49 protein-coding genes and 2 tRNA genes (2 of these 51 cut by a window edge) are annotated in these 57,671 nt (G+C 71.3%); 18 read left to right on the top strand and 33 right to left on the bottom strand.

The window, feature by feature from the left end:
• The 19 genes from AC2H4J_RS09725 to AC2H4J_RS09635 form a co-directional block, all read right to left on the bottom strand.
• A protein-coding gene (locus AC2H4J_RS09725) for a DegV family protein (RefSeq protein ID WP_487464658.1) crosses the window boundary here: on the bottom strand, positions 1-853 show its 5' portion. 14 nt of this gene lie to the left of the window's left edge; the window shows 853 of its 867 coding nt (coding positions 1-853); its start codon is at positions 851-853; its stop codon lies beyond the left edge, outside the window.
• 30 nt (positions 854-883) lie between these two features.
• On the bottom strand, positions 884-1,636 hold the full coding sequence (locus AC2H4J_RS09720; protein WP_487464657.1) for a histidine phosphatase family protein: 753 nt from the start codon (positions 1,634-1,636) through the stop codon (positions 884-886).
• The gene (gene rsfS / locus AC2H4J_RS09715) at positions 1,633-2,055 is read right to left on the bottom strand and encodes a ribosome silencing factor (protein ID WP_487464656.1); all 423 of its coding nucleotides are present in this window, start codon (positions 2,053-2,055) and stop codon (positions 1,633-1,635) included. Before rsfS ends, AC2H4J_RS09720 begins: the two co-directional genes overlap by 4 nt.
• A complete protein-coding gene (gene nadD / locus AC2H4J_RS09710; protein WP_487464655.1) occupies positions 2,052-2,726 on the bottom strand; it encodes a nicotinate-nucleotide adenylyltransferase in 675 nt (224 codons plus the stop codon). Before nadD ends, rsfS begins: the two co-directional genes overlap by 4 nt.
• Before the next feature lie 331 nt (positions 2,727-3,057).
• Entirely contained in the window at positions 3,058-4,467 is a 1,410-nt protein-coding gene (locus tag AC2H4J_RS09705; RefSeq protein ID WP_487464654.1) for a vWA domain-containing protein, read from the bottom strand.
• Between the two features lie 17 nt (positions 4,468-4,484).
• Positions 4,485-5,372 (bottom strand): AAA family ATPase, encoded by an 888-nt coding sequence (locus AC2H4J_RS09700; protein WP_487464653.1) that lies wholly within the window; start codon positions 5,370-5,372, stop codon positions 4,485-4,487.
• An 11-nt stretch (positions 5,373-5,383) separates the two neighbouring features.
• Positions 5,384-6,637, bottom strand: coding sequence for a glutamate-5-semialdehyde dehydrogenase (locus tag AC2H4J_RS09695; protein WP_487464652.1), 1,254 nt, complete (start codon positions 6,635-6,637; stop codon positions 5,384-5,386).
• Between the two features lie 23 nt (positions 6,638-6,660).
• Complete coding sequence (locus tag AC2H4J_RS09690) at positions 6,661-7,257, bottom strand: GNAT family N-acetyltransferase (RefSeq protein WP_487464651.1); 597 nt, start codon at positions 7,255-7,257, stop codon at positions 6,661-6,663.
• A gap of 1 nt (position 7,258) precedes the next feature.
• Positions 7,259-7,741, bottom strand: coding sequence for a peptide deformylase (gene def / locus AC2H4J_RS09685; RefSeq protein WP_487464650.1), 483 nt, complete (start codon positions 7,739-7,741; stop codon positions 7,259-7,261).
• A gap of 13 nt (positions 7,742-7,754) precedes the next feature.
• The gene (proB, locus tag AC2H4J_RS09680) at positions 7,755-8,876 is read right to left on the bottom strand and encodes a glutamate 5-kinase (protein ID WP_487464649.1); all 1,122 of its coding nucleotides are present in this window, start codon (positions 8,874-8,876) and stop codon (positions 7,755-7,757) included.
• Complete coding sequence (obgE, locus tag AC2H4J_RS09675; RefSeq protein WP_487464648.1) at positions 8,873-10,360, bottom strand: GTPase ObgE; 1,488 nt, start codon at positions 10,358-10,360, stop codon at positions 8,873-8,875. The genes proB and obgE overlap by 4 nt, the downstream gene beginning before the upstream one ends.
• Before the next feature lie 82 nt (positions 10,361-10,442).
• Positions 10,443-10,700 carry a 50S ribosomal protein L27 gene (gene rpmA / locus AC2H4J_RS09670; protein ID WP_487464647.1) on the bottom strand — a complete coding sequence of 86 codons (258 nt, stop codon included), beginning with the start codon at positions 10,698-10,700 and terminating at the stop codon, positions 10,443-10,445.
• 7 nt (positions 10,701-10,707) lie between these two features.
• A complete protein-coding gene (rplU, locus tag AC2H4J_RS09665) occupies positions 10,708-11,019 on the bottom strand; it encodes a 50S ribosomal protein L21 (protein WP_029339790.1) in 312 nt (103 codons plus the stop codon).
• 321 nt (positions 11,020-11,340) lie between these two features.
• Positions 11,341-14,184, bottom strand: coding sequence for an Rne/Rng family ribonuclease (locus tag AC2H4J_RS09660; RefSeq protein ID WP_487464646.1), 2,844 nt, complete (start codon positions 14,182-14,184; stop codon positions 11,341-11,343).
• A 316-nt stretch (positions 14,185-14,500) separates the two neighbouring features.
• On the bottom strand, positions 14,501-15,265 hold the full coding sequence (locus AC2H4J_RS09655; RefSeq protein ID WP_487464645.1) for a TIGR03936 family radical SAM-associated protein: 765 nt from the start codon (positions 15,263-15,265) through the stop codon (positions 14,501-14,503).
• Positions 15,265-17,187, bottom strand: coding sequence for a TIGR03960 family B12-binding radical SAM protein (locus AC2H4J_RS09650; protein WP_487464644.1), 1,923 nt, complete (start codon positions 17,185-17,187; stop codon positions 15,265-15,267). The genes AC2H4J_RS09655 and AC2H4J_RS09650 overlap by 1 nt, the downstream gene beginning before the upstream one ends.
• Positions 17,188-17,304: 117 nt before the next feature.
• Complete coding sequence (gene ndk, locus AC2H4J_RS09645; protein ID WP_487464643.1) at positions 17,305-17,715, bottom strand: nucleoside-diphosphate kinase; 411 nt, start codon at positions 17,713-17,715, stop codon at positions 17,305-17,307.
• A gap of 11 nt (positions 17,716-17,726) precedes the next feature.
• Positions 17,727-18,125: a DUF4233 domain-containing protein gene (locus tag AC2H4J_RS09640; protein ID WP_487464642.1), complete on the bottom strand. Its 399-nt coding sequence runs from the start codon at positions 18,123-18,125 to the stop codon at positions 17,727-17,729.
• Positions 18,126-18,198: 73 nt separating this feature from the next.
• The gene (locus AC2H4J_RS09635; protein ID WP_487464641.1) at positions 18,199-19,551 is read right to left on the bottom strand and encodes a bifunctional folylpolyglutamate synthase/dihydrofolate synthase; all 1,353 of its coding nucleotides are present in this window, start codon (positions 19,549-19,551) and stop codon (positions 18,199-18,201) included.
• A 42-nt stretch (positions 19,552-19,593) separates the two neighbouring features.
• Here AC2H4J_RS09635 and valS point away from each other — a divergent pair, with 42 nt between their 5' ends.
• Entirely contained in the window at positions 19,594-22,182 is a 2,589-nt protein-coding gene (valS, locus tag AC2H4J_RS09630; RefSeq protein ID WP_487464640.1) for a valine--tRNA ligase, read from the top strand.
• 42 nt (positions 22,183-22,224) lie between these two features.
• On the opposite strand, the gene AC2H4J_RS09625 is transcribed toward valS, so the two are convergent.
• Together AC2H4J_RS09625 and AC2H4J_RS09620 are read right to left on the bottom strand one after the other, a co-directional pair.
• Positions 22,225-23,130, bottom strand: a complete 906-nt coding sequence (locus AC2H4J_RS09625) for a DUF559 domain-containing protein (RefSeq protein ID WP_487464639.1) — start codon at positions 23,128-23,130, stop codon at positions 22,225-22,227.
• Positions 23,131-23,275: 145 nt separating this feature from the next.
• Positions 23,276-25,063 (bottom strand): glycosyltransferase family 39 protein, encoded by a 1,788-nt coding sequence (locus AC2H4J_RS09620; RefSeq protein WP_487464638.1) that lies wholly within the window; start codon positions 25,061-25,063, stop codon positions 23,276-23,278.
• Between the two features lie 155 nt (positions 25,064-25,218).
• Here AC2H4J_RS09620 and AC2H4J_RS09615 point away from each other — a divergent pair, with 155 nt between their 5' ends.
• From AC2H4J_RS09615 to AC2H4J_RS09605, 3 genes are all read left to right on the top strand, one after another.
• Entirely contained in the window at positions 25,219-26,523 is a 1,305-nt protein-coding gene (locus AC2H4J_RS09615) for an alpha/beta hydrolase (RefSeq protein WP_487464637.1), read from the top strand.
• Complete coding sequence (locus tag AC2H4J_RS09610) at positions 26,520-29,042, top strand: bifunctional lysylphosphatidylglycerol flippase/synthetase MprF (RefSeq protein ID WP_487464636.1); 2,523 nt, start codon at positions 26,520-26,522, stop codon at positions 29,040-29,042. Before AC2H4J_RS09615 ends, AC2H4J_RS09610 begins: the two co-directional genes overlap by 4 nt.
• Positions 29,043-29,189: 147 nt before the next feature.
• On the top strand, positions 29,190-30,107 hold the full coding sequence (locus tag AC2H4J_RS09605) for a DUF559 domain-containing protein (protein ID WP_487464635.1): 918 nt from the start codon (positions 29,190-29,192) through the stop codon (positions 30,105-30,107).
• A gap of 96 nt (positions 30,108-30,203) precedes the next feature.
• Here the strand turns inward: AC2H4J_RS09605 and clpX are convergent, their stop codons facing one another.
• The 6 genes from clpX to AC2H4J_RS09575 form a co-directional block, all read right to left on the bottom strand.
• Positions 30,204-31,472, bottom strand: coding sequence for an ATP-dependent Clp protease ATP-binding subunit ClpX (gene clpX / locus AC2H4J_RS09600; RefSeq protein ID WP_487464634.1), 1,269 nt, complete (start codon positions 31,470-31,472; stop codon positions 30,204-30,206).
• Between the two features lie 295 nt (positions 31,473-31,767).
• Positions 31,768-32,397 (bottom strand): ATP-dependent Clp protease proteolytic subunit, encoded by a 630-nt coding sequence (locus AC2H4J_RS09595; RefSeq protein WP_487464633.1) that lies wholly within the window; start codon positions 32,395-32,397, stop codon positions 31,768-31,770.
• Positions 32,398-32,417: 20 nt separating this feature from the next.
• On the bottom strand, positions 32,418-33,056 hold the full coding sequence (locus AC2H4J_RS09590) for an ATP-dependent Clp protease proteolytic subunit (RefSeq protein ID WP_487464632.1): 639 nt from the start codon (positions 33,054-33,056) through the stop codon (positions 32,418-32,420).
• A gap of 253 nt (positions 33,057-33,309) precedes the next feature.
• The gene (gene tig, locus AC2H4J_RS09585; protein WP_487464631.1) at positions 33,310-34,713 is read right to left on the bottom strand and encodes a trigger factor; all 1,404 of its coding nucleotides are present in this window, start codon (positions 34,711-34,713) and stop codon (positions 33,310-33,312) included.
• A gap of 92 nt (positions 34,714-34,805) precedes the next feature.
• Positions 34,806-34,879: transfer RNA gene (locus AC2H4J_RS09580), tRNA-Pro, on the bottom strand.
• Between the two features lie 92 nt (positions 34,880-34,971).
• Positions 34,972-35,640, bottom strand: a complete 669-nt coding sequence (locus AC2H4J_RS09575) for a hypothetical protein (RefSeq protein WP_487464630.1) — start codon at positions 35,638-35,640, stop codon at positions 34,972-34,974.
• A gap of 173 nt (positions 35,641-35,813) precedes the next feature.
• Between AC2H4J_RS09575 and AC2H4J_RS09570 the strand changes: the two genes are divergently transcribed.
• From AC2H4J_RS09570 to AC2H4J_RS09545, 6 genes are all read left to right on the top strand, one after another.
• On the top strand, positions 35,814-36,920 hold the full coding sequence (locus tag AC2H4J_RS09570; protein ID WP_487464629.1) for a sensor histidine kinase: 1,107 nt from the start codon (positions 35,814-35,816) through the stop codon (positions 36,918-36,920).
• On the top strand, positions 36,917-37,585 hold the full coding sequence (locus AC2H4J_RS09565; protein ID WP_487464628.1) for a response regulator: 669 nt from the start codon (positions 36,917-36,919) through the stop codon (positions 37,583-37,585). Before AC2H4J_RS09570 ends, AC2H4J_RS09565 begins: the two co-directional genes overlap by 4 nt.
• Positions 37,582-38,136, top strand: coding sequence for a DinB family protein (locus AC2H4J_RS09560; protein WP_487464627.1), 555 nt, complete (start codon positions 37,582-37,584; stop codon positions 38,134-38,136). Before AC2H4J_RS09565 ends, AC2H4J_RS09560 begins: the two co-directional genes overlap by 4 nt.
• Entirely contained in the window at positions 38,133-38,435 is a 303-nt protein-coding gene (locus tag AC2H4J_RS09555; protein WP_487464626.1) for a hypothetical protein, read from the top strand. The genes AC2H4J_RS09560 and AC2H4J_RS09555 overlap by 4 nt, the downstream gene beginning before the upstream one ends.
• A 45-nt stretch (positions 38,436-38,480) precedes the next feature.
• Entirely contained in the window at positions 38,481-38,729 is a 249-nt protein-coding gene (locus tag AC2H4J_RS09550; RefSeq protein WP_487464625.1) for a hypothetical protein, read from the top strand.
• Positions 38,730-38,763: 34 nt separating this feature from the next.
• A tRNA-Gly gene (locus AC2H4J_RS09545) sits at positions 38,764-38,837 on the top strand.
• Positions 38,838-39,153: 316 nt separating this feature from the next.
• Here the strand turns inward: AC2H4J_RS09545 and AC2H4J_RS09540 are convergent.
• On the bottom strand, positions 39,154-40,149 hold the full coding sequence (locus AC2H4J_RS09540; RefSeq protein ID WP_487464624.1) for a PIN domain-containing protein: 996 nt from the start codon (positions 40,147-40,149) through the stop codon (positions 39,154-39,156).
• 11 nt (positions 40,150-40,160) lie between these two features.
• On the opposite strand from AC2H4J_RS09540, the gene AC2H4J_RS09535 reads away from it, so the two are divergent.
• Positions 40,161-40,775: a hypothetical protein gene (locus AC2H4J_RS09535; RefSeq protein WP_487464623.1), complete on the top strand. Its 615-nt coding sequence runs from the start codon at positions 40,161-40,163 to the stop codon at positions 40,773-40,775.
• 608 nt (positions 40,776-41,383) lie between these two features.
• Here AC2H4J_RS09535 and AC2H4J_RS09530 read toward each other — a convergent pair.
• Positions 41,384-41,536 (bottom strand): hypothetical protein, encoded by a 153-nt coding sequence (locus AC2H4J_RS09530; protein ID WP_487464622.1) that lies wholly within the window; start codon positions 41,534-41,536, stop codon positions 41,384-41,386.
• 233 nt (positions 41,537-41,769) lie between these two features.
• Here AC2H4J_RS09530 and AC2H4J_RS09525 point away from each other — a divergent pair, with 233 nt between their 5' ends.
• From AC2H4J_RS09525 to AC2H4J_RS09510, 4 genes are all read left to right on the top strand, one after another.
• Positions 41,770-43,461 carry an N-6 DNA methylase gene (locus AC2H4J_RS09525; protein WP_487464621.1) on the top strand — a complete coding sequence of 564 codons (1,692 nt, stop codon included), beginning with the start codon at positions 41,770-41,772 and terminating at the stop codon, positions 43,459-43,461.
• Positions 43,458-44,495, top strand: a complete 1,038-nt coding sequence (locus AC2H4J_RS09520) for a hypothetical protein (protein ID WP_487464620.1) — start codon at positions 43,458-43,460, stop codon at positions 44,493-44,495. The genes AC2H4J_RS09525 and AC2H4J_RS09520 overlap by 4 nt, the downstream gene beginning before the upstream one ends.
• 47 nt (positions 44,496-44,542) lie before the next feature.
• Entirely contained in the window at positions 44,543-45,274 is a 732-nt protein-coding gene (locus AC2H4J_RS09515) for a hypothetical protein (RefSeq protein WP_487464619.1), read from the top strand.
• A 144-nt stretch (positions 45,275-45,418) separates the two neighbouring features.
• Positions 45,419-45,736 (top strand): hypothetical protein, encoded by a 318-nt coding sequence (locus AC2H4J_RS09510; protein WP_487464618.1) that lies wholly within the window; start codon positions 45,419-45,421, stop codon positions 45,734-45,736.
• 244 nt (positions 45,737-45,980) lie between these two features.
• On the opposite strand, the gene AC2H4J_RS09505 is transcribed toward AC2H4J_RS09510, so the two are convergent.
• From AC2H4J_RS09505 to AC2H4J_RS09495, 3 genes are all read right to left on the bottom strand, one after another.
• Positions 45,981-47,780: a DUF6119 family protein gene (locus tag AC2H4J_RS09505; protein WP_487464617.1), complete on the bottom strand. Its 1,800-nt coding sequence runs from the start codon at positions 47,778-47,780 to the stop codon at positions 45,981-45,983.
• 461 nt (positions 47,781-48,241) lie between these two features.
• Complete coding sequence (locus AC2H4J_RS09500) at positions 48,242-48,661, bottom strand: hypothetical protein (protein ID WP_487464616.1); 420 nt, start codon at positions 48,659-48,661, stop codon at positions 48,242-48,244.
• Positions 48,662-48,794: 133 nt separating this feature from the next.
• Positions 48,795-49,763, bottom strand: coding sequence for a hypothetical protein (locus tag AC2H4J_RS09495; RefSeq protein ID WP_487464615.1), 969 nt, complete (start codon positions 49,761-49,763; stop codon positions 48,795-48,797).
• 862 nt (positions 49,764-50,625) lie between these two features.
• Here AC2H4J_RS09495 and mobF point away from each other — a divergent pair.
• Positions 50,626-56,112 carry a MobF family relaxase gene (gene mobF, locus AC2H4J_RS09490; protein ID WP_487464894.1) on the top strand — a complete coding sequence of 1,829 codons (5,487 nt, stop codon included), beginning with the start codon at positions 50,626-50,628 and terminating at the stop codon, positions 56,110-56,112.
• 196 nt (positions 56,113-56,308) lie between these two features.
• On the opposite strand, the gene AC2H4J_RS09485 is transcribed toward mobF, so the two are convergent.
• A complete protein-coding gene (locus AC2H4J_RS09485; RefSeq protein WP_487464614.1) occupies positions 56,309-56,560 on the bottom strand; it encodes a DUF2188 domain-containing protein in 252 nt (83 codons plus the stop codon).
• 118 nt (positions 56,561-56,678) lie between these two features.
• Between AC2H4J_RS09485 and AC2H4J_RS09480 the strand changes: the two genes are divergently transcribed.
• Both AC2H4J_RS09480 and AC2H4J_RS09475 read left to right on the top strand, forming a co-directional pair.
• Entirely contained in the window at positions 56,679-57,071 is a 393-nt protein-coding gene (locus tag AC2H4J_RS09480; RefSeq protein WP_487464613.1) for a hypothetical protein, read from the top strand.
• A gap of 62 nt (positions 57,072-57,133) precedes the next feature.
• Positions 57,134-57,671 carry the 5' portion of an RES domain-containing protein gene (locus AC2H4J_RS09475; RefSeq protein ID WP_487464612.1) on the top strand. The gene runs 170 nt beyond the window's last position, so only the first 538 of its 708 coding nucleotides appear in the window; the start codon lies at positions 57,134-57,136; the stop codon falls past the right edge of the window.

The raw sequence follows: 57,671 nt of genomic DNA, 5'->3' as shown, positions 1-57,671 counted from the left end.
GTTCCTTCCAGAACGGTGCGACGACGACGCCCACCGCACCGGGACCGACGTGGGCCCCGACAGCGGCGCCGAGTTCGCTGACGTGCAGTTCCCGGAGAGCCGGCAGCCGCTCGCGCAACTCGGCCGCGAGCCGCTCGGCCCGCTCCGCGGCGGCCAGGTGGTGGACGGCGACCGACACCGGGCCCTCCCCCGCGGCGTCGACGGCGCGCTGCACCAGGCGGCTGTCGGCCCGGGCGGCCGTGCGGACCTTCTCCACCGGTACCACCCGACCGTCCTTCACGTGCAGGATCGGCTTCACGGCGAGGGCCGAGCCCAGCACGGCGGCAGCGGCGCCGATCCGCCCGCCCCGCCGCAGGTATTCGAGGGTGTCGACGACGAACAGGGTCGACGTCTCCGCCGCCGTCCGCCGGGCGGTCTCGGCCACCTCGGCTTTCTCGGCCCCCGCGGCGGCGGACCGCGCCGCGGCGAGCACGGCGAAGCCGCACCCCATCGCGGCCGATCGGGAGTCGACCACCGTCACGAGGTGCTCGCCCACCTGCGCCGCAGCGAGGCGCGCGGCGTCCGAGGTGCCCGAGAGCTCGCCGGAAAGGTGCACCGACACGAGCGCGTCGGCTCCGTCGTCGAGGGCCTTGCGGTAGGCGGCGACGAAGTCACCGGGGGTCGGGCGCGAGGTCGAGACCGTCTGGCCGCGCACGGAGAGCGCACGGGCGACGTCCTCGGGGCTGATGTCGAGGCCTTCCCGGCCCGAACGGCCGGGGAGGACGACGTACAGCGGGACGACGTGGATGCGGTATCCCTCGAGGAGCTCGGAGGGCAGATATGCCGTCGAGTCGGTGATGACGGCGACGGACACCCGGCGAGGCTAGCCCCCGCCCTGGCGGAGTCAGTTCAGCGCGTCGGCGTCGGTCATCGGCGTCGCGCTGTCGGTGTCCGGCGCCTCCTCGTCGGACAGCGCGGGCACCGCCCGCAGCGCCGGTCGCGGGGCGGGACCGTCGACGGCAGGGAGTTGCAGCACCGAGCTGTTGTGCCGGATCAGTCGCCAGCGGTCGCCGTGCAGGGAGAGTTCGCTCCACGCGCAGTTGCCGAGCGGGCCCAGCACCCGACGGTGGTCGGGATCGATGCCGAGCAGCCGTTCCACGAGGCGGCCCGCGGTCCCCCCGTGCGTGACCACGACGGCCACCCGTGCCGGCGGCAGGTCGGCCAGCGCGGCGACGGCCCGGTCGGCGACGGTGGCGGGGTCCTCCCCACCACGCCCTCGCACCGGGTGGCCGGCCATCCAGTCGGCCAGCTGCTCGGGGTACCGCTCGCCCACCTCCTCGCGGGTGAGCCCCTCCCAGACGCCCATGCCGTGCTCCCGCAGGCGCGCGTCGAGGCGCAAAGGCACGCCGAGCAACGCGGTCAGGGTCGCCGCGGTCTCCGCGGCGCGACTGAGGTCGCTCGAGACCACCACGGTCTGCTCGGGGTCCAACCCGGATGCGACCAGATGAGGGGCGGCGCGGATGGCCTGGCTGCGTCCCACCTCGTCCAGCGGCGGGTCGAGCTGTCCCTGGAAGCGCCCGCTGGCGTTCCACTCGGTCCGGCCGTGCCGCCACAGCACGAGCCGCGGCACCGCGATCACCGGCAGTGCGGGGCTCACCGGCCGGTCGTCTCCCCACCGGCCGCGTCGTCCGAGGGCACGGCCTCGCGGTCGGCCAGTGCCCGGTCGGCGAACGGGATGGTCGGACAGTCCTTCCACAGCCGCTCGAGGGCGTAGTACGCGCGCTCCTCCGCGTGCTGCACGTGGACGACGACGTCGATGAAGTCGAGCAGCACCCAGCGCGACTCCGCGACCCCCTCCCGGCGCACCGGCTTGATGCCGTGCTCGCGCAGCTTCTCCTCGACGGCGTCGACGATCGACTGCACCTGGCGCTCGTTCGGCGCCGAGGCGAGGACGAAGGCGTCGGTGATGGCGAGCCGGTCGCTGACGTCGACGATGGAGACGTCGGTGGCGAGCTTGTCCGCAGCCGCCTGAGCGGCGAGCAGCGCGGTTTCCCGCGCCTCGGCCGAGGCGGTCATCGGGGTACCTCCTGGAACTGGGTCTCGGGAATGGGCGGTTCGTGTCCGTCCGCGTGGGCGGCCGGGGGAAGCGGGCGGCGGGGTGTCCCGCGGTAGAGGCCGCGCTTCTCGATGTACTGGACGACGCCGTCGGGCACCAGGTACCAGACGGGCATCCCGCGCTCGACGCGGCCGCGGCAGTCGGTGGAGCTGATCGCCAGGGCCGGCACCTCCACCAGGCTGACCACGCCCTCCGGCAGGTGCGCGTCGGCCAGGTGGAAGCCCGGTCGGGTCACGCCGATGAAATGCGCCAGATCGAACAGCTGCTGGTTGTCCCGCCAGCTGACGATCTGGGAGAGCGCATCGGCGCCGGTGATGAAGAACAGCTCGGCGTCGGGCCGGAGTCGCCGCAGGTCGGTGAGCGTGTCGATCGTGTAGGTCGGGCCGCCGCGGTCGATGTCGACCCGGCTCACGTTGAACCGCGGATTGGAGGCGGTCGCGATGACCGTCATCAGGTAGCGGTCCTCCGGCGGACTGACCTCCCGCTCGGACTTCTGCCATGGCTGGCCGGTCGGCACGAACACGACCTCGTCGAGCCCGAACAGCCCCGCGACCTCGCTAGCGGCCACGAGGTGCCCGTGATGGATGGGGTCGAACGTCCCACCCATGATCCCGACTCGGCCACCTGCCACCGAACGAGCCTATCCGGGCCCGCCGGAGCCGGCCCCGGAGGACCGGCCCCGACCGGCGGACGGCGGGGCCGCACCCGGAGGCCGGCGCCCGCCGTACCGGGCGACCGGCTCCCCCGTGCAGCCGGTCGCGGTCCGGAACCGCGTCCTTGCGGTGCGGACGGTGCCGGCCGCTGGATCGCGCCGGCACCGCCATGTCAACGCACCACACGGAGTTCGGTTACGGGCCCGCGCCGAAACCGTCGACGTGGTCGCGGACACCCGGGGCCCGAATCGACAAGTGGCCGCGTCGACATGCCACCGACTCGACATGTGGTCTGCCGGGCCACCCTGTTCAGAGGGTCGTGACGAAGTCCGCCAGCTGCGCCGCGTTGCGGCACTCGACCATGTCGATCACGTCGCCGTACCGGTCGGCGGCCGAGTCGCCGCTCCCCCACAGCCGGCGCGGCTCGGGGTTCAGCCAGTGCGCCGACCGCGAGCGGCGCACCAGGTCAGCCAGCACCGGCAGCCCCGGCGGCCGGTAGTTGGTACGCCCGTCGCCCAGCACCAGCAGCGACGTCTTCGGTCCGACCGCCGACGCCCACCGGTCGGCGAACACCTCGAACGCCGTGCCGTAGTCGCTGTGCCCGTCGAACCCGACCACGTCGGCCTCCCGGCCGATTCGCGCGACGGCGTCCACGACGTCGGCTCCGGGCCGGAAGAAGCGGGTGACCTCGTCGGTGGTGTCGACGAAGGCGAACGCCCGGACGCCGGTGAAGTGCTCACGCAGCGCCTGGGTGAGCATCAACGTGAAGTGGCTGAAGCCGGCCACGGAACCGCTGACGTCGCAGAGGACCACGAGTTCGGGCTTGTGCACCTTGCGCGGCCGGTGGTGGGTCACCACCGGCACGCCCCCGGTGCCCAGCGACGCCCGCACCGTCTTCCGGAAGTCCAGCCGGCCCTGGCGGCCGAGCCGCCGCCGCGCCGACAGCCGGACGGCCAGGCGGCGGGCCAGCGGCGCCACGGCCCGCCGCAGCTCGGCCAGGTCGGCGGCCTGCGCGCGGAGGAAGTCGACCTGGTCGGCCAGCGGGCGGACGGCGTTCTTCGCGACCTTGTCCCGCCCCTTCTCCGCCGCCGTCCGCCGGCGCACCTCGGCCTCGACGGCGGCGCGGAAGGCGGCCAGCCGCTCCTTCACCGTCTGCCGCGCGACCTGCTCGGCCAGCCCGCCGCGGTCGCCCTCGGCCAGCAGCCCGGCCAGCAGCTGCGACACCAGCGTGTCCGGGGAGAGCGCACGCAGCACGCGGTAGCTGAAGAACGACTGACCGGACGGCGACGGCTGCGCACGCCCCAGCCGGTCCACCGCCATCCGCGCGAACCGCCGCAGCGCTTCCTCGTCGCCGGCCAGCAGCAGCTCGAGCAGCCGCGCCCGCATCAGCTCCGACAGGTCGCCGTCCCCGGAGTCGGGCAGGTCGAGGGTCGAGTCCCCGGCATCGCCGTCCGCCTCACCCTCGACGGCGGGCACGAGAGGCCGGTCCGACAGCGGCCACCACAGGTCGAACAGGACGTCGTAGGTTGGCCGCTGCGCCGCGCGCTGCAGCAGCACGGCGGCCAGCCCGTGCCGCAGCTGCTCGCGGTCGAGCAGGTCGACGACGGTGAGGATCTCCGCGGCGTCGACGGCCTGGCTGATGCCGACCGGGATGCCGGCCTCGCGGACCGCGCGCACGAACCCGTCCAGGTGGCCGGCGAGGCCACCCGGTTCGGCCACGCGTGCAGGCGAGGACATCAGTTCAGCCGCAGCTCGGCAGCCGCCCGGTCCTGGTCGCTGGCGTGCTTGAGCACCACACCGAGCGTCGAGCGCATGACCGACTCGTCGAGCGTGTCCAGGCCGAGTTCGAGCAGGGTCTGCGCCCAGTCCAGCGTCTCGGAGATCGACGGCGACTTCTTCAGCTCCAGCGCCCGCAACGCCCGGATGGTGCGCACCAGCTGCTCGGCCAGCCCCGGCGCGAGGTCGGGCACCCGCGACAGCACGATCTCCCGCTCCCGCTCGGCCGACGGGTAGTCCAGCGCCAGGTACAGGCAGCGGCGCTTGAGCGCCTCGGACAGCTCGCGGGTGGCGTTCGAGGTGAGCACCACCATCGGACGGCGCTCGGCGGTGATGGTGCCGAGCTCGGGGATGGTCACCTGGAAGTCCGACAGCACCTCCAGCAGCAGCCCCTCGACCTCGACGTCGGCCTTGTCGGTCTCGTCGATCAGCAGCACCGTCGGGTCGGTGCGCCGGATCGCGGTCAGCAGCGGCCGCGACAGTAGGAACTCCTCGCCGAAGATGTCGTCGTGGACGGTGTCCCAGTCCGTGCCGTCCGTTCCCTGCGCCGCCTGGATCCGCAGCAGCTGCTTCTTGTAGTTCCACTCGTACAGCGCCCGCGCCTCGTCCAGGCCCTCGTAGCACTGCAGCCGGATCAGCTCCGCGCCCGTCGCCGTGGCGAGCGCCTTGGCCAGCTCGGTCTTGCCGGTGCCCGCGGGCCCCTCGACCAGCAGTGGCTTGCCCAGCCGGTCGGCCAGGAACACCGTCGTCGCGATCTGCGCGTCGGGCAGGTACCCGGCCTCCGACAGCCGCTTCTCGACGTCCCCCACCGAGGAGAACTGGGGGAACTGCGACGGCGGACGGGGCAAGGGAAGGCCTTTCAGCGGGTGTGGCCGTTGCCGGTCACGACGTAGGTGGTCGAGGTCAGCTCGGGCAGGCCGAGCGGACCGCGGGCGTGCAGCTTCTGCGTGGAGATGCCGATCTCGGCGCCGAAGCCGAACTCGCCGCCGTCGGTGAACCGCGTGGAGGCGTTCACCAGCACCGCGGCGGCGTCCACCCCGGCGACGAAGTCGGCGATCGCAGAAGCGGAGTCGGTCACGATGGCCTCGCTGTGGCCGCTCCCCCACCGCGCGATGTGGTCGACGGCGGCGGGCAGGTCGTCGACGACCCGCACGGCCATGTCCATCGACAGGTACTCGGTGGCCCAGTCCTCGTCGGTCGCGGGGACGACGGCGTCGTGGGCGGCCCGCGCCGCCTCGTCGCCGTGCAGGGTGACGCCAGCGTCCGCGAGCGCCGCGAGCAGGCGCGGCAGGAAGGCGACGTCGCGGTGCACCAGAAGCGTCTCCGCGGAGTTGCAGACACTCACCCGGTGGGTCTTGGAGTTCAGCACGATCGCCTCGGCCATCGCCGGGTCCGCCGAGGCGTCCACGTAGACGTGACAGTTGCCGACGCCGGTCTCGATGACGGGCACCGTCGACTCGCGGACGACGCGCTGGATCAGGCCGGCGCCCCCGCGCGGGATGACGACGTCGACCATCCCCCGGGCGTTCAGCAGCTCCCCGACCGACGCGCGGTCGGCCGGCAGCAGCTCCACGAAGCCCTCGGGCAGCCCCGCCTTGGTGCCCGCTTCGGTGAGCACGGAGACCAGCGCGGTATTGGTGCCGAACGCCGACGCCGAACCCCGCAGGAGTGCCGCGTTGCCGCTCTTCAGGCACAGCCCGGTGGCGTCGACGGTCACGTTCGGGCGGGCCTCGTAGACGATGCCGACGACGCCGAGCGGCACCCGCACCTGGCGCAGCTGCAGCCCGTTGGGCAGCCGCGAGCCGCGGACGACGTCGCCGACCGGATCGGGCAGGGCGATCAGCTCGCGCAGCGCCGCCGCGACGCCGGCCACCCGGCCGGCGTCCAGCCGGAGGCGGTCGAGCACCGACTCCGGGGTGCCGGCATCAGCGGCCGCGGCCACGTCGGCGGCGTTGGCGGCGAGGATCTCGTCGGTGCGCTCGACCAGGGCGTCGGCCATGGCCGCGAGCGCGGCGTCCTTGGCGTCGGTCGGCAGGGTGCGCAGCACACGGGCGGCCGCCCGCGCACGCAGCGCGGCGGCCCCGATCAGCGGCAGGTCAGCGGTCTCGGCCACGTCGGGAAGGGTACGCGGGAGCCTCAGGACCCGGCGCGGTCCAGCCGGTAGCGCAGTCCGCTGCGGACCGCGGGCCACTCGGAGTCGAGGATCGAGAAGACGACCGTGTCGCGCAGCGAGCCGTCGGGCATGCGACGGTGGTTGCGCAGCACGCCGTCCTGCTTGGCGCCCAGCCGGGCGATCGCCGTCCGCGACTGGTGGTTGTGCCAGTGGGTGCGGAACTCGACCGCCAGGCAGCCGAACTCCTCGAACGCATGGGTGAGCAGCAGCAGCTTGCTCTCGGCGTTGACGCCGGTGCGCTGGGCCGACTGCGCCGTCCAGGTGTAGCCGATCTCGAGTCGCGGCACCCCGGGCTCGGCGTTGCAGTAGGTCGACTCCCCCACGACGACGCCGTCGGAGAGCCGGCGGACGACGAAGGGCAGCATCGTGCCCGCCGCCTGCATCGCCAGCCGGGACTCGATGTCGGCCGCCATGCGGTCGGGCGAGGGCACCGCGGTGTACCAGTGCTCCCACAGCCGTCCGTCGGAGGCCGCCGCGACGAGCGCGTCGTGGTGCTCGGGGACGAGCGGCTCGAGCGTCACCACGTCGCCGGTCAGCGTCACCGGGTCGAGGAACGCCATGTCAGCGGTTCCGCAGCGCGCGCAGCGCCGACTTCCGGGCCTCGCCGGTGAGCCGGTCGAGGAAGACCTTGCCGTCGAGGTGGTCGACCTCGTGCTGGAGGCAGCGGGCCATGAGCCCCTCGCCCTCGAGCCGCAGCGGCTTGCCGTCGACGTCGAAACCCTCGGCCACGCAGTGCATCGCGCGGACGGTAGGCGCCCAGATGCCCGGGACCGACAGGCAGCCCTCGTCGCCGTCCTGGGTCTCCTCGGACCGCTCGACGATGACCGGGTTCACCATGTGACCGATGACGCCGTCGATGTTGTAGGTGAACACCCGCGCGCTGACGCCGATCTGCGGCGCGGCCAGACCGGCCCGGCCCGGGTGGTCGACGGTCTCGAGCAGGTCGCGCACGAGGGCGGCGAGCCAGCCGTCGAAGGCCGTCACCTCGTCGGAGGGGGTGCGCAGCACAGGGTCGCCGAGTTCGCGGATGGGCCGGATGGTCACGGTCGGCAGTCTCTCAGGAGCCGGTCGGCAGCCCGACCAGCACCATCTCGTCGCGGTGCACGACCTCACGGCGGTACTCGGGTGCGAGATCCCCGGTCTTGCGGCCGAGCAGGGCGGGCATCTCCCGCGCGTCGTAGGCGACCAGCCCGCGGGCGATCACGACGCCGTCCGGGCCGACCAGTTCGACCGGGTCGTCGGCGAGGAAGTCGCCGGACACGGCAGTGATGCCGGCGGACAGCAGCGAGGCGTGCCGCTCGCGGACGGCGCGGACGGCGCCCTCGTCGAGGATCAGGCGCCCCCGCGGCCGGCTGGCGTAGCGGAGCCAGAACTGGCGGGCGCCCGGCCGGCGGCCGGTGGGAGTGAACAGCGTGCCGGCCTCCTCCCCAGCCAGCGCGGCGGCGGCGTTCGCGGTCGAGGTCACGACGACGGGAACGCCGGCCCGCGCAGCGATGAGGGCCGCCTCCACCTTGGTGGCCATCCCGCCGGTGCCGACACCGTTGCGCTTGGCCGAGCCGAGGGTCACCGCGGCCAGGTCGCCGGGCCCGGTGACGGTGCCGATCAGCTGCGCCGGTCCCGACCGGGGGTCGCCGTCGTAGACGCCGTCGACGTCCGACAGCAGCACCAGCGCGTCGGCCCGGGCGACGTGCGCGACCAGGGCGGCCAGCCGGTCGTTGTCGCCGAAGCGGATCTCCTCGGTCGCGACCGTGTCGTTCTCGTTGACGATCGGCAGCGCGCCGAGGGCGAGCAGCCGCTCGACGGTCCGCTGGGCGTTGCGGTAATGGCTGCGGCGGGTCAGGTCGTCGGCGGTCAGCAGCACCTGGCCGACCGTGATGTCGTGCCGGGCGAACGCGTCGGCGTAGGTCTGCACGAGCCGCAGCTGACCGACGCTCGCCGCCGCCTGCGCGGTGGCCAGGTCACGCGGCCGGCCGGTGACGCCCAGCGGGGCGAGGCCCGCGGCGATCGCGCCGGAGGAGACGAGGACGACCTCGCGCCCCGCCGTCCGGACCGCGCCCAGCACGTCGACGAGCGCGGACAACCGGCCGGCGTCCAGGCCACCGGGCAGCGTCGTCAGCGAGGAGGAGCCGACCTTGACCACGACCCGCCGGGCGCCGGAGATCGCCTGTCGTGCCGTCACAGCGCGTCGTCCGGGAGGTCGTCCTCGCTCCAGGTCTCGTCGCTGAGCTCGTACGGCGTCCGACGCGCCTTCTTGGCGGCCAGCCGCTCCTCGGCCCGCACCCGGTGCGGGGCGTCGATCCGGCTGTCGGTGCCGCGGCCGCCGAGCCCCGCGGACTCCTCGACGGTGAGCGTGCCGGCCGGGAGAGTCGGCACCCAGTCGAAGGTGACCCCGCCGATGGTGACCGCGTCCCCCTCGACCGCGCCGGCCTTGGCCAGCTCGACCTCGACGCCCAGCCGGTTGAGCCGGTCGGCGAGGAAGCCGACGGCCTCGTCGTTGGTGAAGTCGGTCTGCCGGACCCAGCGCTCCGGTCGCACCCCCCGGACGAGAAAGCCGTCGGGGTACTCGGGGTCACGCTCGACGGTGAAGCCGGAGTCGTCGACCGCCTTCGGCGTGATCGTGACCCGGGCCGGTTCCATCGGCGGCAGGCTGGCGCGGTGCGCCTCGACGGCGGCGGCCAGCGCGTAGCCGAACTCGGTCAGCCCCTCACCGGTTGCGGCACTGACCGGGTAGACGTCGAGACCGCGCTTCTCCAGCGAGGCGCGCACCAGGTCGACGAGCTCACGTGCGTCCGGGACGTCGATCTTGTTGAGGACCGCGATCCGTAACCGGCCGACCAGATCCAGCTCGTCACCGCCGTATTCGGCCAGCTCGTGCTCGAGCGCCTCGATGTCGCTCTCGGGGTCGCGGCCGGGCTCCAGGGTTGCCATGTCGACGACGTGCACGAGGACGGCGCAGCGCTCGACGTGCCGGAGGAACTGCACGCCCAGGCCCTTGCCGGTGGACGCGCCGGGGATCAGGCCCGGGACGTCGGCCATCGTGTAGACGGTGTCGCCGGAGCGGATCACGCCGAGGTTGGGCACCAGGGTGGTGAACGGGTAGTCGGCGATCTTCGGCCGGGCCGAGGACATCGCCGCGATCAGCGACGACTTGCCCGCGGACGGGAAGCCGACCAGGCCGACGTCGGCGATGCTCTTGAGCTCGATGACCGCGTCGAACGCCTCGCCCTCCTCGCCGAGCAGGGCGAACCCGGGGGCCTTGCGGCGGGCGTTGGCGAGCGCGGCGTTGCCGAGGCCGCCCTTGCCGCCCTTGGCGAGCACGACGCGGGTGCCGGCGCCGACGAGGTCGGCGATCTGCCGCCCGTCGGGGGTGCTGACCACAGTTCCGGCGGGAACGTGCAGCACCTTGTCCTCGCCCTTGGCCCCGTGCCGGTTGCTGCCCTCGCCCGGCTTGCCGTTGCCGGCCTTCTGGTGCGGGCGGTGGTGGAAGTCCAGCAGCGTGTGCACGTTGGGGTCGACCTCGAGCACGATGTCGCCACCGTCGCCGCCGTTGCCCCCGTCGGGGCCGCCGAGCGGCTTGTACTTCTCGCGGTGCACCGAGGAGACGCCGTGGCCGCCGTTGCCGGCCGCGACGTGCACGGTCACCCGGTCGACGAAAGCCGCCATGGTCTCTACCTACCGATCAGACGCCGCGAGCGCACGGGCCGTCCGGCCCGTGCGCTCGTCGGCGGAACGTTGGTGCGGGTGATCAGGCCCCGACGGCGGTGATGGAGATCGTCTTGCGTCCCCGTCGCGTGCCGAAGGTGACCGAGCCCGGCTCGAGCGCGAACAGCGTGTCGTCGCTGCCGCGGCCGACACCGAGACCCGGGTGGAAGTGGGTCCCGCGCTGACGAACGATGATCTCGCCGGCCTTGACGACCTGGCCGCCGAAGCGCTTCACGCCGAGGCGCTGAGCGTTGGAGTCGCGACCGTTGCGGGACGACGAGGCGCCCTTCTTGTGTGCCATGTCGGCGTCAGCCCTTCGAGATGTCGCGGACCACGACGCTGGTCAGGGGCTGACGGTGCCCCTGCCGCTTGTGGTAGCCGGTCTTGTTCTTGAACTTGTGGATGTGGATCTTCGGGCCCTTGCCGTGCTCGACGATCTCACCGGTCACGGTCACCTTGGCCAGGGCCGCGGCGTCGCTGGTGACGGTCTCGCCGTCGACCAGGAGGATCGCGGGGAGGGCGACGGTGTCGCCGGCCGCACCCTGCAGACGGTTGATCGTGAACGTGTCGCCCACGGCCACCTTGTGCTGGCTGCCACCGGCCTTCACCACTGCGTACACCACTGACTCCTCGTTGCTCTTCATTGTCTAGCTCTGTGTTCCGGCGCGCAGACCGGAGCGATCGCCGGGTGCTGGACGGGCTGCGGTCGCCGACCCGGCGGCACCATGAGGCGCCCGCGCGGTGGCGGTGCAACCCGACCAGCGTACCTGAGGCGATCGGCCCGGGTCGACTGGGTCTGGACGGCCCCCTCCTGGCGTGCCCAGAGCTTGCGAAGGGCTCGAGGAGGGGGTCCTTCTCCACGTGCTCTCGGGGTGTTTCCCCCGCTTCCGGAGTCCTGCAGGACCCGGGTAGCGGGAGGAACACCCCGAAAGCAGTGCAGTTCAGACGGGCGGGCCCGCGGGGCGGCTGGCCGCCCGCCGGCGACGCGGCCGGGCTGCGGCCGGGGAGGCCTCGGCGTGCACGACCGGCGCCTCGACGGCCTCTCCGCCGTCGTACGACGGGAGCGTCTCCGGCAACGGGGGCACGACCTCGGTGACCTGCTCGGACGCGACCTCGGCAGGCGCGGCCTCGGCAGGCGCGACCTCGGCCGGTGCCTCCGCGGCAGCCGGCTCGTGCTCGGACGTGGTCAGCGACTCGGTGTCGGGCTCGACATCGGACTGGTCACCGGTCAGGACCGCGGCGTCCTCGGCCGCCCGGTCCTCTCCGGACTGACCACGGCCACGGCGGCCGCGGTTGCGGCGGCTGCCCGTGCGCGCGCCCTCGACCGGCTCGGCGTCCGCAGCCGGCTCGGCTGCGGCGGTCGACTCGGCGGCGTCGTCCTTCTTGGGGGCGTCGTCCTTCGGCCCGTCGTCCTTGGTGTCCTTGGCGCCACCGGACCGGTCGCGACGGCTGGAACCGCCGCCGTTCCCGCCACCGTTGCCGCCACCGGACCCACCGCCGCGACGCTTCTCGTCGATCGGGTCGGTCGAGACGATCACGCCCCGGCCGCGGCAGTGCTCGCACGGTTCGGAGAAGACCTCGAGCAGGCCCTGGCCGACCCGCTTGCGGGTCATCTGCACGAGGCCCAGCGAGGTGACCTCGGCGACCTGGTGCTTCGTGCGGTCGCGGCCGAGGCACTCGGTGAGCCGGCGCAGCACGAGGTCGCGGTTGCTCTCCAGCACCATGTCGATGAAGTCGATGACGATGATGCCGCCGATGTCGCGCAGCCGGAGCTGGCGGACGATCTCCTCGGCCGCCTCCATGTTGTTGCGCGTGACGGTCTGCTCGAGGTTGCCCCCGGAGCCGACGAACTTGCCGGTGTTGACGTCGACGACGGTCATCGCCTCGGTGCGGTCGATGACCAGCGAGCCGCCCGACGGCAGCCAGACCTTGCGGTCGAGCGCCTTCATCAGCTGCTCGTCGACGCGCAGGTCGTGGAAGACGTCGCCCTCGCCGGTGTAGCGCGACAGCCGCCCGGTGAGCTCCGGGGAGACGTGCGCGACGTAGGCCTCGACGGTGTCCCAGGCGTCGTCACCCTGGACGACGAGCTCCTTGAAGTCCTCGTTGAAGACGTCGCGGATGACCCGGATCGCGAGGTCGGGCTCGCCGTAGAGCAGGGTCGGCGCGTTGGAGGTCGACTCCGCCTTCTTCTGGATGACGTCCCACTGCGCGGTCAGCCGGTTGACGTCGCGCGTGAGCTCCTCCTCCGAGGCGCCCTCCGCCGCGGTCCGGATGATCACGCCGGCGTCCTCGGGGACGATCTTCTTGAGGATGTCCTTGAGCCGGGTGCGCTCGGTGTCGGGCAGCTTGCGGCTGATGCCGGTCATCGAGCCGCCGGGCACGAAGACCAGGAACCGGCCGGGCAGGTTGATCTGCTGGGTGAGCCGCGCGCCCTTGTGGCCGATCGGGTCCTTGGTGACCTGCACCAGCACCTTGTCGCCGGACTTGAGCGCCGTCTCGATCGAGCGCTGCTTGCCCGAGAGGCCGGCGGCGTCCCAGTTGACCTCACCGGCGTAGAGGACGGCGTTGCGTCCCTTGCCGATGTCGACGAACGCCGCCTCCATGCTGGGCAGGACGTTCTGCACGCGGCCGAGGTAGACGTTGCCGGCGAAGGACGTCGCCTGCGCCTGGGTCACGTAGTGCTCGACCAGGACGTCGTCCTCGAGGACGGCGATCTGCGTGCGCTCGCCGCGCTGGCGGATGACCATCTTGCGGTCGACGGCCTCGCGGCGGGCGAGGAACTCGCTCTCGGTCAGGATCGGCGCGCGGCGGCGGCCGGTGTCGCGGCCGTCGCGGCGGCGCTGGCGCTTGGCCTCGAGCCGGGTGGACCCGGCGACGCCGCGGACGTCGTCGTCGCTGGTGGTGCGGCCGTTGCGGCCGGCCCGCTCGGGGCGGTCGTCGTCGTCCGTGTCGTCCGCGCCGGCGTCTCCCCCGGCGGACCCGCTGCGCCGGCGGCGACGACGACGACGACGGGTGCTCGACCCGCCCTCGGCCTCGTCGGTGTCGCCCTCGCCGGAATCGTCGGAGGTCTCGTCCTCGTCGTCGGACTCGGTCTCGGCGGACTCGTCCTCGTCGCCCTCGGCGGCGTCCTCGCCGCTGCGGCCACGGCCCCGTCCGCGACGACCGCGGCGGCGGCGTCGGCTGCCGGTGCCGCCCTCCTCGCGGTCCTCGTCGTCGGACTCGTCGGTGGCGTCCTCGGTCTCGGTGTCCTCCGCGGTCTCGGCGTCGGCGGCGGGCTCGGCCGGACGGCGGCGGGAACGGCTGCGCCGGGGTGCGGGCGCTTCGTCGTCGGTGTCGGCCTCGGTCTTGCCGTCGACGTCGACGGGCTCGTCCTCCACCGGCTCGGCGGCGCGGCGGCTCCTGCGGCGCGGCGGGGGGGCGTCGGTCTCCGACGGCGCGACGAACGTGATGAAGGCGGGGGCCGCCGGCGCGGGGGCCGGAGCCTCGACCGAGTCCGGGTCGGCGGCGATGACCGAGCGCGTCGCGCGGCGGCGCGGCCGGGCGACGACCGCGGTGGGCTCGGGCGAGCTGAAGGGCGCCGCGAAACGGGGCAGCTCGGGCTCGGGCTCGGGCTCGGCCTCGGGCTCGGGTTCGGGTTCGGGTTCGGGTTCGGCGGGGGTCTCCTCCGCCGTCTCGTCGTCCGTCTCGTCGGTGGTCTCCGTGCCGCCGGGGGCGACGGCTTCGGCCGTCTCCTCGGTCTCGGGCGCGGTTTCCTCGGTCTCGGTGGTGTTCTCGTTGTCTGCCACGAGGGCTGTTCTCCTCATGCACTCCCGGGCGCCGATCGGATGACTGGCGGCCGCGCAGGAGCACGGGTTGGGCGGAACGGGCCGCCGCGCGGGGTACGGCGGAGTGGCTCGTCCTGCGGAAGTCTGGAACCGGCCGCCTCGCGACGGTTGCCGCGGCGGTGGCCGGACTGCGGGTGGTGCACGCACGCCGTCTCACTCGGGTGCGGTGGAACCGTTCTGGTCTTCGGTGGTGCGGGTCAAAATCTGAGTGTCTGACATTCGCGCGGCACGTCTGGCAGCCGTTCCGCAGGCGTCGTGTCCCTCAGGGATCCGCCGGTCAGATCGCCGCGTGCTCCTCGGCGAGGAGGCGCGCTGAGCGGTCAGGACCGAGCGGATCGGCCACGGTCCCGCTGTCGTCGAGCCGGCCCTGCGCCTCACGCACGGCCCGGGCGGGCAACGGCGGGTGCAGGTCGGCGACGGCAGCCAGTGCGGCCAACACGTCGTCAGGTCGTACAGCGGGCGTCAGCTGCCGGACGACCATGTGCAGTATGGCACAACCGTTCGCCTCGACCGCGGACGCGCTGGTCACCGCCTCGCGGGCGTCGATGTCCTTCAGCCCGTTCTTGGTGCGCTTCGCGACGGTGACGACGTCGGCCGCGAGGAACTTCTGGACCGCCGGGGCCAGCTCCTCGAGCGTCACGCCGGGCAGCTCCACCCGCCAGACGGAGGTGTCGATTCGGTCGGCCAGCGAGCCGGTCCCCTCCCGCGCCTCGACGCACTCGAGGACGGCGACCTCCTCGGGCAGCGCGGCATCCAGGGCGGCCCGGACGGCCTCGGGGTCGCGGCGGGCCGACAGCCCGATCTCCAGGTACTCGGCCTCACTCGCCGACCCGGTCGGCGCCGCCCCCAGATAGGAGATCTTCGGGTGCGGGCTGAACCCGGCCGAGAACGCCATGGGTACCTGCGCGCGCCGCAGCGCCCGCTCGAGGGTGCGCGCGAGGTCGCGGTGGCTCGCGAACCGGAGCCGCCCGCGCTTGGCGTAGCGGATGCGGAGCTTCTGGACGGTCGGCGGCGGAGGCGGCCCGTCGGGCTGGCGGGCCATCAGACGACGGTCAGCGGCAGCAGGCTGCGCCCGGTGGGACCGATCTGGATCTCGGTGCCCATCGTCGGGCAGACCCCGCAGTCGTAGCAGGGGGTCCACCGGCAGTCGGCGACCTCCTCCTCGTTCAGCGCCTCCTGCCAGTCGTCCCAGAGGAACTCCTTGTCCAGCCCGGAGTCCAGGTGGTCCCAGGGCAGGATCTCGTGCTCGGTGCGCTCGCGGGTGGTGAACCAGTCGAGGTCGACGCCGAACGGGGCGAGCTCCTCGGCGGCCGCCGTCGTCCACCGGTCGAAGGAGAAGTGCTCGCTCCAGCCGTCGAACTTGCCGCCCTCGCGCCAGACCCGCTCGATGACCCGGCCGACGCGACGGTCACCACGGGACAGCAGTCCTTCGATGACGCCGGGCTTGCCGTCGTGGTAGCGCATGCCGATCGAGCGGCCGATCCGCCGGTCCTCGTTGATCTTCTGCCGGAGCAGCCTCAGGCGGTGGTCAATGGTGTCGGCGCTGGCCTGGGCGGCCCACTGGAACGGGGTGTGCGGCTTGGGCACGAAGCCGCCGATCGAGACGGTGCAGCGGATGTCCTTGCTGCCGCTGGCCTCGCGGCCGGCCTTGATGACCTCGACGGCGAGGTCGGCGATCTCGAGCACGTCCTCGTCGGTCTCGGTCGGGAGCCCGCACATGAAGTAGAGCTTCACCTGACGCCAGCCGTTGGCGTACGCCGTCGTCACCGTGCGGACGAGGTCCTCCTTGGACACCGTCTTGTTGATGACGCGGCGGATCCGCTCGCTGCCGCCCTCGGGGGCGAAGGTGAGACCGGAGCGCCGTCCGTTGCGGGACAGCTCGTTGGCGAGCGTGACGTTGAAGGCGTCCACCCGGGTGCTCGGCAGGCTGAGGCTGACCTTGGAGTCCTCGTACCGGTCGGCGAGCTGCTTGGCGACCTCGCCGATCTCGGAGTGGTCGGCGCTGCTCAGCGACAGGAGGCCGACCTCCTCGTAGCCGGTCGCCTGGAGGCCCTGCTCGACCATCGAGCCGATGCCGGTGATCGTCCGCTCGCGCACCGGGCGGGTGATCATCCCGGCCTGGCAGAAGCGGCAGCCGCGGGTGCAGCCGCGGAAGATCTCGACGCTCATCCGCTCGTGGACGCTCTCGGCCAGCGGGACGATCGGCGTCTTCGGGTAGGGCCACTCGTCGAGGTCCATGACGGTGCGCTTGCCGATGCGGGCGGGGACGTCGTCCCGGGTGCGGGACACCGCCGCGATCGTGCCGTCGGGGGCATAGCTCACCGCGTAGAAGCGCGGGACGTAGACGCCGTCCACCCGGGCGAGGCGGGCCAGCAGCTCGACCCGGCCGCCCGGCCTGCCCTGGTCCTTCCAGGCCTTGACGACGTCGGTGATGTCACCGACGACCTGTTCCCCGTCGCCCAGGACGGCGCAGTCGACGAAGTCGGAGACGGGCTCGGGGTTGAACGCGGCGTGCCCGCCGGCGACGACGACGGGGTGCGACTCGTCACGGTCCGCGGCGAGGATCGGGATGCCGGCGAGGTCGAGCGCCTCGAGCAGGTTGGTGTAGCCGAGCTCGGTGGCGAAGCTGACGCCGAGCAGGTCGAAGTCGCGGACGGCGCGGTGGCCGTCGACGGTGAACTGGGGGACGTCGTTCGCGCGCATCAGGGCGGCGAGGTCGGGCCAGACGGCGTAGGTGCGCTCGGCCAGGGCGTCCGGGCGCTCGTTGAGCACCTCGTACAGGATCATCAGGCCCTGGTTGGGCAGCCCCACCTCGTAGGCGTCGGGGTACATCAGCGCCCAGTGCACGGCGGCGCCGTCCCACGGTTTGACCTGCGCGTTCAGCTCACCGCCGACGTACTGGATCGGCTTCTGGATCTGAGCCAGCAGGGGCTCGAGGCGGGGATAGAGAGTCTCACCAGTCATGACGGGTCCAGGGTAACCGCCCGCCGATGGTGATCAGGTTCGCTGATCGTTCGGGGACCTCCCCCGCCGTCGACCGTGAGGGAGGACCCGGAACGACGAGGGAGGACGCCGCCTCTTTCAGCCCAGGTCGGGGAAGAACAGCTTCACCTCGCGCTCGGCGGACTCGGGCGAGTCGGAGCCGTGCACGATGTTGTTCTGCACCTCGAGGGCGAAGTCGCCGCGGATCGTGCCGGGCAGCGCCTTGACCGGGTCGGTCGAGCCGGCCAGCGCGCGGAACGCCTCGATCGCCCGCGGGCCCTCGACGACCAGCGCCATCAGCGGGCCGCCGGTGATGAACTCCACCAGCGAGGCGAAGAAGGGACGCTCGCGGTGCTCGGCGTAGTGGGTCTCGGCGGTGTCGCGGCTGAGGGTGCGCAGCTCGGTGGCCACCAGGCGCAGGCCCTTGCGCTCCAGTCGGGTGATCACCTCGCCGACGAGGCCACGGGCGACGCCGTCGGGCTTGACGAGGACGAGGGTGCGTTCGGTCACGGGGCGGCAGCCTACGGGGTGGGCGGTCCGCCCTCGCCGGGCCGGCGATCGCCTGGTGCCCCGAAGGGTGAGCCGAGCAGCTCCTTGCGCACCTGCAGCAGGTAGAGCCAGATCAGCACGAACGCCCCGGCCACGAACCACATCACGCTGTTGAACAACCCGGTGAGCAGCAGCGGCACCTGCAGGACGGTGCCGACCAGCACCCCGTACGGACGACGCTGCACGCCGGCGGCCAGGACGAGCACGACCGCCAGCACGAGCAGGTAGGTGAGCCGGCCGCCGGTCAGCCCCTCGCCGCTCTGCGCGATCCCGCGCGGGACGAACAGCGTCGCCAGGCCGGCGAGCACCAGGATGCCGGCCGCCGCACCACCCAGGGCCCGCCCCGCCCGGACCGGATCGGGGGCGGTCACGGTGCCTCCTCGCCGGCGCTCGTCGGTCCCGTGCCCGGCGGTGCCGTGTCTCTGCGTGACCTCGCACGCTCGGTCACGAGCGCCGTCCGGACAGGAGCGTGCGGGCCTCCCCCGCGGTGATCACGCTGCCGGTCACCAGGACGCCGGAGCCGCCGAGGGCATCGTCCGGACCTGCCTCGGCCAGCTCGATCGCCTCGGTGATCGCCTCGGCCAGGACCGGCTGCACGCTCACCCGGTCGGCGCCGAAGATGTCCACGGCGAGCGCACCCAGCTCGTCGGCCGGCATCGCGCGGGACGAGCTGTTCTGGGTGACGACGAGTTCCGCGCAGATGTCCTCGAGGGCGGCGAGGATCCCCGCGACGTCCTTGCCGTGCACGCAGCCGACGACTCCGATCAGCCGCGTGAAGTCGAAGGACTCCTTGATCGCACCGACCGTCGCGGCCATGCCGGCCGGGTTGTGCGCGGCGTCCACGAGCACGGTCGGCGACGTCCGCACCCGCTCCAGGCGCCCCGGCGAGCGCACGTTCGCGAACGCGGCGCGCACCGTCTCCTGCTCGATCGGCCCGGTCGCGGCGCCGGCGCCGAGGAACGCCTCGACCGCGGCCAGTGCCGTCACGGCGTTCTGCGCCTGGTGGGCACCGAACAGCGGCAGGAAGATCTCCTCGTACTCGCCGCCCAGTCCCTGCAGGCGCACCTGCTGCCCCCCGACGGCGACCCGCCGCTCCAGCACGCCGAACTCGGTGCCCTCGCGCGCGACCACGGCCTCCACCTCGACGGCCCGGCGGACGAGCGAGTCCATCGCCCCGGGCTCCTGGTGGGCGAGCACGGCGATCGAGTCGGGCTTGATGATCCCGGCCTTCTCGCCGGCGATCGTGGTCACGTCGGGACCGAGGTACTCCGCGTGGTCGAGCGACACGGGGGTGACGACGGCGACCCGCGCGTCGGCGACGTTCGTCGCGTCCCACGTGCCGCCCATGCCGACCTCGATCACGGCGACGTCGACCGGTGCGTCGGCGAACAGCGCGTACGCCATGCCGACCGTGACCTCGAAGAAGCTCATCGGCACGCCGGCGGCGTCGACCATCTGGACGTAGGGCGCGATGTCGTCGTAGGTCTCCACGAAGCGCTCGGCGCTGACCGGCTCGCCGTCCAGCACGATGCGCTCGCGCATCGACTCCAGGTGCGGGCTGGTGAACCGGCCCACGCGCAGGCCGAACCCGCGCAGCAGCTCGTCGATCATCCGCGCCGTCGTCGTCTTGCCGTTCGTGCCGGCCACCTGGACGACGGGCATCGCGCGATGCGGCGACCCGAGCAGGTCGACGAGGGCGTTGATGCGCGTCAGCGACGGCTCGAGCCGGCTCTCCGGCCAGCGAGCCAGCAGCTCCTTCTCCACCCGGGCCAGGTCACCGGTGCTCCCGCTGCTCATCCCGACCAGGATGCCAGCCGCGAGTTACCTACGATGAAGCGCATGACGACCGACATCTCGCCCCAGGACACCACTGTGCCCGCGGCGGGCGCGGTCGTACCCGAGAAGCCGTCGCTCGACGGGCTCGAGGAGAAGTGGATCGACCGGTGGGCGACCGACGACACGTACGCCTTCGACCGGGCCGCGGCGCTCGCCGCGCCGCGCGACCAGATCTGGTCGATCGACACTCCCCCGCCGACCGCGAGCGGCTCGCTGCACGTCGGCCACGTGTTCAGCTACACGCACACCGACTTCGTCGCCCGCTACCAGCGGATGCGCGGCAAGCACGTCTACTACCCGATGGGCTGGGACGACAACGGCCTGCCGACCGAGCGCCGGGTGCAGAACTACTACGGCGTCCGGTGCGATCCGTCGCTGCACTACGACCCGACGTTCAGCCCGCCCGAGAAGCCCGGCAAGGACCAGATCCCGATCTCACGGCGCAACTTCGTCGAGCTGTGCATGCAGCTCACGGAGGAGGACGAGCACGCCTTCGAGCAGCTCTGGCGGCGGGTCGGCCTGTCGGTGGACTGGTCGGACGTCTACCGGACCATCTCGGAGACCTCCCGCGCCACGGCGCAGCGGATGTTCCTGCACAACCTCGCCCGCGGCGAGGCCTACGCCCAGGAGGCGCCGACCCTCTGGGACGTGACCTTCCGGACGGCGGTCGCGCAGGCCGAGCTGGAGGACCGCGAGCGGCCCGGCGCCTACCACCGGATCGGGTTCTCCAGCCGCGAGGGCGTCGTCTACATCGAGACGACCCGCCCCGAGCTGCTGCCCGCCTGCGTCGCGCTGGTCGCGCACCCCGACGACGAGCGGTACCAGCCGCTGTTCGGCAAGACGGTGCGGACGCCGCTGTTCGACGTCGAGGTGCCGGTGGTGGCGCACCGCCTCGCCGAGCCGGGCAAGGGCTCGGGCATCGCCATGATCTGCACCTTCGGCGACCTCAACGACGTCACCTGGTGGCGGGAGCTCCAGCTGCCCACCCGCCCGATCGTGGGCTGGGACGGGCGGATCCTGGCCGACCCGCCGCCCGGCGTCCCGGCGCGGCCCTACGACGAACTCGCCGGCAAGACCGTGTTCAGCGCACAGCAGCGGATCGTCGAGCTGCTGCGCGAATCCGGGCACCTGGACGGTGAGCCGAAGCCGATCACCCACCCGGTGAAGTTCTTCGAGAAGGGCGAGCGCCCGCTGGAGATCGTCACCACGCGCCAGTGGTACATCCGCAACGGCGGCCGGGACGCCGACCTGCGCGAGGCCCTGGTCGCGCGCGGCCGGGAGATCCAGTGGGTGCCCGACCACATGCGGCACCGCTACGAGAACTGGGTGGAGGGCCTCAACGGCGACTGGCTGATCAGCCGCCAGCGGTTCTTCGGGGTGCCCTTCCCGGTCTGGTACGCACTCGACGAGGAGGGCGAGCCCGACTACGCGAACCCGATCCTGGCCCCGGAGTCGGCCCTGCCGGTCGATCCGTCGGAGGACATGCCCGCCGGCTACACCGAGAGCCAGCGCAACAAGCCCGGCGGCTTCATGGCCGACCCCGACGTGATGGACACCTGGGCGACGTCCTCCCTGTCGCCGCAGGTCGCGTCCGGCTGGGACACCGACCCGGAGCTGTTCGCGAAGGTCTTCCCGATGGACCAGCGGCCGCAGGCGCACGACATCATCCGCACCTGGCTGTTCTCGACCGTCGTCCGCTCGCACTTCGAGTTCGACGCCGTGCCCTGGTCGCACGCCACGATCTCCGGGTTCGTCGTCGACCCCGACCGCAAGAAGATGTCGAAGTCGAAGGGCAACGCGACCACGCCGATCGACGTCCTGGAGCGGTACGGCACGGACGCCGTCCGCTGGCGAGCCGCGGGTGCCCGCCCGGGCGCGGACTCCCCCTTCGACGAGACGCAGATGAAGGTCGGCCGCCGGCTGGCCATCAAGATCCTCAACGTGGGCAAGTTCGTGCTCGGCCTGGGCGCTGCCGAGGCCGAGCTCGCCACCGCCGAGGTGACCGAACCGCTGGACAAGGCCCTGCTGGCTCGCCTGCGCGACGTCGTGGCCGAGGCCACCGCCGCGTTCGACGCCTTCAACTACACCCGGGCCCTCGAGGTCGCCGAGACGTTCTTCTGGTCCTTCTGCGACGACTACGTGGAGCTGGTGAAGACCCGCGCGTACGGCTCCGGTCAGCCCGCGGTCTCTGCTCAGCTGACGCTGGCGATGGCACTGTCGGTGCAGCTGCGACTGTTCGCCCCCGTGCTGCCGTTCGTCACCGAGGAGGTCTGGTCGTGGTGGCGTCCGGGCTCGGTGCACCGCAACCCGTGGCCGTCGGCCGATGAGCTGACCGTCGACGGGAACCCGGCGATCGTGACGGCGGCGGCCGAGGCGCTGGCCGGGGTGCGCAAGGCCAAGTCCGACGCGAAGGTGTCCATGCGGGCCGACGTCCAGACCGCCACGATCATCGCCCCCGCCGAGCAGGCGCCGCTGATCGAGGCCGTGCGGAACGACCTGGTCGACTCCGGCCGGATCGCGAGCCTGGACGTCCTGCCCGGCAGCGGTCCGCTCACCGTGCAGGTGGTCCTCGCGCCGGTCGAGCAGGGCTGAGCGTGTGCGCTGACGCCCCCTTTTCGCGCCGATGAGGGGGCGTCAGCGCACACCATCGAGGCCGAGAAGGCGCAGGCGAGCGTCGTAGGTAGCCCGGATCTCCCGCCGGCACGTCTCCGGAGCCGTCATGAAGCGGGTGAACCCGAAGCGAAGGGTTTGCCACCCGAGCGTCGCCAGCAACGCGTCCCGGCGGATGTCCCGCTCGCGTTGAGCGCGAGAACCGTGCCACGCCGCCCCCTCCATCTCGACCGCGAGTTGGACTTCCTCGTACGCCGCATCCAGAGCGAAGACCTCCGACCCCACGGCGATGCGCCGCTGTTGCACGAAGGGCGGCATGCCCGGCACCCGTAGGACGTTCAGGCAGCCCCATATCTCGAGTTCGCTCTGGCAGCCGTCGTTCAGGAGGCCGATGAGTTGGAGCAGTGGCGCGCGACCGCTGAGACACGGTCGTCGCGCAACCTCGTCGAGGAGCTGGCCGGGCCGGCAGAGCCGACGACGCACTGCTCCGATCGCGGCACCTCGCAGATCCTCGCGCGACAATCCTCCCGGTCGGCCCCACGAGTCCACGACCGCCCGCTCCACGCAGGACACCGGGAGCCCGTCGACCCTCCGGACTGTGTCGCTCAGCTCGCGAGTGCGGTGGAGGACAAGGCCCGCGCTGCCCCGCGCGCTCCGGGAGAGCCCGACGGTGAGGTGGACGTCCGCACCCGGGGACGCCAGTTGCCACAGAGCGAGTGCGGATCGGTGGCTGATCAGGCCCTGCGTCGACCGGACCGCCGCCTCGAGCCGGGTGCGCCATGCGCGGGATGCGGCGGGCAGCGCGTAGATGCCTGGATGGAGGCGCGTCAGCTTGCCGGCGTCCACCCAGTGGGCGATCGTCTTGCGATCTACGCGGGCGGTCAGCGACTCCCAGGTCGTCCAGCCGTCCGGTCCGACGACGGCATCCACATCATGAGCCACGGGAGAACCGTGACGAGTGGGTCGTGCTCGTAGGGGCCGACCCGACAGATCTGTGGACAACGCCCAGTCAGGCGTGTGCGCCGGCGCCCCCCTTTTCCGGCCAGAAGGGGGCGTTGGCGCACACGCGCGTGGGTCACGGCACGGCTGTGACCGCCGACAGGTCGTAGAGCTGGGTCGGCCCGGTGCCGACGGGCCGGCCGTGCGCCCGCGCCCACGCGTCGATGCGGCGGGCGTCGCCGCTGCCGCCGGGGCTGGGCACGTACCAGTGCAGCCGGTGGGCGTACACGTCGGCCTGGAATCGGGCCAGGGTCGGCGCCGGGTCGGCCCCCGCGAATCCGCCGATCGGCATCACCGGCGCACCCGCGGCCAGCTGCAGGTCGGCGGCCCGGTGACCGATGGTGGCCGCGGTCCACGTCCAGTCGTCGGTGTCGTCCCGCAGCAGGGTCAGGGCTGCGGGGGCCACCGGCGAGGCGGACGTCGTCCGTCCGCGACCGATCAGGGTGCCGTCCATGGGGCCCGCGGTCACCGAGGCGCCGTGGTGCGGCCGCTCGACGGTCGCGACCGACCAGGCCAGGGGGCCGACGGCGGCGGCGAGCACGGCCGCGCCGGCGACGAGCCGGCGCGCGATCGGCGTCCGCAGCCGCGGCGTGGTCGTGAACGCGAGCACGAGCAGCCCGGCGGCTGCCAGCGCGCCGGTTGCGGCGACCGCGATCTCGACGACACTGCCGGGCGCTAGCCGCCGCTCCACCAGCGTCATGCTCCACACGGTGGTGAAGACGGAGACGACGGCGAGCAGCAGGCGCGCCTCGGCCGTCCGGCGGCGCCACAGCAGCGTCGCGCCGAGCGCCACCAGGGCCGCGACCGCCGGTGCGAGTTCGACCGCGTAGTACGGGTGCGAGATCCCGCGCATCACGCTCAGCACGACCGCGGTGACGACGGCCCAGCCACCCCAGAGCAGCAGCGCGGCGCGGAGCGGGTCGGTACGCGGTCGCCGGCGCACCTCGAGCGCCACCACGACGAGCGCCACGGCGGCGGCGGGCAGGAGCCACCCGATCTGGTCGCCGCCGGAGCCGAAGAGCCGCCACGCCGAGCCGCCCGACACGGTGACGCGGCCGCTGGGACTCTGTTCTCCCGCCAGCCGTCCCAGGCCGTTGTAGCCGAGGGCGAGATCCAGCGGCGAGTCCGAGCTGCTGCCGCCCACCCACGGTCGGTCTGCGGCGGGCACGAGCGCGACGGCGACGAACCACCAGCCGGCGGCCACCGCCAGGGCGGCGCCGCCCGCGAGCAGTTGCCCGACCCGCCGTCGCAGCGAACCAGGGCCGGCCAGCAGTACGACGCCGGCGAGCGCCGGCAGCACCAGGAACGCCTGCAGCGACTTGGTCAGGAACGCCACGCCGACCAGCGCCCCCGTGAGCACCACCCAGCGGGTGCGCCAGTCCTCCACCGCCCGGGTGGTGGCCCACGCCGCGCCGACCAGCAACAGGGTCATCAGCGCGTCCGGGTTGTCGTACCGGAACATCAGCGTGGCGACCGGCGTCAGCGCGAGCAGCAGCCCGGCGAGCAGTGCCGGCCACGGGCCCAGGACCCTGCGCACCGTGGCCATCAGCAGGGCGACCGCGGCGACACCCATGAGCGCCTGCGGCACGAGCACCGACCAGCTCGACAGCCCGAACAGGCGGACCGACGTCCCCATCACCCAGAGCGCCGCGGGCGGCTTGTCCACCGTGATCGAGTTCGCGGCGTCGGACGAGCCGAAGAACATCGCCGTCCAGCTCTGCGCCCCTGCCTGCGCCGCGGCCGCGTAGAAAGAGTTGCCCCAGCCGTTGCGGTCCAGCCCCACGACGTAGAGCACGGCCGAGCCGGCGAGGAGCGCCCAGCGCAACGGCCGCTCGAGCGCCCGGAGGCGGAGGGCGGCGTCCACGTGCTCAGGCTCGGATGCCGGCCTCGGAACCGGCTGGAGACAGGCTGGCAGTTTCCTGGACGACGGCGGTTCCGAGCCGGCACCGATCCTCCGTCCAGCCTCCTCCCAGGTCGCCGGCTCACCCTGACGGTCACCCGGGAGGAGGTGGGCGTCCGATGCACGGCTGGGGCCGGCTGACCGGGCTGTCGTTGCTGCACGGGCCGCTGCACGTCGTCCTCGTCGGCGGCGCCGTCGTCGGCCTGCTGAACCTGCTCCTCCTGCGGCGGGACCGGTCGTGGTGGACGCGGCGCGTGCCGCTCGCGGTCGCCGGCATCGTGGCGGTGGTGACCCTGCTGGTCGTGGTCCTCGCCGTGCTCCGGCCGTGGCCCGATCCCCTCCCCCTCGCGGTGCTCCTCTGGATCGGTGCCGGGCTGCTGGCACTCGTCCTGCTCGGACTCGGCTGGGGACGGTCGGGCCGGTGGCGGCGGGCCCTGGCGCCGGCTGCCGCGGTCCTCGTCGTCCTCGGCGCGACCGACGGCATCGACAGCGTCTTCGGCGCCTTCCCGACCGTGGCGACGGCGCTGCAGCTACCGCCTGCCGACCAGACCTCGACCGCGACGATCCTCCGGCATGCGGCGGAGGTGTCCCCGCCGCCGACGCTCGGGACCTGGCGCCCACCCCCGACCATGCCGCACGCCGGCGCCGTCATGCAGGTCGCCGTCCCGGCGACCGCCTCCGGGTTCGCCGCCCGCTCCGCCTGGGTCTACGTCCCGCCCGCGTACCTCACCCCGTCCCACCCCCTGCTGCCCGTGCTGGTCCTGATCGGCGGGCAGCCAGGCTCGCCCCGCGACTGGCTGGACGGTGGGCAGCTGGCGGCGCAGATGGACCGGTGGGCGGCCGCACACGCCGGGCTCGCCCCGGTCGTGGTGATGCCCGATGCCCTCGGCTCGGAGACGGCCAACCCGCTGTGCATGGACTCCGCACTCGGCCGCGTGGACACCTACCTGTCCTCCGACGTCATCTCCTGGGTCTCCTCCTCCCTCCAGGTCGACCCCGATCACGCGCACTGGGCGGTCGGCGGCTTCTCCTACGGCGGCACGTGCGCCCTGCAGCTCGCCGTCGCCCACCCCGGCCTGTTCCCCACGTTCGTGGACATCTCCGGACAGCAGTCCCCGACCCTCGGCGGCCGGGCCCGCACCGTGTCGGCCACGTTCGGCGGCAACGCGCAGGCGTTCGCCGCCGTCGACCCGCTGCGGGAACTGGCCGCGCACCCCGAGCCCGGCTCGGCCGGCTTCTTCGTCGTGGGCGCACAGGACAGCGCCTACCGCCCGGGACAGCAGAAGGTCGCGGCCGCCGCCCGTGCGGCGGGCGTGGCGGTCACCTACCGGGAGCTGCCCGGCGGCCACTCCTGGGCCGTGTGGCGCCCCGCCCTCACCGGCGCCCTCCCGTGGCTCGCGAGCCGGATGGGCCTGCCCCGATGACCGGACCGACAGCCGCCCAGCGCAGGGCAGCCACGCTCCTGAGCGGGAGCCCGCTCACGATGACGGCGCTCGCCGCCCTGCCGACCGTCGGGATCGCCTCGCGCAGCTTCCCCGCGGGCCCGTCCCGAGGGCTGCTGACGGTCGTCGGCGCGGGCGTGCACCAACCGGTCTGGACGCTGTTCGCCTCGGCGTTCTGGTGCGCCGATCTGCCCTCCTACGCCTTGGCGGCCGCGGGCATCCTGGCGTTCCTGGGCCCGGCGGAGCGGCACCTCGGCAGCGCCCGGACGGCGGCCGCGCTGCTCATCGGCCAGGTGGCGGGCACCGGGATCGGACTGCTCGTGATCCGGGCGGTGGCCACGACCGGCGACGTCTGGGCGCACGAGCTCTCCTCGATGCTCGTCGTCGGGCCGTTCGCCGGGTTGCTCGCCGTCGCCGGGTGGCACACGGCCGCGATGTCCGCGCTGTGGCGCCGCCGCCTGCGGTTGGGCCTGTCGATCGTCCTGCTGGCGCTCGTCCTCTACTCGGGCGCCGCGGGCGACGTCGTCCGGATGACGTCGTGGCTGCTCGGGCTCGGGGCGGGCACCCTGCTGCACCGCTCCCGGACGAGCCACGCACCCTCGCACCCGAGCCGCCGCGAGAAGCGGGCCCTGGTGGCGCTCGTCGTCGCCGTGACCGCGATCGGGCCACTGGTCGCCGCGCTCTCGCGCACCCCGGACGGGCCGTGGGCGGTCGTCGCCCACCTGTTCGTGTCGAGCCGGCCGGCCCACGGGCTGCTGCGGATGGTCTGCGGACCGTCGGGCGACCCGGCCGACTGCCGTGCGTTGCAGGCGCGCGCCCGGCTCACCGGCCCGGGCCCCGCGTTGCTGTCGGTGCTGCCGGTGCTGCTGCAGCTCACTCTTGCCGAGGGACTGCGCCGCGGACGGCGGGCCGCGTGGGTCGCCGCGGTCGCGTTCGGCGTCGTGCTGAGCGCCGTCGGCGGCGTCGTCGTCCTCACCGTGCTGCACACCCCGGCGGACTCCTTGCCGCTGCTCGACGCCCGGCCGGGCACCCTGCCGGCCGTCTCGGTCGTCGCCCCACTAGTGGCCCCGCTCGCCGTGCTGGCGCTGCTGCTGATCACGTGGCGGGAGTTCGGCGTGCGGGCAGCCCCCGGGGCGGCCCGCCGCTGGCTGATCGCCGGGGGGCTCGGGCTCGCCGGGGTGACCGTGCTGTACGTCGCGCTGGGGTCGATGGTCGACCGTGAGTTCGCCGGCCGGCCGTCCGTGGGGGCGCTGCTCGCCGACCTGCCGGCCCGGATGCTGCCGCCGGGATACCTCGGTGAGGTGCTCGCCCCCCTGGTGCCGCTGCACCATGACGCCCGATTGCTGGCCGACTGGGCCGGGGTGACGGCGTGGGCGGTGCTGATCGTGACCGCGTTCCGGTTCGTGCGCCCCGTCGCCCCGGCCGGTGATGCCGCCCGCGCCCGCTCGATCGTCGACCGGCACGGCGAGGGGCCGCTCACCTTCATGACGACCTGGATGGGCAACCGCTACTGGTTCTCCCCGGACGGCGCGTGCGTGGTGGCCTACCGGGTGCTCGGGGGCGTCGCGCTGACGACCGGTGACCCGGTGGGGCCGCGGGAGGCCCGGCCCGCCGCCGCCCGGGCGTTCACGGCATGGTGCGACGACCACGGGTGGACGCCGGCCTGGTACAGCGTCACTCCCGACGTCGCCGACGATCTGGCGGCAATGGGCATGCAGCGGCTGCAGGTGGCCGCCGAGACCTGGCTGCCGCTCGGGTCCCGGTCGTTCACCGGCCGCCGGTGGCAGGACGTGCGGACGGCGATCAACCGGGCGACCCGCGAAGGCGTGCACGCCGAATGGGTGGCCTGGTCGGACGCGCCGATCGCGCTGCGGACGCAGGTGGCAGAGCTCTCCGAGGAATGGCTGGCGGCCAAGGGGCTGCCGGAGATGGGGTTCACCCTCGGCGGCCTCGACGAGCTGGACGATCCCGCCGTCCGCTGCCTGGTCGCGTTCGACGCCGCGGGTCACGTGCAGGGACTGACCAGCTGGCTGCCCGCGCGCCGGGACGGCGTCGGGGTGGGCTGGACGCTCGACGTCATGCGCCGCTCCCGCGGCGCGAGCCCCGGGCTGGTCGAGTTCCTGATCGCGACCGCCGCGATGACGTTCCAGGCGGAGGGGGCCGAATGGGTGAGCCTGTCGGGGGCGCCCCTCGCGCTTCCCACGGGGTCCGCGGAGGGGAGCCGGCTGACCCGTCTGCTGGAGCTGGCCGGCCGCACCATGGAGCCGGTGTACGGCTTCCGGTCGCTGCTGGCGTTCAAGGCGAAGTTCCAGCCGCGCTACCGACCGCTCTGGCTGGTCTACCCGGGCGTCGCCGACCTCCCCCGGATCGCCCGCGCGATCTCCACCGCCTACCTCCCACACGTCTCGCCGGGCCAGGCCACCCGGCTCGCGCGGGCGCTGCTCGCCGGGCGCGGCCGGGGTGCCCGCGCTCAGGGACTGGCCGGCGCGTCCCTCAAGTAGGCGGCCACCGCCCCGGCGCCGAGGTGATGTGCAGCCGGGGCGCATTCCCGACCGCGAATGCGCCCCAGCTACACATCGCTGCGGCCTGCTGTCCACAGATCCACGCCAGCGGCCTCACCAGGACGCGTCGTCACTCAACGTGGGGGCGTGGCACACAACCTGCCGGCGCTGCTGGGACCGTTCGGCGTCGTCCGAGCCAAGGAGCTCGTCGGCCGCGTCGACAAGCACACGATCACGGCGTGGGTGCGGCAGAGCCGGCTGCTGCGCCCCTACCCCGGCGTGCTGGTGCTTCCGGAGCAGTGGGAGGAGTGGCCGACCCGCGCGATGGCAGCCGTTTTCGCGACGGACGGGACGCTGAGCCACACGTCTGCGCTGGCGGTGTGGCGCGTTTTCCCGAAGGACGGCCCCATCCACGTGTCGGTTCCCGCTGGGCGGCGCGCCGTTCGCGCCCGCGGGCTGACCGTTCATCGGGTCAAACCGATCGCTGTCGACCGCCTCGGACCCTTTCCGGTCACCTCGCTCCCCCGGGCGCTGGTCGACACCTGGGGCGTCGCCCACGGTGCCGGCGCGGCCCGACGCGACAGCGAACGTGCCCGGGCAGCGGTGATCGACACGATCCGCGACCGCCGCGTGAAGGCGCGGGATCTCCAGGAGGCCATGGGGGTGCGTCCCGCGCTCCCCGGTCGCCGCGCGCTCGTCGATCTCCTGGAACTGATCGCTGAGGGGTGCCAGAGCGAGCTGGAGATCTGGGGAGTGCGCAACGTGCTCCGCGGACCGGGCATGCCCCACTTCGTGCAGCAGCACCCTGTTTCGCTGCCCTGGGCGACGGTGCACCTCGACGCGGCCTTGCCCGAGCTGAAGATCGCGATCGAACTCGACGGTGCCGCGTTCCACGGGAGCGCCGAGGACCGGGAGCGCGACCTCCGTCGGGACGCAGCACTCGCCGCACGCGGATGGGTGGTCCTCCGCTTCAGCTACCGCCGCTTGAGGACCGATCCCGAGGGCTGCCGCCGGGAGATCCTCGAGGTCTGCCGCGCGCGACAAGCCCTTCTGCGCATCCGGTGATGTGCGTCCGGGGCGAGTTCGCCGGCCAGAATGTGCCCCTGACGCACATCACCCCGCCGCGGCGAGGCCGGGCGGGGTGATGGCGAAGCCTCAGTGCTAGGCGGACTTCTCGCGGCGCTCGCGGGTGGGCTTGCGCGGGACGATCGTCGGGTTCACGTGCTCCAGGACGACCTCCTTGGTGATGACGACGGAGGCGACGTCCTCACGGCTGGGGATGTCGTACATGACCGACTGGAGCACCTCCTCCATGATCGCGCGGAGCCCGCGGGCGCCGGTGCCGCGGAGGATGGCCTGGTCGGCGATCGCCTCGAGGGCGTCGTCGGTGAACTCCAGGTCGACCCCGTCGAGCTCGAACAGCTTCCGGTACTGGCGCACCAGGGCGTTCTTCGGCTCGGTCAGGATGTTCACCAGCGCCTCGCGGTCCAGCTTCTGCACGCTGGTGATGACCGGGAGGCGGCCGATGAACTCGGGGATCATGCCGAACTTCAGCAGGTCCTCGGGCATGACCTCGGCGAAGGAGTTGGCCTCCTCGATCTCGGCGCGGCCGCGGATCTCGGCGCCGAAGCCCATGCCCTGCTTGCCGGTGCGCGCCTCGATGACCTTCTCCAGGCCGGCGAAGGCGCCACCCACGATGAACAGCACGTTCGTCGTGTCGATCTGGATGAACTCCTGGTGCGGGTGCTTGCGGCCGCCCTGCGGGGGAACCGACGCCGTCGTCCCCTCGAGGATCTTCAGCAGCGCCTGCTGCACGCCCTCACCGGAGACGTCGCGGGTGATCGACGGGTTCTCGCTCTTGCGGGCGATCTTGTCGACCTCGTCGATGTAGATGATGCCGGTCTCGGCGCGCTTCACGTCGTAGTCGGCGGCCTGGATCAGCTTGAGCAGGATGTTCTCGACGTCCTCACCGACGTAACCCGCCTCGGTCAGCGCGGTGGCGTCGGCGATGGCGAACGGCACGTTCAGCATGCGGGCCAGCGTCTGGGCGAGGTGCGTCTTGCCGCAGCCGGTCGGGCCCATCAGCAGGATGTTGGACTTGGCGAGCTCGACGCCCTCGTCGCGGCGCTCGCCGCCGGCCTGGATGCGCTTGTAGTGGTTGTAGACGGCCACCGAGAGCGTGCGCTTGGCCTTGTCCTGGCCGATGACGTACTGCTCGAGGAAATCGTGGATCTCCTTGGGCTTGGGCAGCTCGTCGAACTTGAGGTCCGAGGACTCCGAGAGTTCTTCCTCGATGATCTCGTTGCAGAGGTCGATGCACTCGTCGCAGATGTAGACCCCGGGGCCCGCGATGAGCTTCTTGACCTGCTTCTGGCTCTTCCCGCAGAACGAGCACTTGAGCAGGTCACCACTCTCACCGATTCGTGCCACCTGCTGACCTCCACGTGTGAGTCGCTGGTCCTGTCCCAGGAGCCTGCGTGTCCATTCTGGCTGCTGTGCCCCTGCTCGGCCGCATCTTTCTGGCTGACCCGCGAGGCGCTTCCTCCCGGCGCTGCTGGCCGGGGTTCGGGTTCCCGCAGACCGTAACCCTGACTGCCGACGTCCCCGGGCAATGACTCACCCGGTTCCTCCGGCCGTCCCACTTCTGTCCCGACGAACCCACTCGAACCGTGGATCCACCGACGGTACGGGCCGGGACGCAACTCGCGCGCCCGGCCCGTGCCGGTCAGACCGCCGGAAGGGCGTTGAGCTTCCGGCTCTGGATGACCTCGTCGACGATTCCGTAGGCCTTCGACTCCTCCGCCGTGAGGATCTTGTCGCGCTCGATGTCGGTGCGGACCTGCTCGATGGTCTGGCCGGTGTGCCGGGCCAGGATCGCCTCCATCTGCGACCGCACCCGCTGGATCTCGGCCGCGTGGATCTCTAGGTCGGAAACCTGCCCGCCCGACTCGCCCGAGGGCTGGTGGATCAGCACCCGCGAGTAGGGCAGCGCCAGACGCTTGCCCGGGGTCCCGGCCGCGAGCAGGACGGCGGCGGCGGATGCGGCCTGGCCCATGCAGACGGTCTGGATGTCCGGGCGGATGAACATCATCGTGTCGTAGATGGCCATCAGCGACGTGAACGAGCCACCGGGCGAGTTGATGTAGATCGTGATGTCGCGGTCCGGGTCGGTGGACTCCAGCGTCAGCAGCTGGGCCATGACGTCGTTGGCCGAGGCGTCGTCGATCTGCACCCCGAGGAAGATGATCCGTTCCTCGAAGAGCTTGTTGTAGGGGTTGGACTCCTTCATGCCGTAGCTCGTGCGCTCCACGAAGGAGGGCAGGATGTAGCGGCTGGAGGGCATCTGGAAGCTCATCGTCTCTTCTCTCCGAACCCTCAGTTGTCCGTGACCGGGTTGCTGTTGTCGGTCATCGCGGCCCGGCTGACCACGTGGTCGACGAAGCCGTACTCGAGGGCCTCCTGCGCGGTGAACCAGCGGTCGCGGTCGGAGTCCTTCTCGATCTGCTCGACCGGCTGCCCCGTGTGGAGGGACTGGAGCTGGTTGAGCTCGCTCTTCGTGCGGCGGAACAGGTCGGCCTGGATGGCGATGTCGGACGCCGTGCCCCCGACGCCGGCCGACGGCTGGTGCATCATGATCCGCGCGTGCGGCAGGGCGTAGCGCTTGCCCTTCGTGCCCGCGGTGAGCAGGAACTGGCCCATCGAGGCGGCCAGACCCATGCCGTAGGTGGCCACGTCGCAGTCGATGAACTGCATCGTGTCGTAGATCGCCATGCCCGCGGTGACCGATCCGCCGGGCGAGTTGATGTACAGGTGGATGTCGCGCTTGGGGTCCTCGGCGGACAGCAGCAGCATCTGGGCGGCGAGCTGGTTGGCGATCACGTCGTCGACCTGGCTGCCCAGGAAGATGATGCGCTCGCGCAGCAGCCGCTCGTAGACGGAGTCTCCGAGGTTCATCATGCCGCCGGCGCCGCGCATCATCGGTGCGCTCGCCGAGTTCGGGTAGGTGTTGCTCACGAGTTCGGTGACCTCCGTAGGACTGTTCTGATCAGTCGGTCTCGCTGGGTTGGTGCGGGCTGGAACGGCCCCGGGAGGCGATACCCCCCGGCGATCGCCTGAGTCCTGTCGACCCTAACGCGGACCTCCGACGTCGCAGTCCCCGTCGGGGCGGTGTTCGCCGACGGCGCAGCGAACTCACCCGGAAACGGACGACGCCGCCCCACCCGGAGTCGGGTGGGGCGGCGTCGTGACCCCGGACGGGGTCCTTCGATTACTTGGCGTCGTCCTCGTCGGTGATCTCGACGGGGCCGGGCGGCTCCTCCTCGGAGGCGTCCGCGGTCGGTGCCTGGATCGTCTTCGGCCGCAGCGCCTCGAGGTCGACGACGTTGCCCGACGCGTCGGTGATCGTCGTCTGCTCGAGCAGCTGGGCGAGGGTCTTGGTGCGACGGACGTCGGCCACGAACTCGGCGATGTTGCCGCCCTGCTGCAGCTGCTGGGCGTACTGCTCGGGGCTCATCCGGCTGCGCTGGGCCTGCGCCATGATCTGCGCCGACAGGTCCTCGTTGTCGACGGTGACCTCACGGGCGTCGGCGATCGCGTCGAGGATGAACTGGGTGCGCACCGCCTCCTCGACCGTCTTGCGCTGGTCGGCGTCGTAGGCCTCGCGGTTCTCGACACCGGAGATGTTCAGGAACGCGTCCCAGTCCATGCCGGCCTGCTGCAGCTCCTGCTCGAAGGCGCGGTTGCGCCACTCGATCTCGCGCTCGACCAGGTTCTCCGGGATCGGCACCTCGACGGTCGCGATCAGGTGCTCGACCAGCTTGTCGCGGGCCTGCGCGCCCTGGCCCAGGGTCTTGGTGCGGGCCAGCCGGGTGCGGACGTCGTCCCGCAGCTCGGCGAGGGTGTCGAACTCGCTGGCGGTCTGGGCGAACTCGTCGTCCAGCTCCGGCAGGTCCTTGGTCTTGACCGAGCGGACGGTGACGGTGACGTCGGCCGACTCGCCTGAGTTCGGGCCCGACAGCAGCGCCGTCTGGAAGGTCTTCGACTCATCCGCCGACAGCCCGCGGACGGCGTCGTCGAGGCCCTCCATGAGGTTGCCGGAGCCGACCTCGTAGGACATGCCGGTGGTCGAGCCGTCCTCGAGCACCTCGCCGTTGAGCTTCGCCTCGAGGTCGATCGACACGAAGTCGCCGTCCTCGGCTGCTCGCTCGACGCCGGTGAGCATGCCGAAGCGCTCGCGCATGACGTCGACCTGCTGGTCGATCTCCTCGTCGGTGACCTCGACGTCGTCGACGGTGACCGCGAGGTCGTCCAGCGCGGGCAGGGTCAGCTGCGGGGCGACGTCGACCTCGGCGGTGAAGGCGAGGGTGTCGTTGTCGTCGAGGCGGGTCACCTCGATCTCGGGCTGGCCGAGCACACGCACCTGGTTCTCGCGCACGACCTCGGAGTAGACCTCGGGAATGGCGTGCTGCACGACCTGCTCGAGCACGACGGGACGGCCGATGCGCTGGTCGAGGACGCGGTTGGGCACCTTGCCGGGGCGGAAGCCGGGCACGCGCACCTGCTTGCCGAGCTCCTTGTAGACCTCACCGAAGGCGTGGTCCAGGTCCCCCCAGGGCACCTCGATCGCCATCCGGACCCGCGTGGGGCCGAGTTCCTCGATGGTGCTCTTCACAGCGGCAGTGCTCCTTGGATTGCGGACAGACAGGCGCCGACGGACATGGACGGCGCGGAGTTGCTTCCGAGTCTAGAGACGGCTCGGGACGGTCGGGGTGGCGGGATTTGAACCCACGGCCCCCCGCTCCCAAAGCGGGTGCGCTACCAAGCTGCGCCACACCCCGTGGCCGCCCGAGTCTAGGTGGCCTTCGCGAACCGCCGCGCCGGCCGTCGTCCCCAGGCCATTCCGGGGACGACGGCCGGCGTTCGGCGGCGTTCAGCCGACCAGTTGCGGCACCTCCCGGGAGCGGACGGCGACCGGCTCGGGACGCACGGCGAGCGCGATCCCCGCGGCGGCGGCCCACACGAGCAAGAGCATGGAGGCGAGGAAGCCGAACGGGGACGGCGCGAGCAGCCCGACGGCGAGCACGAGACCGCTCCAGGCCAGCCACCGCGGGACTGCCCGGTAGGCGATCCCCGCCACCGCGGTCCCGACCAGGAACAGCACCGCTCCCCCGCTCACGCCGAACTCGGCACCCTGGATGTGCCACGCCTGCAGGGCAGGCTGGGTCACGGCGGGGTCGCGACCGAGGTCGCCCAGGAGGTGGTAGACGGCGCCGCTGGTCAGGTCCGCCATCGTGTCCGCCGCGGCGCCCAGCAGGACGACGCCCGCGACGATCGCCGGCACCCGCGCGCTGTGCAGCCGCGCCCACACCGCGGCGGCGAAGACCGCGAAGCAGACGGCGCCCAGTGTCATGAGCGTTCCGCCGAGGGACACCTGCGCACCGTGCGCGCGGTAGTAGGCCGGCAGGTCGGTTGCCGGGGTCGATCCGTCGGGGAAGGGGCCGATGGTCAGGTCCCCCGCGATGGTCGATCCGGCGAACAGCACACCGGCCAGCGGTGCGAAGCGCCGGAGCGCCGCTCCCTCGGTCTCGTTCGTGCTCATCTCGGTTTCCTCCCTGCTCGTCGTTCGGACAGCGCGAAAGCTAGGGAGCGCGGGCAGGTGCCGTCGTCGGCCGAGGAGGCCATTTCGGCGTCGTCCGACCGGCTGATCTGCCGCGAGCGGGCGTCAGTCGATCGAACGACGACACGGGACGCCGTCCGCTCTACCGTTCGTCCATGCGGTTCCGCCTCGCCCCGGAGCGGCTGGATCTCGTCCTCGCCGCGCTGTTGTTCGTGGGCGCGCAGGTGCAGGTCGCGTTCTCCCCGGCGCGCGGCTGGCCGCTCGTGTCGGCGATCCTCGTCGCGGGTCTGGTGACGGCGTCGGTCGCGGTGCGGCGCCGGTTCCCGGCGGCGGTCGGGATCGTCGTCCAGGGGCTGCTCGTCGTCGAGGGGCAGGTCACGCATCTCCCCGCCGGCTGCGTGACGGTCGCGTGGTTCTGCGCGCTGTACGCGCTGGCGGTGTGGACCACGTGGCCCTGGTTCGTCGCGGGGGTGCTCTTCTTCGTGGTCTCGGACCTCGGGCCCGGCCTCGGTGACCCTGCGGAGCTCCGCGCGATCGGGGACTTCACCGCCGTGGTCGTCCTGGTGATGGTCTTCCTGCGGATCATCGTGGGCCGCCGCGACCGGCAGCTACAGCTCGCGGAGCGGGAACGGGAGCTGGCCCGGCGGGAGGCCGTCGTCGACGAGCGGGCGCGGATCGCCCGCGAGCTGCACGACGCGATCGCGCACCACGTCTCGATGATGGTGGTGCAGGCCGGCGCCGAGCGGCGGGTCTTGGACGACGGCGCCGAGTCGACGCGGGAGGTGCTGTCGACCATCGAGCGGGTCGGCCGCAGCGCGCTGACCGAGATGCGCCGCCTGGTCGGCATGCTGCGTGGGGACGACGGCGACGAGCTGGCCCCGCAGCCGAGCCTCGCCGCGGTGCCGGCGCTGGTCGACGGCCTGCGCGACGCCGGCTTCCCCGTGGAGCTGCGGGTGGACGGCGAACGGCGGGAGCTGCCCGTCGGCATCGAGCTGTCGGCGTACCGGGTGATCCAGGAAGGGCTGACCAACGCACTCAAGCACGCCGGGCGGGCGCACGTCCGGGTGCACGTGCGGTACGGGCCCGGGTCGTTGGCGCTGGAGATCGCCGACGACGGCACCGGGGCGTCGGCCGCGCTGCCGAGCGGTGGGCACGGCTTGGCCGGCATCCAGGAGCGGGTCGCGCTCTACGGCGGCGAGCTGGAGACGGGACCGGGGTCTGCCGGCGGCTTCGTGCTGCGCGTCCTGCTGCCGACGCGATGACCCGCGTGCTGATCTCCGACGACCAGCCGCTGGTCCGCGTCGGGCTGCGCAAGATCCTGGACTTCGAGCCGGACGTCGAGGTGGTGGGTGAGGCCGGGGACGGGGAGGACGCCGTCCGGCTGGTGGGGCGGTGTGCTGCCGAGGTCGTGCTGATGGACATCCGGATGCCGGTGCTGGACGGCATCGAGGCCACGCGCCGGATCACCGCGGCCCACCCGGACACGCGGGTGCTCATCCTGACCACGTTCGGGCTGGACGGGTACGTGTACGAGTCGCTCCGGGCCGGGGCGAGCGGGTTCATGCTCAAGGACGCCCCGCCGGAGGAGATCGTGGGGGCGGTGCGGATCGTCGCGCGTGGCGAGGCGCTGCTCGCGCCGGCGGTCACGCGGGCGGTGATCGAGGAGTTCGCGCGGCAGCCGGTTGCTTCTCACCGTTCGCCGCCGGCGACCTTGGCCGAGCTGACGCCGCGCGAGCGCGAGGTGCTCGATCTGATGCTGGGTGGCCTGTCGAACCCGGAGATCTGCGCGCGGCTGTTCATCAGCGACGCGACCGCGAAGACCCACGTCGCCCGCATCCTGGCCAAGCTCGGCGTCCGCGACCGGGTGCAGGCGGTCATCTACGGCTACGAGCACGGGATCGTCGTCGCGGGAGGATCGCAACCATGACCGCCGTGGACCGGCAGGCCGTCGCGGGTGAACTCGAGGCGTGCCGCCGGCAGCTGCACGAACTGCTCGCGTCGGCCGGTCCGGCAGATCTGCGCCGCCGCAGCAACGGCACCCGATGGACCAACGAGCAGCTCCTCTTCCACATGGTCTTCGGCTTCCTGGTGGTGCGCACGCTGCTGCCGCTGGTCCGCCTGATGGGTTCCCTGCCGACGCCGGTCGGCACGGGCTTCGCTGCCCTGCTCGACTCGGTGCGGCGGCCGTTCCACGCCGTCAACTACTGGGGATCGCGCCTGGGCGCCCGCGTGTTCGACGCCACGCGGATGGGCCGGCTCTGCGACCGCGTCGTCGGCGCGCTCTGCCGGTCGCTGGACCGGCGGTCGGCCCGGAGCCTGGAGCGCGGCATGCCCTTCCCGACCAGCTGGGACCCCTACTTCACGAGGTACATGACACTGGCCGACGTGTACCGCTATCCGAGCCTGCACTTCGAGCACCATCGCCGTCAGCTCACGCTCTCCGCGGGCGGCGCCCGGCAAGGAGGTGGTGCGGCATGACGGCGCAACCGGCGATCGATGACACCGGTGGACGGATCTCGTGCTGGTGCTGCGGGCAGGAGCGGCCGGAGAGCTCCGTCGTCCGCCTGGGGAGCCACCCCGAGGTCGCGGTGTGCCTGCGGTGCGCGCACTTCCTGCATCAGCAGGCGCGCGGCCGTGAGGACGCGCTGCGGACGTCGCCGGCGGCCCGTGCTCGGGACGTGCTCCGGGCAGCGCGGCGGTTCGTGATCCGGCGTGGCTGGCACCAAAAGGCCGGCATCGGCCCTCTCCTGCGCCGGCTGGGCCGACACACGCCCTGACGCGTGGCCCTTGTCAGGGGCGCTCGTCGGCGGGAGTCTCGCCCCGTGGCGAGCAGTGGCAGCACGATCGGAACCGTCATCCGGTGGGACGACGCGTCGCACAGCGGCCTGATCGAGGCACCTGACCTGCCCGCCCCGTGCTGGGTCGACGCGTCCGTCGTCGAGGGGGACGACGTGCTCCGGTCCGGCCAGGTCGTGGAGGTCGACTGGACCGCCACCGAACAGGGAGAAGTGCCGCTCAGGGCCACGCGGGTGCTCCACCGACCGGACCTGCAGACCGGCCTCGGCGGCTGACCCCAGGACGCCGGTTAGGCTGTCCGGGCACCCCGCGGGTGTAGCTCAATGGTAGAGCCCCAGCCTTCCAAGCTGGCCATGCCGGTTCGATCCCGGTCACCCGCTCCAAGTTCTGAACAGCCCAAATGCGCGTTCACGCAGCTCACCCAGGCAGAGCCGCTCCTTCCGTGCCCAGAGGCGCTGACCCCTGCTTGCCGCTGATGACCGGCTTTGGCCGCTGCTTAAGGCACGTGTAAGGCACGACCGTGGAACCCGCCGCCATGGGACTCAGAAGAGTCACAGGAGTCTGGGTGCAGGCGAGGACACCAGCACGTGACCCGACTGGCAGACCGAAGGGGGCCGATTCCGCGGACAGGCGAGACGGCCGACCCAGCGGCGGACAGGCGCTCCAAGCCTGCTGGGCGTCACGGCTCCGGAGGTCGCGTCATGTGTCGAGGAAGTCCCATTCGCTGCCGAGGACCCAGCGGAGGGCCGACAGCTTGCCATTGAGCATGCCCAGCTCGAAGTCCGTGTATGGGCCAAGCTGACCAGGCTCCGTGTACGTCGCCTCGACACGCTGACGCGCTGGACCCGCAATCGCGAGAAGGTGGTCTATCCCCGCATCGTCTCTCGCGTCCTCAAGCCGGTACTCGCGCTGGAGGGACCGGTGGTACCAGATGCGGTCGAATAGCTCGTTTTCTGCCTGCAGGATCTCATCCAGTCGTCGGGGCTCCTCCTCGAAGTAGGTCTCCGCGAACAACTCCTCGATCTCGTCGCCAAAGTGGTCCAGGAGGACCTGATTGAGGCCGTCGACTCCCAGCCCGTAGGTCGACCCGTCCACCGCGAAGAGAACGGCGAGGTCGGGATGCGGCTGCCGGGCGTCTCCGCTGGGCAAGGAGAAGTCGTCGCTGTTGCTCGTGATGAACGCGTACGGCTCCTGGTCCAGGTCGACGCCGGGGAGGCTCGTTGCGTAGAGCTCGATGAGCAAGGCGTCGGCGACACTGTTGCGGGACCGGTGAAACGGCGCCTGCTTCGACAGGCCACGCTCGACCACCCGGCGCTTCTCTTCGTCGCCGGGCTCGATGACACGACCCGCCTGGAGCAGTACCAGCACCTCGTCGAAGTTGCGGGTCGTCATCGCGCCGATGAGCGGCACATGACGGGCGAGATCCGCAACCAGCTTGCGAGCCTCCTCCTGAGCCGTCCCGCCGTAGTCGTCGAGGTCTTGCTTGATGAGCTTGAACCGCTGGGCGATGCTCGCCGTCATCGACGTCTCAACCCGATCCCGGTTCCGCTCGAACTCGTCGATGACGAGGCGGGGGACGAGCAGCTCCACCTGCCCCTGGTGAACGAGTACCCGGAGCGCGACGATCCAGCGCTGCCCGTCCCGACGCTTGCACAGGTCGAGCCAGGTGGAGGTGTCAACGAGCAGATGGAGCACGATCGCACCGTATGGCCTACCCCGGAGGCGACATGGCCCGGTTGACCGAGGAGCAGAAGGCTCAGCGGGCGGCCGCGCGCCGCCGCAGCGCTGCCATCGCGGCGGAGGAGGACGCCCTCCGGCGGGAGCGCAAGCGTCGGGAGTGGGACGCCAACGGCACCCAGCTCACCCGCGACGAGATCGAGGCCGGCGTTGTCTGTCGCGGCTGCGACCAGCCGATCATCGACGGGCTCGGCTACTGGCCGCCGCTCATGAAGCTGACCGAGCAGGAGAAGCGCGAGTACGACGCCGCCCAGGCCGACTTCGCCGCCCGCCACAAGGACTGCCGCAGTCACCGCTGGAGCGTGTCGGGATCCCGCGCACTGCACTGCGGCTACTGCTGCCCTCCCCCGCCGCTCAGCGAGCGGCAGCTGGAGCGGCTCGGCACGCTGCTCCGCGCAAGCCGACCGGATCCGGCGGAGCTACGGCCGTGGCGCCTGACCCTGACTTGCGATCACGTCATCGACGTCCCGCAGCACAAGTCGCACGGGCAGTGGACGACCAACGTGCGGCACTGCCCCACCTGCGATCAGACCCGCGGGGTCGTAACCGCGGAAGCTCACCCGAAGGGCGCTCGTACTCCGTGAGCGTTCAGGCGACCGGTCACTGTTGCCCCGTACTCAAACCAGGTGCGCCCCCGCCCGTCGGCCACTTCTACCGGCCCCCGCACCTCGAGCGTCGACCAGTCAGGGATCTCATCGGCATTGGCGGCGAGCAGCTGATGCCGCAACTCGGCCCGTAGGCCCGCAGTCGCCCGCTCCAGGTGGGGATACGGCAGCGCCGTCGTTGCCGCGTAGGTGCCCACCTGGTCATGATCGCGGGCTTTCCGCAGAAGGCTGCATCCCCGGCATGCCCCCTCACCCGGAAGGGAGCGTTCCTCCCCACCGAGCGCCTCACTGAACAGCCTGCGAAGTCCATCCCCTAGTACGTCTATAGCCCAGCGCCCAGGCGCCGAGCCGCGCCATCGTCGCCGCGCAACGCAGCCCAGGCACTCCAGGCCTCGGCGGCCGGCGCAACGTTCTGGAGGCCGGCCCGCGGACCTGCTCGACGCCGGTCCGGCGGGCCACCGCCTGCCGTGGCTCATCCGCGTCGCACGGCTCATCGAGTCGCCCCGGCCATATGACTTCGCGACCCGATCGGTCACGACCACCGAGGTGCCCGGGGCGGAGACCCCGCTGGCCATCACGCGGGACGGTCAGGGCGTGTTCGGCGCGCCGGTCCACCCGCGGCCGCCGTCCTCCACGGAGGTCCACCACAGGGACTCGTCCCCGCAGATCGTGATGTTGTGCTGCAGATCCACCAGGTTGTTGCCCGCCACGACATCCCGCCCGCTGGGCGACTCCGGCACACCGCACGTGCTGCCCGTCGGGCAGGGAAGCTCGACCGGCAGCCCCTAAGGATTTCCGGCCACCAGTCGCTGGCCGGCCTCGGTTGCCAGTAGCGCCTCCGGAAGCGGAAGGAACTCCGTCGCTGCGGCGTACTCCCGGCAGTCGTACAGCACGGTGTCTGGGCAGATGACGTCCCTCGCCGCCTCCGTGTCGCCAGGGGTTCCCGTCGGCGGCGTAGTCCAGACTGACGTTCGTGGTGCTCCGTTCAACAGCCGTCCAGGTCCAAGCCGACACAGCCCGGCTCCGCAAGGCGCGGGGCGCCTTCTTCACGCCGGATGCCCTGGCGCGCTACATCACGGACTGGGCCGTCCGCTCGGTCGAGGACCGGGTCATGGAGCCCTCCTGTGGTGAGGCGGCCTTCTTGCTGGCAGCAGTCGATCGGCTAGCAGCGCTGGAGGCAACGGGCAGGGGTCAGACCGTCTTGCCGCACCTTGACGGCGTCGAACTGCATGAGGAGTCAGCCCAGGCTGCGCGCAAGCTGCTGCAGGCAGCTGGCGTCGAGGCGACGGTGACCGTCGGCGACTTCTTTACGGTCGAGCCGCACGCCAGCTACGACGCGGTCATCGGTAACCCGCCATACGTGCGCTACCAGGACTTCTCCGGGGAGAACCGGACCCGGTCGCGCCAAGCGGCGCTGCGTGCCGGGGTGTCGCTGACCGGCCTGGCCTCGTCATGGGCCGCCTTCACCGTGCATGCCGCGCAGTTCCTAAAGCCGGGCGGCCGACTGGGCCTGGTGCTTCCAGCCGAGCTTCTGACGGTCAACTACGCCACCGCCGTCCGCCGCTTCCTGATGGACAAGTTCGCGACGGTCGACTTGGTGGTCTTCGAGGAGCGCGTCTTCCCAGGCGTCCTTGAGGAGGTCGTTCTGCTGCTGGCTGACGGCTACGGCGAAGGGCCGACCGATCACTGCCGCATCTACCAGGCCAAGAACGCCGAGGACCTCGCGAACACCACGACGCCGCGGCTGTGGCGGCCCATCCCGCCCGGCGGCAAGTGGACGGCCAGCCTCCTGACGAGCGAGACGCTTGGGGCCTACTCCAGCCTGCTCGGCAGTGCGTCGTTCACGCCGCTGGAGACATGGGGCGACACCACCCTCGGCATGGTCACCGGCAACAACAAGTACTTCACGCTCAACCGGGCGCGCGTCACTGCACTCGGCCTCGAGCCGTCGGATCTCGTACGGCTGTCACCACCCGGCTCCCGGCATTTGCGTGGCCTTGACTTCACCTCGGCGGCGCTCAATGAGCTCGGAGCGGCTGGCTCAGCGGTCTGGCTGTTCCGACCGGCCGGTGAGCCATCCGACGCCGCTTGGGCCTATATCGAAGAAGGCAAGACCTTGGAGGTCCACCATGCCTACAAGTGCAGGGTGCGCAAGCCGTGGTGGCGGACGCCGCTGGTGGCACCGTCCGATCTCTTCTTGACCTACATGAATGCGGATACGCCGCGCCTCTCCACCAACAAGGCGCGAGCCCATCATCTGAACTCCGTGCACGGCGTATACCTGCAGCCCGAGTACCGAAAGCTCGGCAAGGAACTCCTGCCACTCGCCTCACTTAACGCGATGACACTGCTCGGAGCTGAGATCGTCGGGCGCGCATACGGCGGTGGCATGCTCAAGTTGGAGCCCAGGGAAGCCGATGCGCTTCCCGTGCCCGCTCCCGCCGTCGTTGAGGCCGCGCATTCCGCACTCAGTCATGAGCGCTCCACGGTCGCACGGCTCCTCACCACTGGACAGCTACTGGAGGCGTCGAAGGTAATCGACGACGTGCTTCTGATCGGCGAATTGGGACTCCCGATATCGGAAGTGAAGGCGCTTCGACAGGGCCATGCCGAGCTGACCGCCCGGCGTACAGCCCGCGGCGCTGAGGTCAAGCCCCTGCCGTGAGCGAAGACAAGAGCCTCAAGGCGCAGGCCTGGACACTGTTCGACCGCATCGTCGAACGCGCAACCCACGAGAACGGCCTGCCTGCCAGCAATCCATGGTGGAAGAACGCCTCGGGGTTGTGGTTCAAACCCGACTACTCCGTACTGCAGCAGCTACTCGGGGTGCCACTGCTCCTGAATGCGCCCTCGCAGTCGGGCGTGCCTGCCTTGGCCCTCGATGTCTGGACGGCCTACGAGCTTCGCCGGGCTGGCTTCGAGCCCGATCTGGTGTGGCCGCGGGCGACGCCGCCGCGCATCTTGCCCAGCACGCTCGTAGCGCTGCGCCGCGAGGCAACGCGGGAGCAGCGCCGGGTGCTCGACGGCATGCTGCAGTCCGGCAAGGCGTACGGCAACGAGACTGGCGCCAGCGCCAACATCCTCGGAAAAAACTACGTCAAGCAGGTCGATGTCGTGATGTCGGCGTGGAACACCGGGCCCGAGATCATGATCTCGACGAAGCGGATGGACTCATCGTTCGGTAAGAACGCCGCCAACCGCGTCGAGGAGAGCTACGGCGACGCCAAGAACCTGCGTAGCCGGCACCCCCAGGCGGCGCTCGGCTTCTTCTTTAGCCTGCGCTCCACCGTCCTGACGCCGCAGTTCGAGGACGTCGCCGCCTGGATCATCGACCTGCTCGGGAAGCTGGGGCGGGAGGACGACGCCTATGACGCCGTTTGCCTCGTCATCCCCGACTGGTCCGACGACGTGGCTCCGCCGTCCGACGACGATGACGACGGAGAAGATCCGCTGGTATCTGCCGGACTCGCTAGTGACGGCCTGGCCGCCGAGGAGCCGTTGCCGTTGGAGCTACCTGAGAGCGAGCTAGACCGGCGCCTGCGGTCCCTGCCGAACGTTGAACTGAACCGCAAAGCCGTGCCGGAGAACCTGAGGCCGGAGGTCTTCTTCGCCACGATTGTCAACCGCGTCCTGGACAACAGTCCGGTGAACTTCCACCGCGAAGCCCGACGCCTTCGCGCCAACCCCAACCCCCGCTGATGCCTCCTCGTCGTCGCGAGCGCCCCGCCTTTGGACTCTTCGCTGAGTTGCTGACTGCAGTCGAGGACCAGGCCATCACCGACTTTTCTGCCATCGAAGCTCGCTTCATCGCCGCCATGAGCGCCTTCGACACAGAGGTCGCTCGACCCGGAGGCGAGTGGACCAGCGGGGACAATCAGGGCAAGGGCAAGTTCTTCAACGAACTGACCGCGAGGCTGCTGCAGAACCTGACCGGGCTGCCGATCATCCAGCGCGGCAAGCGCCCCGGCGTCCTACTCGACAACGTTGACGTCGACCTTTGCTTCCCGCCGGCCGGGGCGCCGCTCGTCATCGCCGAGACCAAGATGCTCGGCACACCACAGCATCCGCGGAACGAGACGTCCCAGCACATCAGGGGCCGACGGGGTACCGCTGACCTACCTAAGCGCATCCGCGAGATTGCGCTTAACGTGATCGACCTGAAGCTTGCTGCTCCCGAAGGGCGTGCTGAGCCGATCGGTGACATCGCAACCTGGATTCAACGGCAGCCGCCGGCCTTCTACGCTCTCTTCGGCCTGCGACTGGCGGACAACTACGATCATGAGCAACTGGTCGCGCAGGCGCAGATGCTCAACAACTCGTACGCCAACGGCGTAGGACTGGTCCTGTACCGGCCGACTGACCTAGCTACGGCGGCGGGGCGCACGACGTACGTGCCTGTCCGCCCCCCGAGAGGACTAGCTCTCGACGACGCCTTGCGGCGGATGGCTCGGGAAATCCGCGCTGTTGCGGACCACTGACCTCGTCATCGGACTCATCGGAGGCAGCCATCTCGATCGCTAGGTCCATGAGTTCATCGGCTGCCAAGTCTGGAGGCCTCCGTCTCCATGGGGTCACTTCACTGACCGCCCTCGACCCGACAAGACAGGGCCGCTCTGCTGGTGATGCCCGTCAGCTCGCGCCGTTCGGCCGCCAGAGTCAATAGTCCCTACCTGCGAGGTCATGAGCGACTTCCCTCGCCAGTCACCTACTACATCAACGGCGTCGCGAACTGGCAGGACGAGGGCCCGCCTGCGCCCCTGTCCATCGGCACGGGGGTCATGTACCCCAAGGACTACCGGCGGTACCGCCTCGAGGACATCTGGGTCAGCTACGACCATCACGGGCGCTTCGACAACGGTCTGCACGTCTTCCTGGTGGACGTGACCCGGACGCCGGATGACCGGCCGGGGAGCCTGGCCCCGGACTACTTCTCGGAGTAGCCGGCGGCGGTTGAGCCCAGGCCCCGTTTCTGCCCCCTGAACACCCTGTTTTCGGCGCCATTGGTCATGATCCGGTCACGTCGACGCTCCTCGACATGGCCAGCCGAGGCGGCTGGTTACCGACTTCCGCGGCTCGTCTCGGTCTTGCGCTTTGTCATGCCGAACCTCAGGCCGGCCGGGTCAGCGCGGTCACTCAGTGGCATCGAGATCCATGTCGTGGCGCTGCGGCGATCCGCCGAGCTGATCACTCCGGGCGGTCGATCGAGGCGACGACGACCTGGACGCCCCGGGCGCCGAGGGCCTGAGCCTGACGGACCAGTGTGACCTGCGTGAAGGTGAAGAGGTCCTTCGCCTGGATCGTCTTCCCCTTCCGCGCGACGCCCAGGACCACCTTGTCCGGCTTCAGGGGCAGATCGTCGGGGTCCCATCCTGCCTGCTTGACCCTCTCGTGGAACTTGTCAATGCCCTCCTGGTCGAAGAGCAGCGCGTCGGTGGAGACCAGCGCCTGCGCCAGGAGATGGCTGGCCGCGGAGGAGCCGGACAACTCCTTGATGTGGACCGGCGTCCCGTCTCGAAGGAGGACATCGCAGACCTCGATGCCGCTCCTATGCATCTCCGTCCTGATGAGCTTCCGATCTAGACAGATGCCGTCAACCGCCTCGGCTGCGAGCTCGTTGTAGCCGTCCTCATGCGTGTCGCTGGGCCACTCGGGGAGCTGCACCCCCGGATCTCGATCGAAGATGGCCTGCACCTGGACCCGCAGGCGCTCCGCGTAGTCCTGGTTCATGAGGTACCAGCTGCCGTCGTGGAGGCAGTACCGCTTGCCGTCCTGGTCGATCTCGAATGCGATCCACCGGATCGCCGGAATGGACCCGCTGATGGGCTCTTTGGCGCCCTCGTCCGAGAACAGCTGCACGCCCATCTTCTTGAGTCGCTCGACTCGCTTGTCGGCGTCGACGTCCTGCAGTGGATCGAGGACGGCGCGCAGGTCTGGCTCCCCGTCCTGCCCCCCGGCGAACTTGCGCCCGCCGCCGCGGATCCTGAACGACGTCGGCGTGCCGTTCTCGTCGATGCGCTCGTGGGGCCACGACAAACCGAGCTTGTACGAGCCCGGCTCAGCCAGAGCCTCCGCCAGCCGGTCCTCCAGGACTGCGAGAACCTCAGGAGTCTTCACCGCCACGAGCTGCTCGAGCAAAGCGAGTTCCCTGTCCGGCACCTTCCGACGGAGAATCTTGCCCAGCTCGTCCAGGTCCCGGACCAGCTGGCCGGGCTTCTTTCCCAGGGGGACGCTCAGCGCGTCGGCGCCCCGGATGCGGATCGGCTTGTTCCCCCCGGTGAGCGTCGAGATATCGGCCTTGGCCACGAGACGGGTGACCAACTCCCCCAGCGCCCCCGCCCCGAAGCCTCGGAGGTCATCGCCGGCCGGAATGGACGCCCGCTCGATTCGCGCTCGCTGATCGAGAGTCGTCCGGGTGAGCGACCTCAGCTCTCGCGGATCGGCGGTTCGGAGGGCGATGCGCTGGCCGAAACCAGAGTCGACCTTGGCCATCTCCAGCAGCTGGAACCCCATGCCGTAGGTGAGCGCCCACGCCCCGATAGAGATCTCCTCGTCGTGGGTCTCCTCCTCTTCGACCACGTCATCGCCAACGGTCTCCGGCTCCTCGACGACGGCTTCGCCGTCGACCGCGTCATCGGACTCCTCGTCATCTTCGATGTCGAGGGCCTCGTCCTCGTTGTCTTCGTCCTCGGCTTCGTCGAGGTAGGCGGGGTTGACCTGCGGTCGGACCAACAGGACCGCAGCCGCGGTGCTGTTGCCGAGATCGACAGTCTGGTCCGTCAGATCGTGCAGAGTCCCCGCCCAGCTAACGGTCGGCGTCTCCATCCTGCCGCGCACCAGCAGCGCGTCCCGCCCCTTGATGCGCAGGTGCGTGACCTCGAAGTTATCGTGCTCGCGGTATTGCTCCCGCACGGCGTCGAGAAGATTCGGTAGGTCCTTCAGCCGGTAAAGGCTCGTCCTGGACGTGAGAGACAGCGGGCGTGGCATACGTCGAAGTGTTGCTATGGTCGCGCTCCGCTACAACCCCAGGTCAGCTCGGCGATTGGCAGAACACCGAGTGGCAGGTGCCGGCGATGGCTTGCGTCGCGTCGGAAGAAGCGCTCTCTTGCGGCCCACCCCGGCCGGGACGACGAGAGCCCGACGGGGATGTGCGCGTGCTTGGCGCTCGGCGGGAGTGGATGAGTCTGGACAGGTCCGTCCGTGGTCGGGTGGTGATCGATCGCCGGTTCAGTCAGCCGAATGTCGCCAGGCGGCCGGCGGCGGCGAGCACGGTTCGCCGCGATGGACGCAGCTCCGCAACCACCTGCTGCCACTCGCCCAGGAACCCGGAGACGAGCTCCCGCTGCCCACGCCCGACATCGTGAGCGCCCACTCGGCGCGTCCGAGTTCTTCGGTGGACGTGACAGGTGGTCGCCGCTACCACGCCGCATCGCCGGCGTGCTCCCGGCTCATGCGGACCGGCGGCTGGCAAGCTCGCTAATCGTCTTGGTTGTCGCGTTGAGTTCGTCGGTACCGGCGGCGAGCTCGTCGGCCGCGACTCTGATCTCACGGGCGATCTTGTCCTCGGCGTCGTGGGCCCGCACAGCGAGAAGTGTGTTGCCAGCGCGGCGGTAGTGATCGAGTGCGGCCTGGTAGTGGTCGTCGCTGAGCGCGACGCCGAAGCGGGGCAGCGACTGGTTGCGTTCGATCATCGTGACGAACCGATGCATCGCGTCCTGGGCGCGGCGGAGAGTGTCGAGGACTGGCTCAGTGCCGAGCCGTCGGGTGGCGGCGGTGTAGTCGCGGTGACCTGCGATCAGGGCGTCGATCGAGCTGCCGTGCTGCGTGTACCAGTCGATCAGCTTCTGGACGTCGTCGGCGTCGGTCATCAGTGGGGCCTCCGTTGGCGGGCTGTCCCCGTCGGACACGCGGGGTGTGATTCAGAAGCTAGGCGAGGGGTCCGACAGTCTTGAGATAACAACACGCACTGAATAACCACAGGTGCATCCCCGTCACCGATGCCTAATCGGTGAGCCGGGTCAGCCATTCCGAGAGTGCGGCGGTGAGCAGAAGGTGAGCCCTGGTCTCAAACTCACCCAGATCCAGCATCGTTGGCTGGTTGGCCTCATGTAGCACGGTGTTGGAGAGGTCCTTGGCCGCTGCCCACAGCTGATCAAGGAATCGTCTCCGGGGGTCTTCCTCGCTCCACCCTTGCGCCTCGGCCACGACCGCAGCCACGGGGTGACCACGCGTGGCTCCCAGGCGCTTTTCCCAGGCATGCAGTAGGTCGCGGCTGGCGGCGACGCTCTCCCGGTAGCCGCGGTGGTCAAAATGCCGCAGCTGCCGGGCAAACGCCCCTCGGGCGCGCGGGTCGTCCAGCTCGGCTGGCAGCCGCACTTCGATAAGCCGAATCGCGTCGTGACCTAGCGCCGGTAGCACCTTAGTGACCCAGGTGCTCTGCTCCACCAAGAACGATAGGTCACCCACGGAAGGGCTCCAAATCAGGGTGACGTCGGCCAGCATCCCGTGCCCCAGGTCGAACGGAACTCCGGCATCGACGGGCTGTGAGATCTCGTTGTGCGCCCGAACCCAGGCGAGCACGACACGGAAGCTCAGCGTCAACGGCAGTCGTCCCTCGCTTTGGTGCCGATGACTCTCCAGTCGCTCCAACACCGGACGGGGAAGCGGAAACCGAAGTTCCACCCGGGTCCGCGGGGCACCCCAATCGGCGCTGACCACCTGCATTCCCGGCCGCAGGTCCCGAATATCTGTGCCGAGGTGGCCCAGGCCGGGCTGGTTCCCTTCGGCCAGGTCGGCCTCGAGTGAGAGCACCGCGAGCTGCTGCTCCTTCGGGCGGGCGTTTAGCCGCACTTCCACCGGCACGATCAGCACCGGCTGCGTCGCGCCTCCCTCGCCATGGACCTCAGCAGGATTGACCGATACCTCCCCCACAGCAGCGTTGGCGGCGTTGATGACAGCGGTCGGCAACATGTCCACATGCTGAACCCTCCGCCCTGCTTGGACGGTCGAGGGTCCACGCGTGCCGCTCGTGGGACCGAAATGGCCCAGCGGCCCGGCGCTGCGCCAGCAACCCCGCCCCTGTGTTTGGCTGGCCAGTCCACAGGTGTCCTTGAGCGGCCTCGCGGCACTTCCTGGATCTCTCCTCGGGGAATTGTCGGTGGTCACCATCAAGCTCCCTACCGAGGCCACCACCGTGGGGCCTCGAAGGGAGGATTCGTGTCCAAGGTCGGCAACTACTACTCGACAAACCCCTCGGACCCTGACGTCTATCACGACCAGGGCAACTGTCCGTCCGGTCAGCAGATCCCACCGGCGAACCGTCGATCGGGTACCAACGGCTACCCAAAGTGCAAGCACTGCCAAAACATGTGAGCACCTACGCGCTCGGTACGCATTGACGCCGACATCGGCGCTTCTGGCACGCCGGCTTCTCTCGCCGTGCCTCTTCCGTGGCTGTCCGGCGACGCGGTGGGAGCCCATGGTCGTGGACCATGGGCTCCCGCCGACTGCTCCCCCGCAGCGTCACGTGCCTGCCGACGTGAGCCCAGCCAGCACGGGGTTCGAGTCCCCCCCAGCGGCGAAGAAGGGTCACGCCGCCTCCGGCCGGCACACAAATCACGAACCTGGAGATTTCAAGATCACGAGGCAACACACGTCTTGCATTCCGGCAGGCTGCTCCATGGCGCTCTGCGTGCATGGGACAGGGTCCGCCCCAGGTGGTGGCCTGAGGGTCCGTAAGCGAAGCCGTGGCCGTCGCTCTTTCGGGCCACGGGGTTACTGGAGAAGTACGGCAGCCCAAGTGGAGACCGCCTCCCTACGGTCCGCGGGCGTGATGACGCTGCACAAGCTGACCGCCGGGGACGGCTACACCTATCTCACGCGGCAGGTGGCGGCGTTCGATGCGACGGAGCGGGGTCATGTCGGGCTGGGCGACTACTACTCGCAGCGCGGCGAGTCCCCGGGGAGGTGGGCTGGCAATGGCCTGCCCGGCCTCAGGGGAGTGATCGCCGACCAGTTCGTCGGCGAAGAACAGATGAAGTCTCTCTTTGGTAAGGGTCGACATCCCGACGCCGACCGGTTCGAGCAGGACGCCTTGGCCGGCGGACGGACGCCGGGCGAGGCACATGCCGCAGGCGCTCTCGGGCGAGCCTTCTTCGTCTTCAGTGCTCGAGCCGACGGCTTCCGGGCGCGGTGCGCCCAGGAGTACGCCGCCTTCAACACTGCCCGCGGGCAGCCCGCCACTACCTCGGTTCCGCACGACGACCGCGCGAAGATCCGCAGCGACCTGGCCCGGACCATGTTCAACGAGGCCTACGGCCGCGCTTCGCGCGATGCGCGCGAGTTGTCGGGGTTCCTCGCCCGAGTCTCCCGGCCGGCGACGACAGCGGTGGCCGGCTACGACCTAACCTTCTCCCCGGTCAAATCGGTCTCGGCGTTGTGGGCGTTGGCGCCGCGGGAGGTGGCCGAGCAGATCGAGGCCGCCCACGCCACCGCGGTCGCCGACGCCCTGGCCTGGGTGGAGGACAACGCCTGCTTCACCCGGCTCGGCACCGACGGGGTGCGGCAGGTCGAGACCACCGGGCTGATCGCCGCTGTGTTCACACACCGCGACTCCCGCGCCGGTGACCCGGATCTGCACAGCCACGTGGCGGTGAGCAACAAGGTGCAGACCCGCGACGGGCGCTGGCGGGCGCTGGACGGGCGGGTGCTGCACAAGGCCGCCGTCGCCGCCTCCGAGCGCTACGACACCCGGCTGCAGGCGCACCTGGTCACTCGCCTCGGGATTCGGTTCACCGACCGTCCCGGCCCCACAACAGGCCGGCGGACGGTGCGGGAGATCGTCGGCATGGACGAACGCCTGCTGAGCGCGTGGTCGTCGCGGCGTCGGGACATCGACGCTCGGCGAGGCGCGTTGGCCGGCGAGTTCCAGCGCCATCACGGCCGGGCGCCCACCTCGGTGGAGGCGATCGCGCTGGCGCAGCAGGCAACCCTGGAGACGCGTGGCCCCAAGCACGAGCCACGCTCCCTCGGTGAACAGCGGGCAACCTGGCGGCGAGAAGCCCTGGGCGTCCTCGGCAGCCCGGACCGGGTCGACCGGATGCTGGGCCGAGTGCTGGGCGGTCGAGGGTCTCCGCACCCGGTCGTAACCGAGGCCTGGGTCCGGACGGCCGCCTTCCGGGTGCTGGACACCATCTCCGCTGCCCGGGCCACCTGGCAGGTGTGGCACGTGCGCGCCGAGGCCGAGCGGGTTGTGCGGGCCGCCGCCCTGGCTCCCGCTGACGTTGACGTCGCGGTCACCCGGGTCACCGAGGAGGCACTCTCCCCCCGCCTGTCCGTTCCACTCGGTGACCGCGATCCGGTGGTCGAGCCGCCGGAGCTGCGCCGCTCGGACGGCGCCAGCGTCTACACCGTCGCCGGAGCCCGGCTCCACACCAGCCGGGCGGTGCTGGACGCCGAGGCGCTGCTGCTGGCAGCCGCGGGGCGCCATGAGGGACGCCGCGCCGATCCGGCCACGGTGGAGCTGGCGCTGCTTGAGTCGACGGCGAACGGCGCGGAGCTCAATCCCGGCCAGGCGCAGCTGGTCCGCGAGCTGGCCTGCAGCGGCGCCCGGATGCAGCTGGCCCTCGCCCCGGCCGGCGCTGGTAAGACAACCGCACTGGCCACCCTGGCCCGCGCCTGGACCGCCGGCGGTGGGACGGTGCTCGGGTTAGCGCCCTCCGCCGTGGCCACTGCCGGGCTGCGGGCTTGTCTTGGTGCTCCTTGCGAGACGCTTACCAAGCTCGTCTGGTGCCTCGACGCCGGGAAAGCACCCGACTGGGTCGCGGGCATCGGGCCGGCGACGCTGGTGGTCCTCGACGAAGCCGGCATGGCTGGCACTGTCGAGCTGGCCCGCGCGGCCAAATACGTCTTGGGGCGGGGCGGATCGGTGCGCCTGGTCGGCGATCACCAGCAGCTGACCTCGGTGGCCGCCGGCGGCCTGCTGGCCGAGATCGCTGCCACCCATGGCGCGGTCACCCTCACCCAGGTGGTGCGCTTCGATGACCCGGCCGAGGCCGCGGCCACCGTCGCCGTACGGGAGGGCGAAACCCTCGGGCTGGGCTTCTATCTCGACTCCGGCCGGGTGCACGTCGGGGACCGGTCCACCTGCGCCGAGCAGGCCTACGCCGCCTGGGCTGCCGACCGCGACCGCGGTGTGGACGCGCTGCTGCTGGCGGCCACCCGGGAGCAGGTCGCGCAGCTGAACCAGCGGGCGCGGGCTGACCGGCTGAGCCGCGCCGCCTCCTCACCTGGTGCGGAGGTCGAGCTGGCAAACGGCACCCGGGTCGGCGCTGGGGACCCCATCATCACCCGCACCAACAACCGGCAGCTGCCGATCACCGCCACCGAGTGGGTGAAGAACGGTGACCGCTTCGCCGTCCGGGCCGTCGGCGGCGACGGCTCCCTCGACGTCGTGCACACGGACACCGGACGGCGGATCAGGCTGCCGGCGGGCTACGTCGCCGAGCACGTGCAGCTCGGCTACGCGACTACGGTGCACGGCGCCCAGGGCGTCACCGCCGAGGTCTGCCACACCGTTCTCGGCGGCACCGAGTCCCGGCAGCTCCTCTATGTGGCGCTGTCCCGAGGGCGCGCCGCGAACCACCTGTACCTGGCCACCATCGGCGACGGTGATCCGCACAGCATCGTCACCCCCGCCGGCGTGTTCCCGCCCACGGCCACCGACCTGCTGGTCGGCATGCTGGCCCGCGACGGCGCCCAGACCTCCGCGGCCGGCGCCCGCCGGGCAATGGCTGATCCGGCCGAGCAGCTGCACGAGGCCGCCACCCGGTACGCCGACGCGCTACACGTCGCCGCCGACCACCGCCTGGGTGCCGTGACTGCAGAAGAACTGGAGAACGCCGCCCAGCGCCTGCACGCCGGGCTGACCGCCGCGCCGGCGTGGCCGACGCTGCGCGGACACCTGGCGCTGCTCGCGCTCACCGGGGTCGACCCTTTCGCCGTCCTGAGGACTGCGGTCGACGCGCGGGAACTGGAGACGGCGACCGACCCCGCGGCTGTCCTCGACTACCGGCTGCCCGTGTCCGGTCCGGCAGGTCCGCTGCCGTGGCTGCCCGGCATACCGGCTTCACTGGTCGACGATCCGCGGTGGGGGCCCTATCTGACCGCCCGCGCCGATCACGTCACCGCCTGCGCGGCACGGGTCGGAGAGAACACCGCCGGCATGACCGCGGCCACCGCGCCCACCTGGGCTAGACCGCTCCTGCGCCCGGATCACGGGTCGCTGCATGCGGACCTCGCCGTCTGGCGCGCCGCGCTCGGTGTACCCGACAGCGACCGGCGCCCCACCGGACCGCCCCGGCGGCCGGCTGCGGAACGCCGATCTCAGACACGCCTGGACGAAGCCGTCACCGCTACCGGCCCCATCCGGGACAGCTCCGTGTGGTCCGCCCTCGCCGAGGGCATCGACCCCCGCATCCGCCGCGACGAGCACTGGCCGGCACTCCGCGACCGGCTGGCCGCCGCCGACCGTGCCGGTCTCGATGCCGCCGGAATGCTCGCCGCCGTCGCTGCACAACGTCCCCTGCCCGACGACCTGCCCGCCGCGGCCCTGTGGTGGCGGATGGCACCCCACGTCGCCCCGGCCACCGTTCCCGCTGGGCCGGGCACGGCCGGGCCCCGCCCGGGCTGGTGCACCGCCCTGCTGGATCTGCTCCCAGACCAGCAGGCCCAAGGTGTGCTGGCCGACTCGGCGTGGCCGGCGCTAGTCACCGCGGTCACCACCGGCACCCGCAACGGATGGCGTCCCGCAGACCTGCTCACCGCCGCACTCACCGGCCTGCCGCCCGCAGTGACCGACGACGCGACTGGGCTGGCCGAGGCGCTGGTCTTCCAGATCGCCGCCCTCACCGACCCGGCCCCCGTGCACGACCCCGAACCCCTGCCGGCCGATCTGCAGCCACCCGACGATGCGCATCTTCTGCCGCCCGTGCACGCCCCCACGACCGCCACCACTGACCCGGCGGACGGGTTGCCCTACGACGAGGACGCGCCGTTCGACCCCGACTACGACACGCCTCCCCCGGCGTGGCCGCCGCGGTATGGCACGCCGGACCCCTTCACCGTCACCGGCGCGGTCGATGTCGCCGACGACGCCGACTACCTGCTCGAGCAACACTTCTGGGCCACCGCCATCGTTGGCCGCGACCGGCTCATCGAGCTCAACGCCCAAGCCGCCGCCTTCTTCACCGACCACTACCTCGACTCCTGGGCAGCGGGCTACCTGCAGGACCGGCTGGGCACCGACCTCATCGCCGACTCCCGGTTCACCGCTGGCTACGCCCCCGCCGGCTGGACCGCGCTCGTCGACCGCCTGCGCGGCCTCGGCGCCAGCGAGCAAGAGCTGCTCGCCGCGGGCCTCGCCCTCCGCGCTCGCACCGGAGCGCTGATCGACCGGTTCCGCGACCGGCTCACCTTTCCCATCTACGACCTCAACGGCGCGATCGTCGGCTTCATCGCCCGCCGCAACCCCACCGCACCCGACGACGGACCCGCCGGACCCAAGTACCTCAACACCCCAGGCACCGACCTGTACTGCAAGGGCGAGCACCTGTTCGGGCTCCACGAGAACCGAGCCGCGCTAGCCGCGGGAGCCACCCCGGCTCTCGTCGAGGGACCGCTGGACGCCATCGCCCTCACCCTGGCCGGTGGCGAACAGACTGTCGGCGTCGCCGCCCTCGGGACGGCCCTCACCGACCGACAAGCAGACCTCCTCGGCCCCTACATCCACGGCGCCGGCATCCTCGTGGCCACCGACAACGACGCCGCCGGGAAGCAGGCGGCGGAACGCGTCTTCTGGCAGCTCACCACCCGTGGCGACGACCCGCGCCGACTCGCCCTGCTCGACGGGATCGATCCCGCCGACCTGTTCCACCGCGAAGGGGCCACGGCGCTACGGAGCGCCATCGACGCCTCGAGCAGCCTCGCCGACACCCTCCTCCATGCCCGCCTGACGGCTGCGCTTTCCGACGGAAGCCCCGCGAACCTGCGCGCTGCACTCCGCGACGTGAGCGCCATCATCGTCGCCCTGCCAGCCAGTCGGTGGCTGGCACACATCGACCGGGTCACCGAGGTCCTCGGCGTGCCGCCTGGCACTGTCCACAAGGCCGTGCTCGAGACCGAACCGATCACCGCGACGCCTCGGACGACAGGTCCCGCACAGGTGTCCCGCTCAACGCCCCCCTACGAGGATCGTCACCGGACGGGTCAAATGGGACGGCCATCGACTAGCACCCCGCCTGGCCTGCACCACTCCCTGTAGGGGTTCGACTAGCGGAGACAAGGCGACCGGCTAGAGATCGAGCCAGCGTGACCCGGCGGTCGATCCCATCGGTGTCCGATCGCATGCTCGCCACCTGCGCGGCGACCTCCTGATGGGCCGCCAGCTGCCATGTCCCATCCCACAGCGGGTCCCGCAACGCGGCCTGCCCGACTAGTGCGATTACCTGCCGGGCCAGTCAGCGCGCGTCCTTGGGTGGGTTCGGATCCCTTCCGGGAGCGATGGTGTCTGAATCCCGGATGCGGCCATCCCTCCCGTGGATCCGCACCTCACCCCCGCCGGCCTTGCGGACGATGTCTCTCGCGCGGTTGATCGCCGCGCTCTGAGTCTGTTCGTGCGCTCCAGCCCGGGTACTTCCGGGCTTCTTGACGTCCCAGCCACCCTTGGGGCTGGGCACCACGTGCCTGCTGGAGCTTCCGCTCTTCCCCATCGTCACTCCCTGTCCCCAGACCCGCCAAGGGGTCCTAGTGCGCGCTCCACGCAGACTGGTTGCGGTGGAAATGCTAGTCGAGATGTATGCTCCTTGGCCAGCAATCTGAGGAGGTTCCGTGTCTCGAGCCAAGCAAGTCCATGCTGCCCTCGAGGCTGCACACAAGCGGTCCGTCAGCGTCCCGGCTGGTGAGCAAGCTCAGTACGTCCAAGATGTCTTGGGTGGCCGGCTCGCCGCCGCGGCGCTGGGGATCAAGGACACCCGTACTCTTCAAAGCTGGGGTCGGGGCGGCGCGATCAAGGGCCTCGATCAAGAGCACCGCCTCCAGGCGCTCTATCGGGCGACGGTGGCTCTCTCCGATGTGTTCAGTCCGTCCGTGGCTGTCGCCTTCTTGCGGGGCAGCAACCCCACCTTGAACGGACGAGCTCCCATGCTGGTCCTGGCCGACGACCCACCAGCAGAAGCAGAGACTCAAGTCATGACGGCGGTCGAAGCGCTTCTAGACACGTGAGGCTGCCGTCACCGCATCGAGGACCGCAGCCCCGGCCACTGCCTGCTTCCGGTGTTGTCCGGGTGCACTACGACCCTTGGGCGCTTCCGCCTTACCAGGACATCGTGGGCCACAACCGGTTCGACGACCCGCGTCCCAACAGCATTGATCGCTACGTCGTGCGGTACATGGCGACCACCCTGCGGGGCTGCATGCTCGAGCTACTCGCCTGGCTCCGCCCCAGTCCCGATGCCCTCGCTCGGGAGGGCGAGGTAGTCGAGGACGCGGAGGACGCATCGCCGACCAGTGCCGACCAGGCGACCGAAGTTCTCAAGCAGGCGATTTCAGACTTCCTCGACGGGCGACACGTGGGGCTGCTGGAGGGCAAGTCCGTCCAGACCCTGTCCATCGACGACCCCGCGGTCCAAGCTGAGCTCGACCGAGCAACCGCCGTCCGCGCACTCCTGGACAGCCCCGAGGGTAGAGCCGCTCTGTCCCCCGCGGGACGCGCACCTCACCTGGACCAGGCGGCGGTTCGACTGTCGACTGAGTTCGGACGGGCCCTGACTCAAGCCTGCTCACTCGCCATCCGCGACCGGGACGAGCGCCCGGACGGCATTC

It is taken from the genome of Blastococcus sp. OS1-29, assembly GCF_057628075.1.
Note: the sequence above shows the minus strand (reverse complement) of the source record. Positions and strands in the feature narration are given on the sequence as shown.

Excerpts from the sequence above, each read along its gene's own strand:
- rsfS (WP_487464656.1), bottom strand. The coding sequence starts at position 2,055 with ATGACCGCCTCGGCCGAGGCGCGGGAAACCGCGCTGCTCGCCGCTCAG.
- AC2H4J_RS09690 (WP_487464651.1), bottom strand. The coding sequence starts at position 7,257 with ATGGCGTTCCTCGACCCGGTGACGCTGACCGGCGACGTGGTGACGCTC.
- obgE (WP_487464648.1), bottom strand. The coding sequence starts at position 10,360 with ATGGCGGCTTTCGTCGACCGGGTGACCGTGCACGTCGCGGCCGGCAAC.
- rpmA (WP_487464647.1), bottom strand. The coding sequence starts at position 10,700 with ATGGCACACAAGAAGGGCGCCTCGTCGTCCCGCAACGGTCGCGACTCC.
- AC2H4J_RS09655 (WP_487464645.1), bottom strand. The coding sequence starts at position 15,265 with ATGGCCCGCCAGCCCGACGGGCCGCCTCCGCCGCCGACCGTCCAGAAG.
- AC2H4J_RS09650 (WP_487464644.1), bottom strand. The coding sequence starts at position 17,187 with ATGACTGGTGAGACTCTCTATCCCCGCCTCGAGCCCCTGCTGGCTCAG.
- AC2H4J_RS09635 (WP_487464641.1), bottom strand. The coding sequence starts at position 19,551 with ATGAGCAGCGGGAGCACCGGTGACCTGGCCCGGGTGGAGAAGGAGCTG.
- valS (WP_487464640.1), top strand. The coding sequence starts at position 19,594 with ATGACGACCGACATCTCGCCCCAGGACACCACTGTGCCCGCGGCGGGC.
- AC2H4J_RS09615 (WP_487464637.1), top strand. The coding sequence starts at position 25,219 with ATGCACGGCTGGGGCCGGCTGACCGGGCTGTCGTTGCTGCACGGGCCG.
- AC2H4J_RS09610 (WP_487464636.1), top strand. The coding sequence starts at position 26,520 with ATGACCGGACCGACAGCCGCCCAGCGCAGGGCAGCCACGCTCCTGAGC.
- AC2H4J_RS09595 (WP_487464633.1), bottom strand. The coding sequence starts at position 32,397 with ATGAGCTTCCAGATGCCCTCCAGCCGCTACATCCTGCCCTCCTTCGTG.
- AC2H4J_RS09575 (WP_487464630.1), bottom strand. The coding sequence starts at position 35,640 with ATGAGCACGAACGAGACCGAGGGAGCGGCGCTCCGGCGCTTCGCACCG.
- AC2H4J_RS09570 (WP_487464629.1), top strand. The coding sequence starts at position 35,814 with ATGCGGTTCCGCCTCGCCCCGGAGCGGCTGGATCTCGTCCTCGCCGCG.
- AC2H4J_RS09565 (WP_487464628.1), top strand. The coding sequence starts at position 36,917 with ATGACCCGCGTGCTGATCTCCGACGACCAGCCGCTGGTCCGCGTCGGG.
- AC2H4J_RS09560 (WP_487464627.1), top strand. The coding sequence starts at position 37,582 with ATGACCGCCGTGGACCGGCAGGCCGTCGCGGGTGAACTCGAGGCGTGC.
- AC2H4J_RS09555 (WP_487464626.1), top strand. The coding sequence starts at position 38,133 with ATGACGGCGCAACCGGCGATCGATGACACCGGTGGACGGATCTCGTGC.
- AC2H4J_RS09535 (WP_487464623.1), top strand. The coding sequence starts at position 40,161 with ATGGCCTACCCCGGAGGCGACATGGCCCGGTTGACCGAGGAGCAGAAG.
- AC2H4J_RS09510 (WP_487464618.1), top strand. The coding sequence starts at position 45,419 with ATGCCCGTCAGCTCGCGCCGTTCGGCCGCCAGAGTCAATAGTCCCTAC.
- AC2H4J_RS09505 (WP_487464617.1), bottom strand. The coding sequence starts at position 47,780 with ATGCCACGCCCGCTGTCTCTCACGTCCAGGACGAGCCTTTACCGGCTG.
- AC2H4J_RS09500 (WP_487464616.1), bottom strand. The coding sequence starts at position 48,661 with ATGACCGACGCCGACGACGTCCAGAAGCTGATCGACTGGTACACGCAG.
- AC2H4J_RS09495 (WP_487464615.1), bottom strand. The coding sequence starts at position 49,763 with ATGTTGCCGACCGCTGTCATCAACGCCGCCAACGCTGCTGTGGGGGAG.
- mobF (WP_487464894.1), top strand. The coding sequence starts at position 50,626 with ATGACGCTGCACAAGCTGACCGCCGGGGACGGCTACACCTATCTCACG.
- AC2H4J_RS09485 (WP_487464614.1), bottom strand. The coding sequence starts at position 56,560 with ATGGGGAAGAGCGGAAGCTCCAGCAGGCACGTGGTGCCCAGCCCCAAG.